Genomic DNA, 57,671 nt, shown 5'->3' on the forward strand with positions numbered 1-57,671 from the left:
AGTTTGTCGGAATCCGCGACTTTAATCTGCGTTAAGTTTTTCGCTTTCTCTAATTTAAGTAACGCAACATCGGCCATTTCATCACCGCCAACGAGCGTAGCGTCATACTCGCGCCCGTCAAAGAGGCGAACTCGAATCTCATCTGCGCCCTTGATCACATGGTAGTTAGTGACAATATGGCCTTTCTTCGCATCAATAATGACACCAGACCCTAAACCTCTGAACGGGCGCTCTCGCCTTTGTTCCATAGGAAAGTCTGGGCCAAAGAAAAATTGAAATTGCTCGGGAATGCGGCTGGTTTGTACTTGTTTACCTTCTACAGCAATACTCACAACAGCTGGGGTCACCTTCTCAAGCATTGGTGCCAAGCTAGGTAACTGTTGGCCATCCACATTCAAAGGTAATGCGGCAGTGGCTTGAACTGGGGCAATAATCGACCCCAAACTCAGAGATAGAACGGTGAGCGCAAGCAGTGGTTTTTTCATCCAATAACTCCTCTTGAAACATGTCTGCCAAAAAGAAATATCCGAACGGTTAGTTCACTTTGTTAATAACTAATATAGGGTCTAGTTCGGACAATCAAAAGGGGAGGCAGTGCACATCCAAGTTAGAGCGAAGGTGAGGTGAAAAAGTTCAAAAAAGGGCCGATACAAATGTATCGGCCCTAGATAGAAGTAAGAGAGGATTATGATGCTTTTGCGGTTACCGCTTCGGGAGCATTAATGATTTCTTTCTCTTGATCCTTCAAAAGACCGGTGGCGCCATTAGCGTAGTCTTTTGGTTGTTCGTTAAACTCTGGTTGATCTTCTGCAATGGTTTCAGACGACATTGCCGTTTTCTTATCAAACGGGTTGTCTTGTTCTGGTAAGTTTGGCAAAAGCTCAGAAGAGGTCTTGGCCATATGTTGGTATAGCTTGGTGTAATCTTTACCTAGGGTGTCCAACATTTCTGCGGTTTGTGCAAAATGATCGACGAGCTCTTGACGTTGTTGCTCTAATTCAAACTTGGCCGCTTCAAGTTCTTTCTGCACAGACTTTTGTTTCTTGTATTCAGGGGTGGTTAGTCTACTAATGACTACGCCTACGATTGTACCGACCAGCAAACCCACAATGGCATAAATCCAAGGCATAACTGCTCCTTATAGTTGTTTTAACAAGTCTTTTACTACTTAGTTACACGCGGTGCTCGTCCATGTTACTATGGCTTGAACAGCCGATAAAGAAAAATAGCAGTATGTCTTCGGGGACTGATAACTACTTCTCTCTATTCTCAAAGTTGACCCCGAGGCAACCCTTTTCTCTATACCTCTATACGACTTAATACGATGACACCACTACAACAATATCAAAAAGACATAGCAGAACACGGGTTTCAGCGTGATGAAGCTCAGTATCAAGCGGTCGTTGCATTAGACAAGCTTTACCATGCTATCGTTGAATTTCAGTCAGCGCCTGTGCCTCAGCTTTCCAAATGGCAAAAGCTAATGGGGAAAAAAATCGACAAGCCTGAACCACCAAAAGGCCTTTACTTTTGGGGTGGCGTAGGTCGCGGTAAAACCTACCTTATGGATGCATTTTTTGATGCTTTACCGACCCAAAGAAAAATGCGCGTCCACTTCCATCGATTTATGTATCGAGTACATGATGAGTTAAAGCTGTTAGGTGATGTCGAAAACCCTCTATCAAAAGTGGCGGATAAATTTAAAGAAGAAGCAGATGTGGTTTGCTTTGATGAATTTTTTGTTTCCGACATTACTGATGCGATGATCCTTGCAACGTTACTTCAAGAAATGTTCAAGCGGCAGATGATCCTAGTCGCGACTTCAAACATCGAGCCGCAGAACTTATATCGTAACGGTTTGCAAAGAGCGCGCTTTTTGCCCGCGATCGATATGATTTTGGCACGTTGTGAAGTGTTGAATGTCGATAGTGGCGTTGATTATCGCTTAAGAACGTTAGAACAGGCTGAAATATACCATTACCCGCTTGATGAGCAGGCTAGCATAAACCTTAACAAATATTATCAGCAGCTGACTGGAGAGCGTCAGTTTGTTGCTCATCAAATCGAAGTTAACCACCGTCAACTAGCGGTGATTGAAGCAAGCGACGGGGTGCTGCATGCGTCGTTTGCTCAGTTGTGTCAAACTGCTCGCAGTCAAAATGACTACATTGAATTGTCTCGTATTTACCACACTGTATTACTGGCAGATGTTCAACAAATGAACCGAAAAATAGATGATGCGGCGAGACGCTTTATCGCGCTGGTCGATGAGTTTTACGAGCGCAATGTTAAGTTGATTATTTCTGCTGAAGTGCCAATGGCCGACTTATATACTGATGGGCAGTTAGAGTTCGAATTTAAGCGCTGTTTGTCTCGGCTTACTGAGATGCAAAGTCATGAGTATCTCGCGCGTGAACATTTGGCCTAGATCCAATGGGTTCTTAAAAAAGTGAAGAAAAAATTAGTGATTTGGCGCAAAAAAAGGTGATTTTTTCTTCGCTCTTCTCTATAATCCTGCGACCCACCGTTACTGCAGACCTGATTATCGAAGTTATTTCGAAATTGAAGGTCGAGAGTACCAACGACTCGAAGGGGTGATGACTGGGCTCTTAGACAGTGTGGGAGCACTATTGGGTGTTCCTTTAAAGTTTAAAATTTAATTAACGGGTTATTGTTAGCATGAAAACTTTCGTTGCTAAACCAGAAACTGTAAAACGCGACTGGTACGTTGTAGACGCTGAAGGTAAAACTCTTGGCCGTCTAGCAAGTGAAATTGCATCTCGCCTACGTGGCAAACATAAAGCTGAATACACTCCTCACGTTGACACTGGTGATTACATCATCGTTATCAACGCTGAGAAAGTTGCTGTAACTGGTAACAAAGCTAAGAACAAAGTGTACTACCGTCACTCTGAATTCCCAGGTGGTCTAAAATCTATCACTTTTGAAAAGTTGATCGATCGTAAACCTGAGATGGCTCTTGAGCTTGCAGTTAAAGGCATGCTTCCACGTGGTCCTCTAGGCCGTGCTATGTACCGTAAGCTAAAAGTTTACGCGGGCGCTGAGCACAACCATGTTGCTCAACAACCACAAGTACTAGACATCTAATTGGGGATTTCGAAAATGGCAGAGAATCAATACTACGGCACTGGCCGTCGCAAAAGCTCAGCTGCACGTGTTTTCATTAAACCAGGCAGCGGTAACATTGTAGTAAACAAGCGTAACCTTGACGAATACTTCGGTCGTCCAACAGCACGTATGGTTGTACAACAACCTCTAGAGCTAGTTGAACTAACTGAAAAGCTAGACCTTTACGTAACAGTTAAAGGCGGCGGTATTTCTGGTCAAGCTGGTGCTATCCGTCACGGTATCACTCGCGCGCTTATGGAATACGATGAGTCTCTACGTCCTGCTCTACGCGCAGCTGGCTACGTTACTCGTGACGCTCGTTGCGTTGAACGTAAGAAAGTTGGTCTACGTAAAGCACGTCGTCGTCCACAGTTCTCTAAGCGTTAATTTCCTCTTATCGGGAATTATGCTTTTCAGAGTTACTTTGGAAACTGTGTACCAAAAGCTCGGCTCTATGCCGGGCTTTTTTGTATTTAAAGACATCATACTTGTCTTCAAGCAACGAACAGTCTTCATTTATCATCACATTCCGAGTAGGCCTTCTTATTCGTCCTCTTCGTCGAAAGGTTGCCAGTGCCGTTTTATATGTGTGCCTTATTTAATCGCGACTCACCACGCTTTCTCTTGCGATGCAGCATAGATGTATTCATCAGCAAGAATGTCTTTGTATCTTATTCTCCCTGTAACATGTTTTAAAATGACTTACGCTCCTTTTTGAGCATTCTGCGTGCTACAAAATTGAAAATATAAACACAGCAAGCTGAACGCATAATACGAAATATTTCTCTGTGTAATTAACTGAAAACTACCAAGATAAAAGGTTTTATCCGCTTTCAGCGGGGCTTCTATGTGGTGCTTTCTTGTTACAAATCACATCAATTTTTTATAATTCTGCCGCTTTTGTGACGACGCGAGCGATTTGCCTCACAAATGTTACAAAAAGGTAGCTTTATCTTGTCAAAAAGTAGGGTTTTCTTTATCATTTCCCTCCAATAAATAGAACTAAATTCATTATTTGTTAGCCATGCTCTTATAAGCGGAATAATAACGATCCAAAGGGAGCAAATGGGAGAATGTTTGGATGAGCAACGCGCCTTTAAATAACGGTCGCAGGCGTTTTCTAACCGCTACAACGGCAGTTGTTGGTGGGTTAGGGGCAGTCGCCGTCGCCGTGCCTTTTATCAAATCATGGAATCCGAGTGCTAAAGCCAAAGCGGCGGGCGCACCGGTGGAAGTGGATATAAGTAAAATTGAACCAGGTCAGCTGGTTCGTGTTGAGTGGCAGGGAAAACCTGTATGGATTGTTCGCCGCACTCAAAGCGTTCTGGATAACTTAAAATCGATCGGTGATAAGCTTCGCGATCCACAATCTGAAATGGAGCAGCAGCCTGAGTACGCTCAGAATGAGTTTCGTTCGATTAAGGAAGAGTTTTTCGTCGCAGTTGGTTTCTGTACCCACTTAGGTTGTTCACCAACCTATCTACCTGACTCTTTCTCAGAGCAGGTGCAGGGCGTAAGATCTGGCTTCTTCTGTCCTTGTCATGGTTCTAAGTTCGACATGGCTGGTCGAGTGTTCCAAGGAGTACCTGCTCCGTTGAACCTTGTCGTTCCTAAGCACATGTATTTGAGCGATACCAAGCTCATTGTGGGTGTTGATGAGGGAGATGCATAATGCAAGCAATGTTAGATTGGGTTGAAAAGCGTATTCCTGCAATGAATGCTTATAAAAAGCATTTGTCTGAATACCCAATGCCTAAGAACTTCAACTTTTGGTACCTTTTCGGTTCTCTGGCGATGCTGGTTCTTGTTAACCAAATCCTAACGGGTATTTGGCTAACGATGAACTATGTTCCTTCAGGTGACGGTGCATTTGCGTCCATCGAATACATTATGCGTGATGTAGAGTACGGTTGGCTTCTGCGTTACATGCATTCCACTGGCGCGTCAGCGTTTTTCGTTGTTGTGTATCTTCACATGTTCCGTGGTTTGATCTACGGTTCATACCAAAAACCTCGTGAACTGTTGTGGATCTTCGGTATGTTGATCTTCCTTGTTCTCATGGCTGAAGCGTTCATGGGTTACCTACTTCCATGGGGTCAGATGTCATACTGGGGTGCACAGGTAATCATTTCCCTGTTTGGTGCTATTCCTGTTATCGGTGATGACCTAACGCTTTGGATTCGTGGTGACTACATCATCTCTGGTGCAACGCTAAACCGTTTCTTCGCACTACACGTTATTGCCCTGCCTATTGTTTTGCTTCTTCTTGTTGTTCTGCATGTATTGGCGCTGCACGAAGTAGGCTCAAACAACCCGGATGGTATCGAAACTAAGCTGCCAAAAGGCTCAATGGGCGACGATTACAAAACGCAATTCAAGTTCCACGATTACTACACGAAGAAATATGACATCATTGATTCGATTCCTTTCCATCCGTACGGCACGGTTAAGGACTTGGTCGGTGTCGCTGGTTTCTTGTTCTTCTTCTGTTACGTGCTGTTCTTTAACCCAGAGATGGGTGGGTACTTCCTTGAGCCGCCTAACTTTGAAGCTGCAAACCCACTGAAGACACCAGAGCATATTGCTCCGGTATGGTACTTCACGCCGTTCTACGCAATCTTACGTGCGGTTCCAGACAAACTATTAGGTGTTATCCTAATGGGCGCGTCAATTGCAGTGCTGTTTGTTCTACCTTGGTTGGATCGTTGTAAAGTTCGTTCATACCGTTACCGTAGCAAACTTCATCTATTGAATATTGTACAGTTCACTATCGCCTTTATCGCTCTGGGTATTTTAGGTGCGTTACCTGCGACACCAACGTACACACTACTATCTCAGATCTTTAGCTTGTGTTACTTCATGTTCTTTGTGTTGCTGTTCTTCTACAGCAAAAATGAAGCAACCAAACCATTACCAGAGAGGGTGACATTCAAATGAAGAAGTGGATTGTAATTCTATTTGCTATGTTGCCATCACTAGCGATGGCAGCTGGGGCCAATGTTCCGCTGGATAAAGCGAATGTTGACCTTACGGATAAAGCTTCGCTACAAAACGGCGCGAAGTTGTTCATGAACTACTGTTTTGCTTGTCACTCTACGCAATACCAGCGTTACGAGCGTGTAGCAACAGACTTGGAAATTCCAACAGACTTAATGAAAGAAAACCTGATTTTCAATCCTGAAGCGAAAATCGGTGATCTAATGGTCAATGCTATGCCACCGAAGCAAGCGGCAAACTGGTTTGGTGCTCCACCACCAGATCTTACGTTGGTTGCACGAGTTCGTGGTGCTGATTGGTTATACACTTACTTACGCTCTTTCTATGTTGATCCATCTCGTCCATTCGGCGTGAACAACATCGTCTTCCCGAGTGTTGGTATGCCGCATGTGCTTGAAGAGTTACAGGGCATCCCGACGCCTATTTACGATACGAAAATCGTAGATGGCGAAGAAGTACAAGTTGTTGTTGGTACTGAAACCGATGGCACGGGTGAGCTGAGTGAAGGCGAATATGACAAAGCGGTTGGCGATCTCGTTAACTTCTTAGTTTATTCAGGTGACCCAGTGCAGCTTGAGCGTCATGCTCTAGGCTGGTGGGTAATGGGCTTCTTAGTGCTTCTAACCATCGTTGTTGTGATGCTCAAGAAAGAGTATTGGCGCGATGTGCATTAATTGTGCTAAAATACCGTGCTAATTCCCAATTTTAATTGATGTACAATGGAGGCTTAGCCTCCATTGTTTTTATTTGTAAGTGTACTGGAGGGCTCCATGGCTGTAGCTGCCAATAAACGTTCTGTGATGACTCTTTTCTCAAGTGCATCAGATTTGTATAGCCATCAGGTTCGCATTGTACTAGCTGAAAAAGGCGTAAGTGTTGAAGTTGAGCTTGTTGACGAAGCAAACCTTCCTGCTGAGCTTGTTGAGCTAAACCCATATAAATCAGTGCCAACTCTTGTTGACCGTGAGCTAGCTCTTTACGATTCAAAAATCATCATGGAGTACTTGGACGAGCGCTTCCCTCATCCACCTCTAATGCCGGTTTACCCTGTTGCTCGTGGCAACAGCCGCTTGATGATGTACCGTATCGAACGCAACTGGTATTCACTCGCTGAAAAAGTGATGAAAGGTAATGCGGAAGAATCAGAAAAAGCACGCACAAAGCTGCGTAATGATCTTCTGACGTTAGCGCCAATTTTTGCTGAATATGAGTACTTCATGAGCGAAGAATTCAGCTTGATCGATTGTTACCTAGCACCACTATTGTGGCGTTTGCCTCAACTTGGTATCGATCTTGTTGGCCCTGGTTCAAAAGAAATCAAGGTATACATGAACCGCGTATTTGAACGTGATTCGTTCCTTGCTTCTTTGACTGAAGCTGAGCGTGAAATGCGCCTAGTTCGCTAAGCGATTTAAAACACGTTATGGATATTGCAAAAATGACTGCTCGCCGCCCGTACATGCTTCGCGCATTTTACGAGTGGTTAGTAGACAATGACTTGACTCCTCACTTGGTTGTGGATGCAACAATGCCAGGGGTGCGTGTCCCGGTTGAATTTATTCAAGATGGTCAAATTATTTTGAATATTGCGCCACGTGCAGTGGGTAATCTTGAGTTAGGTAATGATGCGATTACCTTCCATGCTCGCTTTAGCGGTCGTCCGCACTCAGTGATCGTGCCTGTGTATGCTGTTCAAGCTATTTATGCACGTGAGAATGGTGCTGGTACTATGTTTGAACCAGAAGAAGCGTACACTCACATCGAAGAAGAAGCGATGACCGAGGAAGAATCATCCCCATCGTTCACAACGGTTAGTGATGAGCCTTCTGAGTTAGTTTCTGATTCAGATGCCGAAGAGGACGATGCTCCTCGACCAAAAGGCAAACCAAGCTTAAGAGTGATTAAATAATAAAAAAGCAGCGTAACGCTGCTTTTTTCTTTTTAACTTGTTGAAGATGATTTCAAGCCAGACTTTGGAAATTACTCACTAATCGTAAAGACTTCGACGTTCTCTTCACTTTCTGTGCTTGCCTCACTTTCTATTGTTTGTACACCGTCACTCGGTAAGTCTACTTCAACAGGCTCCATTTCGCCGTATTGGAACCCTTTAATGACTTGTTTTACGCCTGAGATATTACGCGCGATTTCTGTCGCTCGATCGCCTTGCTCTGGCGTGACATAACCAAACAGAAAAACGTCGCCATCTTCGGTGATCACTTTAACCTTAACACCATTAAGCTCAGAATCAGTAAGCAAAGCTGACTTTACTTTGGTTGTGATCCAGCTGTCATTGCTAATCTGGGTAACAGTGAGTGGCTCTTTTTGTTTGATTTGATTGTGTATGACTTTTACACCACTAACTTCTCGAGCCCTTCGCTCTAAAGCAAGGATAAGGTCTTGTGTCGGAGCTTGTCCCATAAGGACTACAGTCCCATTATATGAACTGGCAACGACACGAACTTCACCTTTAAACGGTGCTTTATTGCCGATCGCCGCAACTTCGAATTCGATGTTATTGTCCTGCCAGATTTGTTTTGTCGTGCGTGTGTCCGTGACAATATTCGCTGTGGTTGCTGCACCTGCGATAAACAAACCTGCGCAACCACTTAAACTCAATGCTGTTAATAAGATAACAAGGCTACGTATCATAATTCTGACTCTCAGTCTTGGTTACTCTTCGTGAGCAGGGAAAAGCACCTGGTCAATAAGATCACAAAGACAATGGAGTGTTACCATATGTACTTCGTGAATACGTGCAGTGCGGTGTGATGGAATACGAATTTCGACGTCGTTCTCACCGAGCAGCCCTGCCATCTCTCCGCCATCTTTTCCTGTTAGCGCGATAATCGTCATGTCTCGAGTTACGGCTGCTTCCATCGCTTTGATAATATTTTTACTGTTACCGCTAGTCGACATGGCAAGCAAAATGTCGCCTGGTTGACCAAACGCTCGTACCTGTTTTGAGAAGATTTCCTGGTAGTGGTAATCGTTGGCCACTGCGGTTAGGGTGGTATTATCGGCGGTTAAGGCCATTGCTGGTAGGCTAGGGCGCTCAGTTTCAAAACGGTTTAAAAGACAAGAAACAAATTGTTGAGCGTTTGAAGCACTGCCGCCATTACCACAACATAAAATTTTATTGCCATTAAGCAGGCTCGACACCATCGCTTGAGCTGCATGAGTAATGGCATCAGGCAGCGCCTCTGCTGCTGCGATTTGAATTTGAATACTTTCTGTAAAGCTGTCTTTAATGCTGTCTAGCATCGCTTATCCTTCAGAGATTGCGTTTTCTATCCAGTTGATATCTCGCCCATTATCATGAATGGCGATGACATCAAATCGATAATCGATATTGTGTTTTAAGCGCTTTTGTTGGCTAAGCCAAACTTGTGCGGTTTTGACTAGCTTGCGCATTTTAGCGTGCGTCACCATTTCTGCTGCCGAGCCAAAGTGATTGTTCTTACGGTATTTGACTTCAACAAACACAATAGTTTCACCTTGTTGGAAGATTAAATCAATCTCACCGACCTTAGTCAGAAAATTTTGTTCAATAAAGTTTAAGCCCTGGCGTTGTAAATATTGCTTCGCCAGAGCTTCATATTGATTTCCGATTTGGCGCTTGCTAAAGAGCCCCACGCTCAGCCCAGCTTAGCTCACGCTGTACAACACAATTATTGTCGATACTTAAAATACCGGTTTGGCCGCCAACTGAGTAGCCCGGAACGACCTTCATTTGTGGCAGCTCCCCAATCAATTTATACGCATCCATACCCAGTGCTTTCAAACGTTTTTCCATGTTAGATTGCTCTGACCACAGCTCGTTCATTTCAGCAGTCACGCTAGGGTCTGGGTCAATCAGTAATGGAATATCGCTGTAGATGATGCCTGTTAGATCTTCGTAAGTCGCGCCGCCACTGTTGCTACGCGAGCTAGAGAAAATTTGTGGCGCTTTGGCGTCTGGGTTAATCGCCACCTCAATAAACGGCTTGATCAAAGTCAGTTCCGTGCTTCTAGCAACAATATAAACCGCATCGACATCACGACGGCTACGTGGCTGTGTTTCAAGCTTGATACGCATTAATGATTGCATCTGAGCAATACGTTGTTTGCTTTCTTGCAGACCAAATACTTCATTGATGTCTTTTTGAAGTTGGCGCTTGTCGCCAAAATAACTTGCTGCGACTTTATTAGAGCTGTACTTGCGCCATTCTTTGTTGAACGCTTCAGTTACGCGCTCACCAAAGCTGCCCTTTGGTGCCAGAATCAGAGGGAAGTTATAGCCTTCGCTGAACAAGTGTTTCGCTGCCTGTGCGGCTTCTTGTTCCGGTGATAATGCCAAGTAGCAAATATTGCTATCTGGTTGCACATCTTCGGGAATATTTAGCGCAAGGGCTGGAATCGTAGGACCATTTTCTGAGCCATCCATGGTTGTGTGCAATAGCTCAACGTTCTCTTTTTCTAGAGGACCAACAACAAAATCGATGTTTTCATTGATCAAACGTTGTTTAATTTGGTCGGCGTTATACGCATTAGTGTCTATTACCGTGAGGGTAGCGCTTGGATCACGGTTACGATCATTCATCATCGCAAACACAAAACCATCACGAATTAATTGCGCTTGTGGCGAGAATTTACCAGTAAGCGGCAGTAACAAAGCGGTGTTGTTTGGTTTAACGATGTCTAGAGAGAGAATGTTTTGAATCTCTTCTGGTGTGTAGATAGCGGCTGGATGCGATGGGTTCTCGTTTAACCAGCGTTCTAGGGTATTTTTTAGTTGGGATAAGTTGCCCGACAGCGTTTTCGCATAAATAGCGAGTTGTAGCCAACCATCCAAAACATCTTCATTTGGCTCTGTTTCTAATGAGGTCAGTTCGTACTCGGAGTAGCTGCCAAAGTTCATCCAAATACGGCTAGAAATCTCTCTCTGCTCCGCGGACGATGCATATTGGCCAAATGCAACCAGTTGGCGGTTTGCCTCAAACGCTTGGTTAAGACCTTGATAAGCGTCGGCACGCATCAAGTAATAGTCTTTCCATTGCTCATTTGGCAACTTCCACCAAGGTTTAAAATTCAACAATTGCAGCAACTGAGAGTAATTACCCTGTTTTTGCTGTATGGTCGCACGCGCTAGTTGCCACTCTGCTTGCTGAACTTCGGTTAACTGTTGACGAGCCAGGCGCTTGATCAACATTTCTGCTTGATCAAACTGGTTTGCTTGAATCGCGGCTTTGGTTGCCATGATCAACCAGTCATTTTGTAAACTGCCTTCCGTGCTATCAGCTTGGATCATATAGTTCTGAACAGACTGAGTAGGCTCAAGTGTTACATCAACGCCATCAGGCTGTCTTGGACCTGAAGAACAGGCGGCGAGCGTAATTGCTAGTGCAACAGGAGTAAGTATGCGTGGTACACTGAGTCTCTTATGGTTAATCATTGCCGTGAGTTCTCTATAATTTTGTACAAAATTGTCTCTATATTAATCGTTGAAGTGATGGTAAACAAATGACAGATAAAAATAAGTTGCCGAATGAGGGGCCAACTCTCTATATCGTACCGACTCCAATCGGAAATTTAGCGGATATCACCCAACGTGCTATCGAAATTCTGTCGACTGTGGACATCATTGCCGCTGAGGATACTCGACATACGGGCAAATTACTGTCTCACTTCAATATTCAAACCAAAACTTTTGCTCTACATGACCACAATGAGCAGCAAAAAGCACAAGTTTTGGTAGAAAAGCTGCTTTCCGGTCAGTCTATCGCATTAGTTTCTGACGCTGGTACGCCACTTATCAGCGACCCAGGATACCATTTGGTGACAAAATGTCGTCAAGCGGGCGTTAGAGTTGTGCCTCTTCCAGGTGCCTGTGCGGTCATTACGGCGTTAAGTGCCTCTGGCTTGCCATCGGATCGCTTTAGCTTCGAAGGTTTTTTACCACCGAAAAGCAAAGGTCGTAAGGATAAATTCCTAGAGATTGCTTCGGTAGAGCGTACGTGTATTTTTTACGAGTCACCGCACCGTATTTTAGACTCTCTACAAGACATGTTAGACGTTCTTGGCCCAGATAGAGAAGTTGTGTTGGCAAGAGAGCTAACAAAAACCTTTGAAACCATTCAAGGCATGCCGTTAGGTGAGCTGATTGAATGGGTGAAAAGTGACGATAACCAACAGCGTGGTGAAATGGTATTGTTGGTACATGGCCATCGTGAAACAACAGACGACTCACTACCTGAAGATGCTTTACGCACGTTAGGGATTTTGACCAAAGAGCTGCCTTTGAAAAAAGCAGCTGCTTTGGTGGCAGAAATACATAACTTGAAGAAGAATGCGCTATATAAATGGGGCTTAGAAAACTTAGACTAAGTGCCGCTAGCGAGATAAATGGTCAATGAGGGCTGATGTTTAGGCATCGGCCTTTTTATTATCTATTTTTGGCACGTTGACTAAAAAGTCATCACTTAGTGCATTCATTTCATCATATCTGTGATCTAGCTAGACTCTGAAGTGAGAACTCTATACAATCCGCCCTCGGAGCTGACTGGGTAGTCGCTGCTTTGTTGATGTCCTTCGGGAGACTGACGTCGAAGTCCCTTTGGGAGACTGACGTTGACGTCCTTCGGGAGACTGACAAAGGGGAGGAAAGTCCGGGCTTCATAGAGCAAGGTGCCAGGTAACGCCTGGGGGGCGCAAGCCTACGACAAGTGCAGCAGAGAGAAGACCGCCGATGGCCCGTAAGGGTACAGGTAAGGGTGAAAGGGTGCGGTAAGAGCGCACCGGACGACTAGCAATAGTTCGTAGCAGGGTAAACTCCACCTGAAGCAAGACCAAATAGGCCTCCACATTGCGTTGCTCGCGTAAGGAGGCGGGTAGGTTGCTCGAGCCAGTGAGTGATTGCTGGCCTAGACGAATGGCTACCGCCGCGCAAGCGGAACAGAACCCGGCTTATGTGTCGGCTCCACCTATTCGAGACCCATCTCTACTTCGGTAGTGATGGGTTTTTTGCATTTAATTGACGCAAACTATGTCATTACCAATAAACTTGGCGTAAATCACGTCTAACTTTAGACTTGTGGTGGCGATGATGTAGGAAATCAGTACACTAAAGAATCGCTTCAAGATCATTCAACGAGAAAGCTATGACCGAAACCTTCCAACATATTTCCGTGTTATTAAATGAATCCATTGATGGCTTAGCTATCAAACCAGACGGCGTCTATATTGATGGAACATTTGGCCGTGGCGGTCACAGCCGGACAATTCTATCTAAACTCGGTGAAAATGGCCGACTGTACAGTATCGACCGTGACCCTCAAGCGATCGCTGAGGCAGGCAAAATCAATGACCCTCGCTTCACCATTATTCATGGTCCATTTTCTGGTATTGCTGAGTATGCTGAAGAGTATGGACTAGTTGGAAAAGTGGATGGTGTTCTGCTGGATTTAGGCGTTTCTTCTCCTCAGTTAGACGACGCAGAGCGTGGCTTTAGCTTTATGAAAGACGGTCCGCTAGATATGCGTATGGACCCGACATCAGGTGTTCCAGTATCTCAATGGTTGATGGAAGCAGACCTCGATGATATCACTTGGGTCATTCGCGAGTTTGGGGAAGATAAACATGCGCGCCGTATTGCAAAAGCGATTGTTGCCTACCGTGAAGACGAAGAAAATGAGCCAATGGTTCGCACTGGTCAGCTGGCAAAATTGATTTCAGATGCCGCACCGAAAAGTTTTAAAGAGAAAAAACACCCTGCGACTCGTGCTTTCCAGGCTTTTCGTATTTACATCAACAGTGAGTTAGAAGAAATTGATACGGCACTTAAAGGCGCGGCGAGCATTCTGGCTCCTGAAGGCCGTTTATCTGTGATTAGCTTCCACTCTCTGGAAGACCGTATGGTCAAACGTTTTATCCGTAAAGAGAGCAAAGGGCCTGAAGTGCCACACGGTATTCCAATGACGGAAGAGCAAATTCGTGCTCTTGGTAGTGCGAATATGAAAGCGGTGAGCAAAGCGATTAAGCCAAGCAAACAAGAAATTGAAATGAACCCTCGCTCGCGCAGCTCTGTGTTAAGAATTGCGGAAAAGCTTTAATTATTATGACGAAATCCACTCCTAATCTTGCTAAGTTGATTGCAACAGATCTCCTCACTGTTGGTCGCTGGCCATTACTGTTGTTGCTATTGATCGTGGCATCGGCAATGGGAGTGGTATTTGCTACCCACCATGCGCGTCAAGCGATCACCGAGAAAGACCATACGTTGGTTGAACGAGAACGATTAGATAGCGAATGGCGTAACTTAATGTTGGAAGAAACTGCCCTCGCGGAACACAGTCGTGTTCAAGACCTTGCCAAAAAAGAACTTGAAATGAAACGACCTGATGGCGATAAAGAAGTGGTTGTCACGCTCAAATGATTAGAAAAAAATCCAACACGAAACAAGCCAATAAGCGTAAACCTGTAGCAAAAGAGAAAGCGGCTACGGGGGATAAGAAAAACGATAACAAAGCAGTGAAAGTGGCGGTCGAAGAATCTTTCTTGATTCGTTGGCGCTTCCATCTATTACTGTTTTTTGTTTTTTGTGCATTTGCCCTTTTGGTGGCACGCGTAGCCTACATCCAAATCATTGAGCCAGATAACCTGATTAAACAAGGTGACCTACGTTCGGTTCGTGTTAAATCCATTCCTTCTGCTCGCGGTATTATTTCGGATCGAAATGGTGAACCGCTTGCTGTCAGTGTACCGGTTGAGGCTGTTTGGGCAGATCCTGCCACGATTTTTAAAGAAAACGCGTTAAGCCAGACCAAAAGTTGGCATGCATTAGCGGATGTTCTTGGTATTGACCGACAAGGGTTAATAGACAAAATTAAGCGCAATGAAAAACGTCGCTTTATCTACTTGCAGCGCCAGGTCAGTCCGGCCATGGCGAACTATATTCGTGAGCTAAAGCTGCCAGGTGTTGGCCTTAAGTCGGAATCTCGTCGTTATTATCCTGCAGGTGAGGTTAGTGCTCACTTAGTCGGTGTAACAGGCATTGACGGGCATGGCCTAGAAGGGGTGGAGCGTAGCTACGATGAGTGGCTCACTGGCGCGGCGGGTAAGAAAACTATTCGTAAAGATCGCTATGGTCGTGTTGTGGAAAACATTGCTTGGCAAGACAAGCAAGAAGGTAAATCACTTCAGTTAACCATCGATCAGCGCCTACAGGCGATTGCGTATCGTGCGATTAAGCAAGCCGTTGCGGACCACCGCGCTACTTCAGGTTCTGTTGTCATGTTGGATGTAAAAACGGGCGCCGTATTGGCCATGGTTAATGCTCCTTCTTACAACCCTAACAATCGTAGCGATTGGCAAAGCTATCAAATGCGAAACCGAGTGATCACGGACTCAATGGAGCCCGGTTCGACCATTAAGCCTTTCGTTATTTTAGCCGCCTTAGAAAATGGGATAGCCGATAAAGATACCATCGTAGATACCGGTAATGGTGTCCTACGCTTAGGTGGTAGTCGAGTCAGAGATGTCTCTCGCGTAGGCAAAGCGAGCTTGACCACGATCCTTAAAAAGTCGAGTAATATCGGTGTGACGAAGCTAGCAATGCAAATGCCGGTAGAGGCGCTTCTTGGGCTGTACAGTTCAGTGGGTTTTGGTGAGCTTTCTGGCCTAAACCTAGTTGGGGAAGTGACGGGTATTTTTCCTACACGAACTCGTTGGTCGCCAATTGAGCGCGCCACGATTGCGTTTGGTTACGGTCTATCAATTACACCAATCCAGCTAGCCCATGCTTATGCGACGCTTGGAAACCTTGGCAAATACGAGCCTATTCATATTATTGAAAGCAATGATCATGACATGTCACGTCAAGTGGTGAGTGCGAAGTATGCGCGTCAAGTATTAGACATGTTGGAAACCGTAACTCAAAAAGGGGGCTCGGCTCGCAGAGCGGCAGTTCCTGGTTATCGAGTGGGAGCGAAAACAGGTACATCACGTAAAGCTTCTGCTGGCGGGTATAGCGACGAGTACATCACCTACACGGCTGGGCTTGCTCCGGTTAGCGATCCGCGAATTGCTTTGGTGGTGATCGTAAACGAGCCTCAAGGTGATGACTACTATGGTGGTTCGGTAGCGTCTCCTGTCTTCTCTGAAATCATGAAAGGCGCGCTACAAATACTCAATGTTGCACCTGACGAAAACAAATTCCAACAGTAAGCCCTGTGGTTTACTGAGCAAACAAAATTAAGAAAACCTGAGCCAAAGCTCGGAGAACAAATATGACTAAAGCCATCAGTATGGACGTGCTGCTTTCCCCTTGGGTGGATTGCCCTAGCTTATCGTCCGTTCTTGTTTCTGAATTGGAGCTCGACAGCCGAAGAGTTCAACCTGGAACCACGTTTGTAGCAGTGATTGGCCATGTTGTGGATGGGCGTAAATTCATTGCCTCTGCAATTGAGCAAGGTGCAAATGCAGCCCTGGCGCAAGCCTGCGATGTCAAAACACATGGTACGGTGGAAATCATTGATGATGTTCCCGTCATTTACATCGATAGGTTGGACCAACGTTTATCCGCAATTGCTGGAAAGCTCTATGCTTACCCTAATATGGATTTGATTGGTGTCACCGGCACCAACGGCAAAACCACCATTACCCAGTTAATAGCGCAATGGCTAGAACTGCTTGACCATAAAGCGGCGGTAATGGGAACAACAGGAAATGGCTTCCTCAATAACTTGCAACAAGCTGCGAATACAACGGGGAATGCCGTTGAAATTCAGAAAACGCTCTCCTCTCTCGCAAATCAACAAGCCACATACACCGCGCTAGAAGTATCTTCTCATGGCCTGACGCAAGGTCGTGTCAAAGCATTATCATTTGCGGCGGGCGTGTTTACTAACTTAAGTCGTGACCACTTAGATTATCATGGCACGATGGAAGCGTATGCCAATGCAAAGCTTGGGTTGTTCACGCAACACCAATGTGAACGTGCCATTATCAATGTTGATGATGAAGTAGGTCATCAATGGGCGTCGCAGTTAAGTAATGCGATCGCTGTCTCGCTCAAGCCGAACACTGAATTTGAAAGCGCAATTTGGGCGACGGAAGTCAGTTACGCAGAGTCAGGGATTACTATTAAGTTCGATGGTAAATTTGGCTCAGGTGAATTGCACGCGCCTTTGATTGGTGAGTTTAATGCAACCAACTTAATGCTCGCTTTTGCGACCTTATTAAGCTTAGGTAAAGAGAAACAAGCGTTACTCGAAACTGCAGGTCAACTGCAACCTGTACTCGGCCGAATGGAGTTATTCCAAACTGAGGATCGTGCCAAAGTCGTGGTCGATTATGCCCACACTCCTGATGCTTTAGAAAAAGCGCTGCAAGCTTTACGAGTTCATTGTGAAGGCCAGCTGTGGGCTATTTTTGGCTGCGGTGGCGATCGCGATGCAGGTAAGCGCCCAATGATGGCGGAAATTGCAGAGCGACTAGGTGATAGAGTGGTGTTGACTGACGATAACCCACGCAGCGAAGATCCGGTTCAGATTGTGAAAGACATGTTAGCTGGGCTGTCAAAACCTGCTGAAGCGATTGTTCAGCATGACCGCTTCAAAGCACTGTCTTATGCCATTGAAAATGCTTCGCCAAACGACATTATCTTGTTAGCAGGGAAGGGCCATGAAGATTATCAGATTCGTAATGGCGAAACGATTCATTACTCCGACCGCGAGTCCGCAATGCAACTTTTAGGATTGACCTCATGATCAAAGTAACGTTATCTCAAATTGCAGACATCACTCGTGGTGAGCGATTCGGCGACGATCTACTTATCGACGCGGTTTCTACTGATACACGAACGATTGATCGTGGTGCTCTATTTGTGGCGTTAGTAGGGGAGCGCTTTGATGCGCATAACTTTTGCCAACAAGCGGTAGATGCAGGTGCCGGTGCTTTACTCGTAGAAAAACGCTTAGATGTGAATGTGCCGCAAATTGTGGTGTCGGATACCAAACTTGCATTGGGTGAGTTTGCTTCTTGGGTGCATCAAGCATGCCAAACACCTACCGTTGCTATCACCGGAAGTTGCGGTAAAACGACCGTAAAAGAAATGGTTGCGAGTATCCTGCAATTGAAAGGCAAAGTGTTATTCACGGCGGGTAACTTCAATAATGATATTGGTGTTCCGTTGACATTATTGCGCTCACAGCAGGATGATGATTATGCCGTGATTGAGCTTGGTGCTAACCATATCGGTGAAATTGCTTACACGACTCAGTTAGTAAAACCAGATATCGCGTTAGTGAACAATGTAGCCGCCGCTCACCTTGAAGGCTTTGGTTCTATCGATGGCGTGAAACAAGCCAAAGGTGAAATCTACCAAGGCCTTTCAGCTGGTGGTATTGCGATTGTTAACCTAGACAGCAATGGTGAAGCCAATTGGGATGAAGTGTTAGCAGATAAGAAAGTCATTACTTTTTCACAAAGTAATACTGATGCAGACTTCTTCGCTTCTAACATCGTATTGAACGCCGCAGGTGAAGCAAGCTTTGACTTACATATCGCAGCAAGCTCACAAGAAATTGAACTGTCTCTGGGTATTATAGGTCAACACAACGTTGCGAATGCGATCGCTGCTTCTATTATTGCGTTACAAATGGGCGCCACATTAGAAGAGGTTCGTGCTGGCCTTAAACATTTGAACAAAGTGAAAGGTCGCGTCGAGGTTGAAGCGCTGAGCGAAAAGATAAAATTGATTGACGACAGCTACAACGCGAGCGTGCCAGCCATGAAAGCGGCAGTTGATTTATTGGCCGCTTTCCCAGGTCAACGCTGGCTGATTTTAGGTAATATGGCGGAATTGGGCGAGGAAAGTCTTGCACTTCATCGTCAAGTCGGGGAACATGCTGCCCCACAAAAATTTGAACATGTTCTCACATATGGTGCAGACGCCAAGGTGATCAGTGATCTTTGCCAAGGCATTCATTTTGAGACGCACCAAGAGATGATTGAATACATCAAGCAGCATCTAGACCAAGCCGTTCCTGAAAACCATACGATATTGGTGAAAGGAGCGAACGGTGCACGTATGTTTGAAGTCGCTGCTGCTTTGAAGGAGTATTATTAATGATTATTTGGCTTGCCGAGCTGCTACAGCCATACCTGTCTTTTTTCCGATTGTTTGAATACTTGTCTTTTCGAGCAATCCTAAGCGTATTAACCGCTCTAGGTCTGTCATTATGGATGGGACCAATCATGATCAAGCGTTTGCAAATGCTGCAAATTGGTCAGGTAGTGCGTAACGAAGGTCCTGAATCTCACTTTAGTAAGCGTGGTACCCCAACAATGGGCGGTATCATGATCTTAGCGGCCATCTCAATCACGATTTTGCTATGGACAGACTTATCCAACCCTTACGTATGGGCGCTACTTACGGTCTTACTTGGCTACGGTGCGGTCGGATTTGTTGATGATTATCGTAAAGTGGTACGTAAAAATACCGATGGCTTGATTGCGCGTTGGAAGTACTTCTGGCAGTCGTTGATCGCGTTTGTCGTCGCTTTCGCATTGTATGCTTACGGTAAAGACACAGCAGCAACTCAGCTAGTGGTGCCATTCTTTAAAGACATCATGCCGCAGCTTGGTTTGATGTATATCATTCTGACTTACTTTGTCATTGTAGGTACAAGTAACGCGGTTAACCTGACTGATGGTCTAGACGGTTTGGCAATCATGCCAACGGTTCTTGTTGCAGCAGGCTTCGCGGTTATTGCATGGGCGACCGGTAACGTTAACTTCTCTGAATACCTTCATATACCATACTTACCACATGCTTCTGAGTTGGTTGTCGTATGTACAGCAATCGTCGGTGCAGGCCTTGGTTTCTTGTGGTTTAACACTTACCCAGCACAAGTGTTCATGGGTGATGTCGGCTCACTAGCGCTTGGCGGTGCATTGGGCACCATTGCTGTTCTAGTTCGTCAAGAGTTGGTGTTGGTGATCATGGGTGGCGTATTTGTGATGGAAACGCTATCAGTCATCCTACAGGTAGGTTCTTACAAATTACGTGGTCAGCGCATTTTCCGTATGGCACCAATTCACCACCACTACGAATTGAAAGGTTGGCCAGAACCTCGCGTAATCGTGCGCTTCTGGATTATTTCTATGGTTCTTGTTCTGATTGGTCTTGCGACATTGAAAGTGCGTTAATCGCACTTTCCAAGAATAAGATTTACAGTGTGATCAAATATGGAACGTTGGCAAAACATACATAGTGTTGTCGTCGTAGGGCTCGGTATTACCGGGCTCTCTGTCGTTAAACACCTAAGAAAAAATCAGCCACAACTTGTGGTCAAAGTCATTGATACTCGTGTAAACCCTCCAGGTGCAGAGCGCTTGCCGGAAAGTGTTCAACTGCATAGTGGTGGTTGGAATACAGACTGGCTTTCTGACGCGGATCTTATCGTGACCAACCCTGGTATTGCGCTAGCGACACCAGAGATCCAAGCCGTATTAGCAAAAGGTACGGCAGTAGTAGGTGATATCGAGTTATTCGCTTGGGCGGTGCAGAAACCGGTGATTGCGATTACGGGCTCAAACGGTAAGAGCACAGTAACCGACCTCACAGGTGTGATGGCTAAGGCTGCAGGTTTGGATGTTGGCGTTGGTGGTAACATCGGTGTGCCTGCACTGGATTTGTTAGAACAAGACGCAGACCTATATGTACTCGAACTCTCGAGCTTCCAGTTAGAAACGACGTCAAGCTTAAAGCTCAAAGCCGCTGCGTTTCTGAATCTTTCTGAAGATCATATGGATCGTTATCAAGGCATGTCTGACTATCGACAAGCTAAGTTGCGTATTTTTAACCATGCTGCTCTTGCAGTCGTGAACCGTGATGATCAAGAAACCTTCCCAGACGCAGAGATGCCATTGGTGACATTTGGCAGCGACAATCAGGACTTTGGTCTCGAGGTGGATGGCAACCGTACTTGGCTGCTCGATCACGGTCAACGAGTTGTCGCAAGTGATGAGCTTAAGTTGGTTGGTAAGCACAACTTATCTAACGCTCTGGTTGCTTTAGCGCTATTAAAAGCTGCGGACGTAAACTATCACAAAGCATTGAATGCACTTAAAAATTACACGGGACTGACACACCGATGCCAGGTGGTTGCGGATAATCAAGGCGTCAAATGGGTGAATGACTCTAAAGCAACTAATATTGCCAGCACTATGGCTGCGCTATCTGGTTTGGAATCGACAGGCAAGCTCTACTTACTCGTTGGTGGTGTTGGCAAAGGTGCTGACTTCTCGCCATTAAAACCGATCTTCGCGACGCTTAACTTGCAACTGTGTTGCTTTGGCGCTGATGGCGATGAATTTATGCCACTGCATGAATCTGCAATACGTTTCGACACTATGGAAGATGTGATTCAACAAGTATCTTCGCAGTTAAAACCAGGTGATATGGTGATGCTGTCTCCTGCATGTGCTAGCTTTGATCAATTCGACAACTTTATGGCAAGAGGTGATGCTTTCGCTGCTCTTGCTCAGAAATATGCATAATTAAAGGTTACACACTTCGTGGGTTTAGGTAACGTTAAACGCAGTATTGGCAATTGGCTCAAGCATCCAGCCCCAGAGGCGATGTTTGATCGTCAGTTAGTGTGGATTGCACTGGGTTTGATGTTGACTGGTTTGGTCATGGTAACCTCTGCATCATTTCCAATCAGCTCTCGATTAACGGAACAGCCGTTCCACTTTATGTTTCGTCATGCGACGTTTCTCGTGCTGGCGTTAGGGACCTCCGCTGTTATTTTGCAAGTGCCTTTGCAAGAGTGGTTTAAGAAGAGCCATTACTTACTTTGGGCTTCTTTCGCACTGTTGATCATCGTGCTCTTGGCGGGTAAGTCGGTTAATGGTGCGTCTCGTTGGATTCCCCTTGGGCTGTTTAACCTTCAGCCAGCGGAAGTCGCGAAGCTATCGCTGTTTATCTTCATGTCTGGTTACTTAGTTCGAAAGCAAGACGAAGTACGACAAACGTTCTTTGGTGGCTTTATGAAGCCTATCATGGTGTTTGCCTTCTTCGCAGTATTACTACTTGGTCAGCCAGACTTGGGGACGGTCGTCGTGATGCTGGTCACGCTGTTTGGCATGCTTTTTATCGCAGGTGCAAAACTAACCCAGTTTCTCGCCTTGATGGTGGCAGGTATCGGCGCTGTGGTAGGTTTGATTCTCGTCGAGCCATACCGTATGCGACGAGTAACCTCCTTCCTTGACCCGTGGGAAGACCCATTTGGCAGTGGCTATCAGTTGACTCAATCTTTGATGGCGTTTGGTCGTGGTGAATGGTTCGGTCAAGGTCTCGGTAATTCAATTCAAAAACTGGAATATCTACCGGAAGCGCATACCGACTTTGTGTTTGCCGTACTTGCTGAAGAGCTTGGTTTCGTAGGCGTAGTGCTGGTCTTAATGCTGATTTTTAGCTTGGTGCTAAAAGCGGTTTACATCGGCAAGCGTGCATTTGAAGAAGGCGAAATGTTCGGAGGTTATCTGGCTTTCGGAATTGGTATTTGGTTTGCGTTTCAAACCTTGGTTAATGTTGGAGCTGCCGCCGGTATTGTTCCAACAAAAGGTTTAACACTTCCACTCATCAGTTATGGTGGTTCTAGTCTAATAATTATGTCCGTCGCAGTGTCCATATTACTGCGTATCGATTACGAATGCCGCTTGAAACGCGAGCAACAACAATCAGAACAACAAGCTAATGAAACAAAATAAACGTTTGATGGTGATGGCTGGTGGTACTGGCGGTCACGTATTCCCAGGTTTGGCGGTAGCAAAACAGCTTCAAGAGCAAGGTTGGGAGATCCGTTGGTTAGGTACGGCGGATCGAATGGAAGCGGATTTGGTGCCAAAACATGGCATTGAAATCGACTTTATCAAAGTGAAAGGGTTACGAGGTCAAGGCGTTAAACGTCTTCTTGCAGCACCATTTCAAATTATCAATGCCATTATGCAGGCTCGTGCTCACATGAAACGCTGGCAGCCAGACGCAGTGCTTGGTATGGGCGGTTATGTTAGCGGCCCGGGCGGTATTGCCGCTTGGATGAGTGGCATTCCTGTTGTTCTGCATGAACAAAATGCAGTAGCAGGTTTAACGAACCAATGGTTATCGAAAATCGCTAAGAAGGTTTTTCAGGCTTTCCCAGGCGCTTTTCCAAATGCCGAAGTGGTTGGGAACCCAGTTCGTGAAGACGTGACTCAATTAGCAGCGCCAACTGAGCGCATGCAAGAGCGCCAAGGTCCAATTCGCATTTTGGTGATGGGTGGCAGCCAAGGCGCACGTATTCTTAACCAAACTCTGCCAGAAGTGATGTCGAAATTGGGCGAAGATTACTGTATTCGTCATCAAGCGGGCAAAGGTGCCGCCGAAGAAGTGAATGCAGCATACCAAGCTAATGGTGTGGTAAATACAGAAGTAATGGAATTCATTGATGACGTTGCAGAAGCTTACGCATGGGCTGACCTTTTAGTTTGTCGCTCTGGAGCGTTAACCGTTTCTGAAGTCTCGGCGGCAGGTGTAGGCGCTATTTTTGTTCCATTCATGCACAAAGACCGCCAGCAAGCACTTAATGCAGACCACTTGGTGGATTGCGGCGCGGCGAAAATGATTGAACAACCAGATTTAACCGTTGAGTCTCTGACTCAGCAGATCCAACAATTGGATCGCCAAGCTTTACTTACAATGGCTGAGCAAGCGCGTGGCGCTGCAAAATTGAATGCTGACCGAGTTGTCGCACAAGCCATTGTCGCTTTGACCGAAAAGCGTTAACCGAATTATTGAGAATAGAATTGATGACAATCCAACATACACAAGACTTAGCTCAGATTCGCGCAATGGTGCCAGAGATGCGCCGCGTGAAATCCATCCACTTCATCGGTATTGGTGGTGCGGGCATGAGCGGCATTGCAGAAGTGCTGTTGAACGAAGGCTACCAAATCACAGGTTCTGATCTATCAGAGAACGCTGTGACAGAGCGTTTGGTATCAAAAGGTGCGACGGTATTTATCGGTCATCAAGCCAGTAATGTAGAAAAAGCCAGTGTGGTTGTTGTATCAACGGCGATCAACGAAGAAAACCCAGAAGTGATGGCGGCACGTGAATTACGCATCCCTATTGTACGCCGCGCAGAGATGTTGGCTGAATTGATGCGATTCCGTCACGGTATTGCCGTTGCGGGTACACACGGTAAAACCACGACGACCGCTCTTGTTACTCAAATCTATTCTGAAGCCGGTCTTGATCCAACGTTTGTGAATGGCGGTTTGGTGAAAAGCGCAGGTACAAATGCGCGTCTAGGCTCGAGTCGTATTCTAATTGCAGAGGCAGATGAAAGTGACGCGTCATTCCTGCACTTGCAACCAATGGTGAGCATTGTTACCAATATCGAAGCCGATCATATGGATACCTATGGTGGTGACTTTGAAACCTTAAAGCAAACCTTCATCGACTTCCTTCATAATCTACCGTTTTACGGCCAAGCAATTGTTTGCATTGACGATCCTGTGGTTCGAGAGTTAATCCCACGTATTAGTCGTCAAGTGATAACTTACGGTTTTTCTGAAGATGCCGACGTACGTATTGAAGATTATCGTCAAGAGGGGCAGCAAGGCAAATTTACGGTAGTACGTAAAGGGCGAGCTAACTTAGATATCACGCTGAATATTCCAGGTCGTCACAATGCATTGAATGCGTCTGCTGCGATTGCGGTTGCTACTGAAGATGACATTGAAGACGATGCGATCCTAAAGGCAATGGCTGGTACGCAAGGTACGGGAAGACGTTTTGATCACCTTGGCGAGTTTGATACTGGCAACGGCCATGCAATGCTTGTTGATGATTACGGCCATCATCCCACAGAAGTGGATGTAACCATTAATGCAGCACGCAGTGGTTGGCAAGACAAGCGTTTGGTGATGATTTTCCAACCGCACCGTTATAGCCGTACTCGTGATTTATACGATGATTTCGCGAATGTGCTTGAACAGGTAGATGTATTGATCATGCTGGATGTTTACGCAGCGGGTGAAAAGCCGATTGCAGGGGCTGATGGGCGCGCTTTATGTCGCACAATTCGCAGCCGAGGCAAGGTAGATCCGATTTTTGTTCCAGAAATCGAGCAATTACCTTCAGTTTTAGCTAACGTTATACAAGACGGCGACCTAATCTTAACGCAAGGTGCGGGTGATATTGGTAAAGTGGCGAAACAGCTGGCAGGTCTTAAATTGAATATAAACAAGATGCTTGGCTGACACATATTGTTGACGCGAAGGACAGATAAAGACTCAGATCTCGATTTTGCGTCAATATCATTGTGATTTATTGCTATCAGTGTTTGATAGTTTACAAGAGCTCAGTATAATCCCAAGGTTAAAGTCAAGACTTTTACCTCTGCGTAATTATATGGGTAAAAAGTACACGACAAAAGTCAGGAAACGAAGACGTTGTTGAATATTGCACTGAATGACGAGCGACCAAACACGGGTAACAACCGTGGTCGCCAAGAAAAAATCTTGGGTGCGTTATTTTTCGTTGTGGTTGTGACTTTAATTAGTTCTGTTTTGTACGCGGCGATCAGTTGGATGTGGGATGACCAAAGGTTACCTCTCTCCAAAATAGTACTTCAGGGGAAACTGGAGTATGTCCAAGCTGACGATGTGCAGGCTGCATTTAGTCGAATTGATCACATCGGTACATTTATGTCTCAGGATATTGATGTATTACAGCAAAGTGTCGAAGCTCTGCCATGGGTAGCGCATGCCGCAATCCGAAAGCAGTGGCCGGATACAGTAAAAGTTTTTTTGACGGAGCATCAACCAGAAGCCATTTGGAATGGCAACGAACTGTTAGATAAAAACGGGTTCGTTTTTGATGGAGATGTTGCTCTGTTGCAAGAAGAAAAAGTGAAGCTGTACGGACCCAAAGATAGCGGACCGGAAGTCTTACAGACTTACCGTGATTTGAGTCCTAAGTTTCAGCAATTGGGTTTAGCGATATCGTCTCTGGTATTAAACGAGCGACGAGCTTGGCAAATCATCCTTGATAACGGTATTCGATTAGAGCTCGGTAAAGAGTCTCTTCTTGAGCGTATAGAGCGCTTTTTTAAGCTCTATAACAAGCTTGGCAGTGACACGCAAAGAATCAGTTATATCGATCTTAGGTACGATACAGGAGCCGCAGTTGGTTGGTTTCCTGAACAAGAGTTAGAAGAGAGTACAGATGACTAAGGCCGCTGATGACAACATTATTGTTGGTCTTGATATAGGCACTGCAACCGTATCGGCTCTAGTGGGTGAGGTTTTACCAGACGGTCAAATTAATATTATTGGCGCAGGTAGTAGCCCCTCACGCGGCATGGATAAAGGTGGCGTGAATGATTTGGAGTCGGTTGTAAAATCAGTACAACGTGCAATTGATCAAGCTGAATTAATGGCAGAGTGCCAGATCAGCCGAGTCTTCATTTCGTTGTCTGGTAAGCATATCGCAAGCCGAATTGAAAAAGGTATGGGCACGATTTCTGATGAAGAGGTGTCTCAAGAAGACATGGATCGCGCTATCCATACCGCAAAATCGATTAAAATCGGTGATGAACAGCGAATTCTTCATGTGATCCCGCAAGAGTTCACCATTGATTACCAAGAAGGAATCAAAAATCCGCTTGGTTTATCTGGGGTAAGAATGGAAGTGAGTGTCCACCTTATCTCATGCCATAATGACATGGCACGCAACATTATTAAGGCGGTAGAACGCTGCGGCCTTAAAGTAGAACAACTCGTATTTTCTGGGCTTGCTGCTAGTAATGCAGTAATCACCGAGGATGAAAGAGAGCTTGGAGTTTGTGTGGTTGATATTGGCGCCGGCACGATGGATGTGGCCATCTGGACTGGCGGTGCGTTACGTCACACAGAAGTATTTTCGTACGCAGGAAATGCTGTAACCAGTGATATTGCTTTTGCTTTTGGCACGCCAGTGAGCGATGCTGAAGAAATAAAAGTCAAATATGGCTGTGCTTTGAGTGAACTGGTCAGTAAGGATGACACGGTTAATGTACCAAGCGTAGGTGGACGACCATCACGTAGCCTGCAACGTCAAACGTTGTCAGAAGTGATTGAGCCACGCTACTCTGAGCTTATGGGACTGGTTAACCAAACTATCGACTCTGTACAAGCAAAATTGCGCGAAGAGGGTATCAAGCACCATCTGGCTGCGGGAGTTGTACTCACCGGCGGTGCTGCGCAAATGGACGGAGTGGTAGAATGTGCGGAACGCGTATTCCGCAATCAAGTAAGGGTCGGCAAACCGCTCGAAGTCAGCGGATTAACTGACTATGTAAAAGAGCCGTACCATTCTACGGCAGTTGGATTACTTCATTACGCAAGAGACATGCAGTCTAGCGACGATAGCGATTATAATGAACCTAAACGCTCATCTGTAACTGGCTTTTTCGATAAATTGCGTAACTGGATACAAAAAGAGTTTTAACCTGAGTTGCAGGATAAACGGAGACAACACATGTTTGAACCGATGATGGAAATGTCTGACGATGCAGTAATCAAGGTCGTTGGGGTTGGTGGCGGCGGTGGTAACGCCGTTGAACACATGGTGCGTGAATCCATCGAAGGTGTGGAATTCATCAGCGTCAACACTGATGCGCAAGCACTTCGTAAGACAAGCGTTGGCAATGTTATTCAGATCGGTGGTGATATCACTAAAGGTCTGGGTGCAGGTGCTAATCCACAGGTTGGCCGTGACGCAGCTCTCGAAGACAGAGATCGAATTAAAGATTCCCTGACTGGCGCCGATATGGTGTTTATCGCAGCTGGTATGGGTGGTGGTACCGGTACTGGTGCAGCGCCTGTTATTGCTGAAGTGGCTAAAGAGCTTGGCATTCTAACAGTAGCGGTAGTAACTAAACCGTTTAGTTTTGAAGGTAAAAAGCGTTTGGCATTTGCTGAGCAAGGTATCGATGAGCTATCTAAGCATGTTGACTCTTTGATCACGATTCCAAACGAAAAGCTACTTAAAGTACTTGGTCGTGGTGTAACACTACTAGAAGCTTTTGCAAGCGCTAACGATGTTCTTAAGAATGCCGTTCAAGGTATTGCTGAGCTAATTACTCGCCCTGGCATGATCAACGTCGACTTTGCGGACGTAAGAACTGTAATGTCCGAAATGGGTCACGCAATGATGGGTAGCGGCATCGCCAAAGGTGAAGACCGTGCTGAAGAAGCGGCTGAAATGGCAATTTCTAGCCCACTTCTGGAAGACATCGATCTAGCGGGCGCTCGTGGTGTTCTTGTCAATATTACTGCTGGTCTGGATATGCGTCTTGACGAGTTTGAGACGGTTGGTAATACAGTGAAGGCATTCGCTTCTGACAATGCGACTGTTGTTATCGGTACTTCTCTAGACCCTGATATGACTGACGAAATCCGCGTAACAGTTGTAGCGACAGGTATTGGTAATGAGAAAAAGCCAGATATCACGCTAGTTGCGGGTGGTAAAGCGAAAGTGGCACCGACGCCGCAAGCTCAACCACAGCAACAAGCAGCGGCAACGCAAGCTGAAGAAAAACCGGCACAGACCTTGCAAAATAATCAAGTGCAAGAGAAGCCACAGGTAACTCCTCAGCCGACAAACACTGCTCCTTCTTCTCCAGCTTCGTCGAGCCAAAGTTCTGCGGCTCCAAAGCAAGAAAAGGAAAGTGGTTATTTAGATATACCGGCATTTTTGCGTCGTCAGGCTGATTAATCTTTAACCCATAAATTTGACATGGCTCAAAATTATGGTAGCATTCACGGTCGACGTTACAGACGGCCGTGTTTTGTAGCAAATTTTTGAGAGGCAAGCAGATGATCAGACAACGTACTCTGAAAGAAATAGTGAAAACAACTGGTGTGGGTCTCCACTCTGGTCGTAAAGTCACACTTACTCTGCGCCCGGCTGCTGCAAATACAGGTATCATTTACCGTCGTACAGATGTAAATCCACCTGTAGATTTTCCAGCTGATCCAGCTTCGGTTCGTGACACCATGCTTTGTACTGCATTGGTAAACGATGAAGGTGTGCGTATTTCAACTGTTGAGCACTTGAATGCGGCACTTGCTGGTATGGGCATCGATAACATTGTTGTCGAAGTAGACGCACCTGAAATTCCGATCATGGATGGTAGTGCAAGCCCATTTGTATACTTGCTACAACAAGCAGGTATCGAAACGCAAAATGCGCCAAAACGCTTCATCCGTATCAAAAAGCCAGTTCGTTTTGAAGATGGTGATAAATGGGCAGAATTTGTACCATTTAACGGCTTCCGTATGGACTTCGAAATTGAGTTTAATCACCCAGCGATTGAATCAGACGAGCAACGTTTGCTGTTTGATTTCTCGTCAAAAGGCTTTGTTCGTGAGATTTCTCGAGCACGTACGTTTGGCTTTATGCGTGATATCGAATATCTACAATCTCAAAACCTAGTTTTGGGTGGTAGTTTTGACAATGCTATCGTTTTGGATGATTACCGTATTCTTAATGAAGAAGGTCTACGCTTTGAAAATGAGTTTGTGACTCACAAAGTGTTGGATGCGATTGGTGACCTTTACATGTGTGGCCACCCAATCATTGGTGAATTCCGTGCCTTTAAATCTGGCCACGGTTTAAATAACCAACTGTTACGTGCTGTTCTTGCAGATCAGGAAGCGTGGGAGTGGACTACATTCGAAGAAGAAGTCGGCTCACCAGTAGCATTCGCAGAACCAAATATGGTGCTTGCGTAAATACTTGGCATTAGAATTAATAAAAAACCAGGCTTATGCCTGGTTTTTTGCTATTTGGCTTTAATCTTCGACTTATCAATAACATTCAAGCTTTCAGCATATTGAAATAACGTTCACTTACGATCTTCCTTTTCTGCCATATCGGCTAATCGTTTTAAACGCTCTTGAATTTTAGGTGGCGCCATGTCGGCAATCGTCATTAATGACTTTGCTGCAGATTCTGTTAGTGGTGGACGCTTAGGTCTGTCGTCTTGTTGAAAGCGGTTTCTATATAGTGAAGGATTGATCCTCACTTCAACGCTCATCAGCTTGGCAAAGCCTTGAGTACGAAGTTTATTTAGGATCATGAGGCGATCGTAATCGATCTTCATTTTGATTGCGGCACTAGAGACATCGATCAATAGATGGCCGTTACGAACATTCGCTACTCGGCAATGATCGGCCGTCCCCATGGGTAAGACCTCTTGCAAAGCTTGGTTAAGCTGTAAGATTTCTCCAGCATGTTCTTGAATCTGCTTGAACTGTGACTCAGCAATAACATCTTCAGTCGAGGTTGGACGGTGATCACGCATAGGTAAAATCTAATTTTGTTGAGATATAGCTATTCTAGAGCAGCTTTCTATCAAGGTATAGTTTACATTAACGTCTTTAGCTTCAGTTTTACAATGTAGCAAGGTAAAAAGCAAAGTTTGCTCTGGATGGATTACACATATTGCGGTATGCAATATCGGCTAATCAGTCACCACTTTAAGTAAAAACTTCAGAGTGCTTCAAACAAATACGTCTATTTATGGTTGTATCGATTAAAAATCCTTACACTAAGCCACATTGTTTCAAAACTTAGCCTTGAAATATGGATGTTTGAACTCAATATCTTTGATAAATGATTTATCTCAGTATTCTTAGTTCCAAACTGGCAGAGACTGAAGGCATTATGAGTAGATCGGGAACGGTCTGAATAAAGAGAGATTCACGAAAAATGATAACTAAGCTACTGACAAAAGTGATTGGCAGTCGCAACGACCGAACACTGCGCCGCCTTAGAAAAATTGTAAAAGAAATTAATAACTATGAGCCAACATTCGAGGCTCTAAGTGATGAAGAGTTAAAAGCAAAGACGGTTGAATTCCGTGAGCGCCTAGAGAAGGGTGAAACTCTTGATAAACTACTTCCAGAAGCTTTTGCTACGGTTCGTGAAGCATCTAAGCGTGTCTACGGTATGCGCCACTTCGACGTCCAGCTTATCGGCGGTATGGTTCTAAATGCGGGTCAAATCGCGGAAATGCGTACGGGTGAAGGTAAAACGCTGACGGCAACGCTTCCTGCTTACCTAAATGCCCTAGCTGGTAAAGGCGTTCATATTGTAACAGTGAACGATTATCTAGCTAAACGTGATGCAGAGACAAACCGCCCTCTATTTGAATTTTTAGGTATGACTGTTGGCGTAAACGTGCCAAACATGCCTCCTCAAGAGAAAAAAGAAGCGTACCAAGCTGACATCTTGTACGGAACGAACAATGAATTTGGTTTTGACTACCTTCGTGACAATATGGCTTTCCGTAGCGAAGATCGCGTACAACGTGAACGCTTCTTTGCAGTTGTCGATGAGGTGGACTCAATCCTAATTGATGAAGCTCGTACCCCTTTAATCATTTCTGGTCCTGCTGAAGATAGCTCTGAGCTATACACCCGAATCAACCTTTTGATCCCGCATCTTAAAAAGCAAGACAAAGAAGACTCTGAGGAATATCGTGGTGATGGTCACTACACTGTTGATGAGAAATCAAAGCAAGTATACCTCACAGAAACGGGCCAAGAGTACGTTGAAGAACTGTTGGTGAAAAATGGTCTTATGGAAGAGGGTGACACACTTTACTCTCCGACTAACATCAGCATGTTACATCACGTGAATGCCGCTTTGCGTGCTCATGTGTTGTTTGAGCGCAACGTTGATTACATCGTTACTGACGAAGGTGAAGTAGTAATTGTTGATGAACATACTGGTCGTACAATGCCAGGTCGTCGTTGGTCTGAAGGTCTTCACCAAGCAGTAGAAGCGAAAGAAGGCGTTAAGATTCAAAACGAAAACCAAACTTTGGCTTCGATTACCTTCCAGAACTACTTCCGCTTATACGAAAAACTGTCTGGTATGACAGGTACTGCGGATACTGAAGCGTTTGAGTTCCAATCTATTTATGGCTTGGAAACGGTGGTTATCCCAACCAACAAACCTATGATTCGTAACGATATGCCGGATGTGGTGTACCGCACCGAAGCTGAGAAGTTTGCTGCAATCATTGAAGATATCAAAGAGCGCGTTGCGAAAGGTCAGCCAACATTGGTTGGTACCGTATCGATTGAAAAATCAGAACTTCTTTCTAACGCATTGAAGAAGGCTAAGATCAAACACAACGTACTGAATGCAAAATTCCATGAAAAGGAAGCGGAAATTGTTGCTGAAGCGGGTATGCCTGGTGCGGTAACTATCGCGACCAACATGGCCGGTCGTGGTACGGACATTGTGCTTGGCGGTAGTTGGCAATCAAAAGTGGAAGCTTTGGAGAACCCAACTCAAGAACAAATCGATGCGATTAAAGCAGAGTGGAAAGTGGTACATGATCAAGTACTAGATGCTGGTGGTCTACACATCATTGGTACTGAGCGCCACGAATCTCGCCGTATTGATAACCAGCTACGTGGTCGTTCTGGTCGTCAAGGTGATGCGGGTTCATCGCGCTTCTACCTATCTATGGAAGACTCTTTGTTACGTATTTTCACTTCTGATCGTATGGCGAGCCTTATTCAAAGTGGTATGGAAGAAGGTGAAGCTATTGAATCGAAAATGCTTTCTCGCTCAATTGAAAAAGCACAGCGCAAAGTGGAAGGTCGTAACTTTGATATCCGTAAGCAGCTACTAGAATACGATGATGTGGCGAACGATCAGCGTAAGGTTGTCTACGAGCTGCGCGACGAATTGATGAACGTTGAAGACATCAGCGGTATGATCGAGCAAAACCGTGAAGATGTGCTAACAGCGGTTATTGATGAGTACATCCCGCCACAATCACTAGAAGATATGTGGGACGTTGAAGGTCTGCAAGAGCGCTTGAAAGCAGACTTCGATCTTGATGCGCCAGTGAAGCAATGGCTTGAAGAAGACGATAAGCTTTACGAAGAGGCGCTACGCGAGAAGATCATCAATCTAGCCGTTGAAGTGTACAAAGAGAAAGAGGAAGTGGTGGGTGCGCAAGTGCTTCGTAACTTCGAGAAATCGGTTATGCTTCAAACTCTGGATACGCTTTGGAAAGAGCACTTGGCAGCAATGGATCACTTGCGTCAGGGTATTCACTTACGCGGCTATGCGCAGAAGAACCCGAAACAGGAATACAAGCGTGAATCGTTTGAACTGTTTGAAGGTCTACTAGAAGCGCTGAAAACTGATGTGATTACTGTTCTATCTCGCGTTCGAGTTCAGCAACAAGAAGAAGTTGAACGTATGGAAGAGCAACGTCGTGCGCAAGCTGAAGAGGCCGCTCGTCGTGCTCAAGCGCAACACGCAGCAGCACAAAACCCTCTTTCTGAAGGTGAAGAATCTGAAGAAGGTTCAAGTCAGCCAATGGTACGTGATGAACGTAAAGTAGGTCGCAATGAGCCTTGCCCTTGTGGTAGTGGTAAGAAGTATAAACAGTGCCACGGCAAAATCGACTAACGTATTAGTCAGATAATTTTTTAAAGAGTCGCCTAGGCGGCTCTTTTTTTAAGCAAATTCTGTGGCTGTCGAATTTCATAAGTTTTGATAGCATCGGATAGTTTTAGAGATGCAAAGACCGTTGAAGCGTAACGGCTTGAGAGTTAGGAACCCCTATGAAAAGAATTCACATAGTCGCGGCTATTATTTTTAACCAAGACAAATCAAAAATTTTTATTACAAAGCGTCCAGACGACAAGCATAAAGGCGGGTTTTGGGAGTTTCCCGGCGGGAAAGTCGAGTCAGGAGAAAGTATTGAACATGCTCTAGCAAGAGAACTTGAAGAAGAAGTAGGAATTGAAGTTACTGAGCAAGCCCTTTTCGAGCATTTGGAATATGACTATCCAGACAAATCACTTAAGTTTGATTTTATTACGGTATCTAAGTTCAGTAATGAGCCTTACGGCCGAGAAGGTCAAGAAGGTCGCTGGGTTGAGATAAGAGAATTGGGTAACTATGCCTTTCCTGAAGCGAACGTGCCTATCTTGGAGCGTGTCGTAAAAGAGTTCGCTTAAGCCTGATGAACTTGCTTGTGGTAACCACGGTATGTTGTTAGTTTAAACAGATTAAGCGAAACGAGAGAACGAGAGCAAACCTCGTTATCCAGAGAAGGAGAGAAAGCGCAATGGTTCGTATTGCAATCGCAGGAGCAGCAGGCCGAATGGGCCGTAATTTGGTTAAAGCTTCACACCTTAATCCAGAGGCGACAGTGAGCGCGGGATCAGAACGACCTGAGTCCTCACTTGTCGGTGTCGATATCGGTGAACTTTGTGGTGAAGGCAAATTCGATGTGTTCTTAACGGATGATCTTGCTAAAGACGTCGATAATTTTGATGTAATCATCGATTTTACTGCCCCAGTAAGTACGTTGGCGAATCTTGAACTGTGTAAGAAGCATGGAAAGAGTATTGTGATTGGGACGACTGGTTTCAGTGATGCAGAGCGTGAACTGATTGACGAAGCCGCTAAGCAAGTGCCTGTTGTCATGGCTCCTAACTACTCTGTTGGTGTGAACCTAGTATTTAAGCTTCTTGAGAAAGCAGCCAAAGTGATGGGCGACTACTGTGATGTTGAGATTGTCGAAGCACATCATCGTCATAAAGTTGATGCTCCTTCTGGTACTGCTATCGGGATGGGCGAAGCCATTGCTGGTGCGATGGGCAACAAGCTGAATGATGTAGCTGTCTATGCGCGAGAAGGTATCACAGGTGAACGTACTAAAGATGAGATCGGCTTTGCTACAATTCGCGCTGGCGATATTGTCGGTGAGCACACAGCCATGTTTGCTGATATCGGGGAACGAGTGGAGATAACGCACAAAGCGACCGATCGTATGACGTTTGCTAATGGCGCCGTCAAGGCCGCTGTTTGGTTGAGTGCCAAACCAGCGGGCTTTTATACCATGACAGATGTTTTGGGATTGAATGAACTCTAAATACATAATTATTCGCCGGCGGTAGCCGGCTTTTTTATATCTATAGAATTATTTGTAAATGAAATGATTCTAACAGAAAGTATTTTGGTGCTTGCTTTTGTTGTTGTTTTGGTTGTTTTGTTGGCATTTTGGGTTTTGATGTCCAAAAACTAATGTCTTTTTTGTTGGGTGAACGTTTGCGTGAAAAACTCATACTTTTTTGTGATCTCTAAAAAGTTCAAATTTGTAAAATTCATTAAACCTCTATGCCTCTCTATGTAATAGCATGTAAAAGTTATCTTTTTGGGCCTTACTGATTCAAAATGACCTTACTCGCTAGAAATTAATCATTTATTTTTGATTGTAGGTTGACAGGTTTCGAGTCCAACTTTAGAATACCGCCAATTTGTCTGAAATACCTATTTATGTAGATTTTATAGGTAAAGGAAGGCATGTTTGCAGTTTGATTTATTTTTTTTGCATTTTTATTCTGGAGGTTGTCTTGGGTAAATTAGCACTGTTGGTCCTAGAAGATGGGACAGTGTTCCGCGGAGTGTCCATAGGGGCAGATGGTCTTTCCGTTGGTGAAGTCGTTTTTAATACCTCGATGACGGGGTATCAAGAAATCCTCACTGATCCTTCCTATTCTCAGCAAATCGTCACTCTCACTTATCCTCATATTGGCAATACCGGAACCACTTCCGAAGATGAAGAATCCTCTTCCATTCATGCACAAGGCCTTGTGATTCGCGATCTTCCTCTAATCGCTTCTAACTTCCGTAACGAACAATCCCTCTCTGATTATCTTAAGTCTCAAAATATCGTTGGCATCGCTGATATCGATACTCGTAAGCTCACTCGTATCCTGCGTGAAAAAGGTGCTCAAAACGGCTGTATTGTTGCGGGCAACAACCTAGACGAAGCTTTGGCACTAGCGAAAGCAAAAGAATTCCCAGGCTTAAAAGGAATGGACCTTGCGAAAGAAGTTACAACAAAAGAAGCGTATCAATGGAAGCAAGGTTCGTGGACGCTTGAAGGTGGACTTCCAGAGGCGAAAGATGACAGCGAGCTGCCATACCACGTTGTCGCTTACGACTTTGGCGCAAAACGCAACATCTTACGAATGTTGGTTGACCGCGGCTGCCGCTTAACGGTTGTACCTGCAGAAACGTCAGCGGAAGAAGTTCTGGCACTAAATCCAGATGGCGTATTCTTATCGAACGGCCCTGGTGACCCAGAACCATGTACTTACGCGATTGAAGCAACCAAAGTGTTCCTAGAAAAAGGCCTGCCAATTTTTGGTATTTGTCTAGGTCACCAAATTCTGGCGCTAGCATCAGGTGCGCAAACGGTGAAAATGAAGTTTGGTCACCACGGTGCAAACCACCCAGTAAAAGATTTAGAGCGTAACGTTGTGATGATCACTTCGCAAAACCACGGCTTTGCGGCAGATGAAGCAACATTACCGGAAAACTTACGTGCTACTCACGTATCGCTATTTGATGGCTCTTTGCAAGGTATCCACCGCACAGACAAGCCAGCATTTAGCTTCCAAGGTCACCCAGAAGCGAGCCCTGGTCCACATGACGCGGCACCGCTATTTGACCACTTTATCGAACTAATCAAAAAACACAGCGCTTAATTCGGAGTAGTAGATAATGCCAAAACGTACTGACATTCAAAGTATTCTAATTCTTGGTGCTGGTCCGATTGTTATCGGTCAGGCATGTGAGTTTGACTACTCTGGCGCACAAGCGTGTAAAGCTCTTCGTGAAGAAGGCTACCGAGTTATCCTGGTTAACTCTAACCCAGCAACGATTATGACTGACCCAGAGATGGCAGATGCGACTTACATCGAGCCGATTCAGTGGGAAGTTGTACGAAAGATCATCGAGAAAGAACGTCCTGATGCAGTTCTGCCAACTATGGGTGGTCAGACAGCACTTAACTGTGCGTTAGATTTAGAGAAGCACGGCGTTCTCGCAGAGTTCGGCGTAGAGATGATTGGTGCAACGGCTGATGCAATCGACAAAGCGGAAGACCGTTCTCGTTTTGATAAAGCGATGAAGTCTATCGGCCTTGAGTGTCCTCGCGCAGATACAGCGAAGAGCATGGAAGAAGCTTACAAAGTTTTAGATATGGTTGGCTTCCCTTGTATCATTCGTCCATCGTTCACCATGGGTGGCACTGGTGGTGGTATCGCGTACAACAAAGAAGAGTTCGAAGAAATCTGTCGTCGCGGTCTGGACTTATCTCCGACCAACGAACTTCTTATCGATGAGTCACTAATCGGTTGGAAAGAGTACGAAATGGAAGTCGTTCGTGACAAAGCGGACAACTGTATCATCGTATGTTCAATCGAGAACTTTGACCCAATGGGCATCCATACGGGCGACTCAATCACGGTTGCTCCAGCACAAACACTGACTGACAAAGAATACCAGCTTATGCGTAATGCATCGCTAGCTGTTCTGCGTGAAATCGGTGTTGAAACAGGTGGTTCAAACGTACAGTTTGGTATCAACCCAAAAGATGGTCGTATGGTCATCATCGAGATGAACCCGCGTGTATCTCGCTCTTCTGCGCTAGCATCAAAAGCAACAGGCTTCCCAATTGCGAAAATTGCCGCGAAACTGGCTGTTGGCTTTACGCTAGACGAACTACAAAACGACATCACAGGTGGTGCAACACCCGCGTCATTTGAACCAACTATCGACTACGTCGTAACTAAGATCCCTCGCTTTAACTTCGAGAAATTTGCTGGTGCAAACGATCGTCTGACAACTCAGATGAAATCGGTTGGTGAGGTAATGGCGATTGGTCGTAACCAACAAGAATCTCTTCATAAAGCACTGCGTGGCCTAGAAGTTGGCGCAACTGGTTTTGATGAGATGGTCGATCTGGAAGCGCCAGATGCACTGACTAAGATTCGTCACGAACTTAAAGAAGCAGGTGCAGAGCGTATCTGGTACATCGCCGATGCATTCCGAGCGGGTATGTCAGTCGACGGTGTGTTCAACTTGACTCAAATCGACCGCTGGTTCCTGGTTCAAATCGAAGAAATTGTAAAACTCGAAGAACAAGTCAAGGCGGGCGGCTACGCAGGTTTGACCAAAGAAGTGCTTCGTCAGATGAAACGCAAAGGCTTCTCTGATGCTCGCTTGTCTAAATTGCTTGGTGTCGCTGAAAGTGAAATTCGCCGTGCTCGTGAGCAGTTTGATATTCATCCGGTTTACAAACGTGTGGATACATGTGCAGCAGAGTTTTCTTCTGACACGGCTTACATGTACTCATCTTACGATGAAGAATGTGAAGCAAACCCAACAGACAAAGATAAGATCATGGTTCTTGGTGGCGGTCCAAACCGTATCGGCCAAGGTATTGAATTCGATTACTGTTGTGTCCATGCATCACTTGCGCTGCGTGAAGACGGTTACGAAACCATTATGGTTAACTGTAACCCAGAAACGGTATCTACTGACTACGATACGTCTGATCGTCTGTACTTCGAGCCAGTAACTCTGGAAGATGTACTGTCTATCGCTCGCGTTGAAAAACCAAAAGGTGTGATTGTTCAGTACGGTGGTCAAACGCCACTTAAACTGGCTCGTGCTCTAGAAGCGGCTGGTGTGCCAATCATTGGTACTAGCCCAGATGCTATCGACCGTGCGGAAGACCGTGAACGCTTCCAAGCCGCTGTTGACCGTTTAGGTCTACTTCAGCCAGAAAACGCGACAGTAACAACGATGGAGCAAGCGGTTGAGAAATCGAAAGAAATTGGCTTCCCATTAGTTGTTCGTCCATCTTATGTACTCGGTGGTCGTGCGATGGAAATCGTGTACGACGAGCAAGACCTGCGTCGCTACTTCAACGAAGCAGTAAGCGTATCGAACGAGTCTCCAGTTCTGCTAGACCGTTTCTTGGATGATGCAACCGAAGTTGATATTGATGCTATCTGTGACGGTGAACGCGTCGTTATCGGCGGTATCATGGAGCACATCGAACAAGCGGGTGTTCACTCTGGTGACTCTGCATGTTCACTGCCTGCATACACGCTAAGTCAGGAAATTCAAGACAAGATGCGTGAGCAAGTTGAGAAGTTAGCATTCGAACTCGGTGTGCGCGGTTTGATGAACACGCAGTTTGCTGTGAAAGATAACGACGTTTATCTAATTGAAGTGAACCCTCGTGCTGCTCGTACGGTACCATTCGTATCGAAAGCGACAGGCGCTCCTCTAGCGAAAATCGCTGCACGTGTAATGGCGGGTCAATCTCTAGAGTCACAAGGCTTTACTAAAGAGATTATCCCTCCTTACTACTCAGTGAAAGAAGTGGTTCTGCCGTTCAACAAATTCCCTGGTGTTGACCCTCTATTGGGCCCTGAAATGCGCTCAACAGGTGAAGTAATGGGTGTGGGTGCAACGTTCGCAGAAGCTTACGCGAAAGCAGAGCTAGGTTGTGGTGCGGTTTATCCTGAAGGTGGTCGTGCGCTACTGTCTGTACGTGAAGGTGATAAAGAGCGTGTTGTTGACCTAGCTTCTAAGTTAGTGAAACTGGGTTACCAGTTGGATGCGACACACGGTACTGCTGTAATTCTGGGCGAAGCGGGTATTAACCCACGTTTGGTAAACAAAGTACACGAAGGTCGTCCACACATTCTTGACCGCATCAAGAACAACGAATACACCTACATCGTAAACACGGCTGCTGGTCGTCAAGCGATTGAAGATTCGAAAGTTCTACGCCGTGGTGCACTGGCAGAAAAAGTGAACTACACAACGACACTGAATGCAGCGTTCGCTACATGTATGTCTCATACTGCAGACGCAAAAGCGTCAGTAACTTCGGTTCAAGAGTTACACGCTAAAGTGAAAGCGAGTCTAGACGCGTAACAGATAAAAATCAGTAAGCTCATTAATCAGGGCTTACATGACAACCTCATTGCCCGCTCATTTGAGCGGGCTTTTTTATATCGAGGTTTTTCTAAAATGAAGAGCATTAAAGTGTGCTAGGAACGATTGGTATGCTTCGCTTTTGAAGATCATTAAGCTAATGATGGCAAGCAATGTACCCAAAGATGAAGAAATAGTACTACCACTTGCTGCAACAAAATTAATGCTGTAGGACTGAGGTATTAAGCCGACCATAACTCTTTAAGCAGATAGGTAATTAGAAAAAGTTAAAATAAGCAGTGTCGAGCTTAAAAACATACTAACTATGGAGTGCTTCGATATGTTCTTTTTTCTAAGACTAAGTTATAAGTTGATTCTTCAGTATCAAGAGAGTATCCGTTACTTTTTGCAAAAATATCTGCTGCTAGTAGCGAGGGATAAAGAAGAAAAAAACTAGTTACCGATATAGTTAGGAATATCTTACTAGAGCTTTTAAACTCACTTTTAGTTAGGAAATTATTTGATTTTAATGTTTTTACGGACATTCTAGAGCATTCAAATAAGATCAAACTAGAGCCTATAATCAAAATATCAGCCTGATCAAAAGATGAATAACTTTCATTATTATAGATGTTAAGATAAAAGTCTGACAATCCATCAAAACCATATATTAACAGTGATATTGCTGATGCTAATAAAATTATTAAATAAAAAAACACTTGCGTTCGGTCGTAACTCCCTTTTTTCATCGTAACAAACCTCGTTGTATTTCTTGCGAGAAAATCATACTTTGAGTTTTACGTTGAATCTCATTATATTCTTCTTTTGCTCTTCTCTTTGCTTCTATATCTCTTTGCTTTAAGTAAATATCTATAGAGGCTATTAACTTCTGTGTTAAACCTCGTTTATCATTTTCTCTATTCAATAAAAGACCTACAGCCGAGCTTATCAAAATAGCCCCTAATAATGGGCCAGCACTTAAAGTTACAACACTGCCACCCACTGCTGCGGCAAAGTTTACAAATATAGCTGCTGCAGCTGACGATAACCCGATAGTGATTATATCACTAGCTAAAGTACCAGATAGTTTGGCTAAGGTTTGACGGTCATTGAGGAAAAAGTCAATCACTCTGTATGTGGATATTAAGATAATTGTTATTATGCCCCCACTTCTAATGGATTGTAATGCCCCTTCTGATCCAACAGCGAACTTTGCCACAGTTGGAGTGGGAAGAAATTTTCCTAATCCAGAAAGCTTTGAGTGCATAGCAGGGGAGCCTGTGAGTATGATATGTGGAGCTCCAGAATAATTTTTAACGATAACAGAGCTATTATTTCCGTACAAATAGTTTGATAAGTTGGTTATAAAAACTAAGTCCTGTCCTGTAGCATAATAGTTTGCTGTATTTTCAAACATTCCCTTTATCTTTTCCCAACGTTCTAATTTCGCTTTATCTTTTACATTGTTCTTGACAACGATATCGAAGCTCTCGATAGATAAGATAATGGTTTCTTGATTTCGATGTTGATGATTTGATTTATAAAGTGGGTAGGTGCTTATACTACCACTATTTTTTGAGGATTGATGTCGGATAAAGGGTAGTTGCTAGTCATGTATTTTCCTCAGATATCGGGCCTTGAGCGCTGACAATGTAAACTCTACATGCTGAACAGATCTTTCATATTCGTCTAGTTTTATATTTAAAGGTAAGCGTTTGATCTCATTATCAGGAATAGATTTGTGACAGTGATTCAATTCTTTCTGACAACTAAATTTTATATAAAAGTTTGGAGTCAAGTTTAAGCATTAATTCTATGAAAATTAGGAATAGATTGGTGTCTTGACTTTCCATTGGTAGTTTTGTGAATAAGTGCTACCGTTTCTTCCTCTTTGATACCTCTTCAAAAAGGAAGTGTAGTGGAAATCACGGTTGAAATTTTGTTGGCCTTATTTTTGGTTGCGACTGCCGCAGGCTTTATTGATGCGATGGCTGGTGGGGGAGGGCTCATTACGCTCCCTGCGCTTTTGGCTGCGGGGTTGAGTCCGACTCAAGCTCTAGCAACCAACAAGTTACAAAGTTCGTTTGGCAGTTTCTCTGCTAGCTGGTATTTCGTGCGTAACGGTATTGTCAGCTTAAAGGAAATGCGTTTCGCGATACTCTGTACTTTTATTGGTGCAGCGATCGGTGCCGAGGCTGTGCAGTTTATTGATGCTAGCGTACTCACCAGTTTGATCCCTGTTCTTTTGATAGCCATTTCCCTCTATTTTTTACTCGCGCCAAGTACGCGAAAAATCGATGGAGAACCAAAGTTATCTGAAGCGATGTTTGCGCTATGCATTGGTGGCGGGATCGGTTTCTATGATGGCTTTTTTGGCCCTGGGACTGGATCTATTTTTACTGTTTGTTTTGTTGCACTAGGTCACTTTTCTTTGGTCGAAGCCACAGCTAGAACCAAAATCCTCAATTTCACGTCAAACATTGCGGCACTACTCTTTTTTATCTTAGCTGGGTTGCCCGTGTGGAAGCTTGGCTTAACCATGGCTGTTGGCGGTTTTCTTGGTGCTCAGTTAGGAGCGAAGGTCGTGGTAAGTAAAGGACAAAAATGGATTCGTCCTCTAGTTATAGTGATGTCGATGCTTATGGCAACGAAACTTCTTTGGCAACAACATCAGCAATGGATTCTGTCAGTGCTTTAACTCGTTCGCTACGATATGTGCTGTGACGTAAGCAGATATGTATTGGTCGAACTAACTGATCTAGCTCTTCAAAGTCATAGCAGAACTTAGATGTGATATTAAGTGTCGTTAGGATAGATTTAGGGATTAAAGCGGGAGCCATACCTCCCAAAGCCAGTTGTGCTGCCGCAGTATACGAATCCATTTCCATCAAAGGTTCGATTCCGTGTTTGGATAAAATAGCTTGTTGATATGTGTTGGCAGGGTTAGTTAGGTCATTGGTCAAAATAGCTTTAGGTAGTTGTGAAAGTGAATGTCGACTGACAATTGAGAAAGGTTCATCGGCGAGGTGAAGGCTCATTAATCCATGATGAGGTGGTAGATAGCCAGCGCAAAATCCCAATGTTGCTTTGCCTGATTTCACATTCTCAATAATGCGTGGCGTATGATTGGTCGATATTCGTATGTACTGATCATGGGCAAAGTGTTCTGCCATGATCATGCTGAGGTATCCCGCCACTAAGGTTTCAGAGCAGTCCATTTTGATTAAAGAAGTATCTTCTATTTGTTGTTGATCGTGGATTTTTCCTCTTAACTCATTGAACGTGGGTTCTATTGTGTTTATGAGGGCAAGGCCATCGGAGGTCAGCTTTATGTGCCGACCATTTGGCTCTATCAATTTTTTTCCTAACTTCTTCTCTAGATTTGAAATACGTTTACTCACGGCAGATTGACTAATATAGAGTTGACTGCCTGTGCGGCTCATGGTTTTTTCTTTACTGAGGACAAGTAACGTTTCAATACCTTCAAGCAACATAATGATTAATGAAAGTTAGGAATGGTTGAGATAATTTAGCGAATTGCCCAAGAATTGGCGAATCAAATGAGCATAAATGAGAGGAGCCGACACTTGGTCGACTCCATAATGAGTGATGTTGTTGGTGTTTAACGGTTAATGGCGAAAGTTGGCAGGGATAGATGCCAACGAATCGCACCGAGACGTATAATGAGCGTTGAGATTACACCAGCGAGTAAAGCCGTTGAGTGGTCATAACCCATGTTTACCGCCATCGTATGGAAGATGCCGCCAATAATACATGCCGTAGCATAGACTTCACTTCTTAATACCATAGGAACTTCGCGAGCCAGCACGTCTCGTATAATGCCACCGCCACAGCCAGTAATAACCCCCATTATCACCGCGACCATCCCAGATGCATTGTAGGCGAGTGCCTTTTCTACTCCTATTCCCACAAATACAGCGAGACCGATGGCATCACAAACGGGTAATACCCACCATGAGAGTCGCTTGGGTCTTCGAATAACAAGCATGGTTAGTAGACACGTAACAAATATCACCCATAAGTAAGTCGTATCTGTTATCCAAAATACGGGAGTGGCACCAAGCGCCATGTCTCGGATTGTTCCGCCACCTATAGCAGTCACACTGCCGAGCACGATAACGCCGAATGGATCCATTTTTAAACGGCCCGCCAGTAATACGCCAGAGATAGCGAAAACAGCGGTACCGAACAAATCGATCATATAAAGCAGCATGGAGTCCATGTTACTTAGTACCTTTAAATAGTGTGAGAAAAAATGGGCGGAAATTGTACGGTATTTGCCACGAAATCGTTAGCGTTTTTGACGAACGCTTTTAAAGTGCTCACACACTTCCTTGATCGCGTTCAATGTGCGTGGTGTCGGACGGTTAATCCAATCAGAGTTTAGGGACCAGATGTGTTTGTTTTTAAGAGCAAGAAGCTCATTACTCCACTCAGCCCACATACCATCGTTACTCATTGCGTGACGAGAAGTAAAAATAACCTCTGGCTGGCGAGTAATGACTTGCTCGATGCTAACTTGAGGATAAGGCGCGCTGGATGCGGCGAAAATGTTCTCACCACCGCAAAAAGTAAAGACTTCACTTGGCCAGTTCTTTCCGGCGACAGTGATGATAGGCTTTTCACTCAACTGATAAAAGTAACGAACTTTCTCGTTCGTGTTGTACTGTTCTTTTAGTGTACTCAGCTGCGTTCTAAAATCTTCAGCGGCCTTTTTTCCTACTTGTGGAGTTTCGCTGTATTGGCTGAGTTGCTCGATATTATTGGCGATATCTTCTAATGAACCTGTAGTGGAGTAATAGATAGGAATACCGAACTGTTTAATTTTCTCCAACTCTTTAGCGGGGTTTCCGGCTGGCCAAGCAATCACTAAGTCCGGCTGAAGAGCAATAATGCGCTCTAATTTAATTCCTTGATAATTTGAGACTCTTTCTAGCTGCTTTGCCTGTTCTGGATAATCGCTCATTTCGCTGACAGCAACAAGCTGCTCTCCTAGCCCTGCTGCAAAGGCAATTTCGGTGGCATGTGGAGCTAAACTTATAATGCGTTGAGCGGGTTGAGCGAAGGTCGCTGTCGAAACAAACAGCGTTAATGCGAAGCATAATTTATTCATCATAATCCTTGATAAATTATTCCTAAAAGTAAACTTTGGATTGCGATCCAAGCCAGGACGCGCCAAACGAGCAGCGTATGTATTTGTGAAAGGTGAATAGCCGATGGCGCAATGCGCCCACCGATTTTTGCGCGCTCTGCACGCACACCTTGATAGATAGCAGGGCCGCATAAAGACAGTTGTAGTTTGTGTCCGATAGTACATAACACCCAGCTAGGTCCTGGTAAGGGCCAAGACTTCGCTTGCTGTTGTATTCCAGAGAGCACATTACTTGTATTCTTTCCGGCAGCTAAAAGTATGGCAAAGAGACGAAGTGGAATAATATCCAGAGTAGCAACCAGTTGAATCACAGGTTTACCAAACGGCAAATATTGGCGTCGGCTAGGGGACCACACTCGCGCTAATTCTGTTGTGAGTCGATACATTAACGCACCAATGCCACCTGTTAGTGCGTACCAAAATAGCACACCGATCACGTTGCGGCTGTATCCCATAATCAGGGTTTCTGAGCCAGCTTTACCTATGCCAACGATCGAGAGGCTACCAGTATCGCGATTAAGGTATGGTCTCAGTAATGCTCGACACTGAGCTTTGTCTTCCGAAGACATACTAGTTACGAGCTGTTTCGTTAACGTTTCGCTGTTGCGCCAGTCTAGCGCAAGGATCAATAGAACCAGTTCATATAAAGGGATTTGCCAAACAAATGGCTTTACTGCAATCAGTAATATCAAACAAGGAAACAGCATCAAGCCTAGTGCAAGACTGCCTGAGATTACACTCTGTGAGTAATTGTGATTATTGTTCACTTTGTTGGCTAGCTGTTCTGCTAGCTTTCGCCATAAAGTGATGGGGTGCGCTGAATGGGGGATTGGCACTAGAAGGTGCAAGAGCAGTGCGCCCCACATTATAAGGAGCGCACCGTTGGCATAAAATGACTGAAAAACTTCTTCCATGAATGAGTCGTTTACTTAATGAGTTCCAGCATTTTGAATACCATTTCGGAAGAGCTTTTTGCTGCTAGAGGTAGAAACTCATCAAAGCTCATTGGTGATTCTTTATCAGCGACATCAGAGATTGCACGCACAACAACAAACGGTGTGTTGAATTGGTGACAAGTTTGAGCGATAGCAGATGCTTCCATTTCTACAGCGATAACAGACGGAAAGTGTTTACGAATAAACTCTTGACGCTCAGCAGTACAAACAAACGCATCGCCAGTACAAATTAGGCCGCGAACCGCATGAGTGTTTTCCATTTGTGCTAGGGCTTTTTCTGCTAAGTCCATTAGCTTGTCATCCGCTTTGAATGCAGCTGGTTGACCGGCCATTTGGCCAATTTCATAACCAAAAGCGGTTACGTCTGCATCGTGATGACGAACTTCTGTAGAGATAACTACATCGCCAAGGTTTAAGCTTGAATCGAAACCGCCAGCAGAGCCTGTGTTAATCACAACGTCTGGTTGGTATTCATCAAGAAGGATTGTCGTGCCCACTGCCGCTGCAACTTTACCGATGCCCGATTGTAGTACGACGACTTCGACATCGTTAATTTGACCAGAGAAAAACGTACAACCTGCTTTATTTACAGTTTTGCAGTTTGTAATTGCTTGCTTCAGGATGGTCACTTCTTGTTCCATCGCACCGATGATACCAACTTTCATAACACTCTCTTTAGGTAAATATTTTAGTTGGCCGAGAGTATAGCACTCCCCGTTGGCAGTTTTCTATTTGATGAGCTTAGCTTGAGTGAGCTTTTCTCGTAATTGATCGGCGCGCTTTCTGTTTACGCCAAAGTCAGAGTAGCCCACACGAGATTCCGAGCGCACAATCAGTTGGTCTCCTGCTATTTTTAGTTCGAGGTCATCCACGAAGCGCATGATTTTAGATGTGCACTCGATACGAAGGTAGTTGCTTTCTTTCACCGCGGTTTTCGCGCCTGGCAGTTCAAGCGCAACTTGCTCAATAGCGTCGATGTTCGCTGAATCAACTAAGATAAATGGCGTTAGGTTGTATTTTTCTCGCGTGTCTTGGGTGGAGACGCAGTTTGGTTTGTCACCACAAGGTGATTGAGAACGATCCGTCATGGTTGTGACTCCTTGGCTACAAGCGGTTAAGCCGAGCAAAGTAATGGAAAGGAGAGCGGCTTTTTTCATTATATTTACTCTTATAATTTTGTTTCTAATTATATGGATACAAAAGAAAAAGGATCCAATAACAGGACCCTTTTTGTGAGGTTAGCTGAGATTAAACTTCGAGGTAATCGAGAATGCCTTCTGCCGCTTTTCGTCCTTCATCAATTGCGGTTACGACAAGATCAGAACCTCGTACCGCATCGCCGCCCGCGAAGATCTTTTCATTGCTGGTCTGGAATTGGAACTCTTGCTTCGCAGGGGCTTTGATACGACCCCACTGATCCAAATCGACATCAAACGGTGCTAACCAGTCCATTTTGTGCGGCTGGAAACCAAACGCCATGATAACAACGTCTGCTGGTAGAACGTGCTCGCTGCCTTCAACGGGCTCTGGGCGTCGGCGACCCGCTTCATCAGGTTCACCAAGTGCGGTTTTCACCACTTTGACCCCCGAGACTTTGCCTGACGCATCCACTTCCACTCCCAAAGGCTGAAGGTTGAACATGAACTTCACGCCTTCTTCCTTTGCGTTTTTTACCTCGCGACGAGATCCCGGCATGTTGGCCTCATCACGACGATAAGCACAAACTACGTTGGAGGCACCTTGGCGAATTGAGGTACGAACGCAGTCCATTGCTGTATCACCACCACCCAGTACGACAACTTTCTTTCCTGCCATATCGATAAAGGGTTGGTTACTCTCAAGATCCATGACTTTGTAGGTGTTCGAAACTAAAAATGGCAGCGCGTCATGCACACCCGGCGCATCTTCATTATCTAGACCTGCACGCATGTATTTATAGGTGCCAACGCCCAAGAAAACAGCATCGTATTCATCAAGTAGCTCTTGCATTTGGACATCTTTGCCTACTTCCATGTTCATGCGGAACTCGACGCCCATTTCAGTGAACACACGGCGGCGGTTTTCCATCACGCCTTTTTCAAGCTTGAAGGAAGGAATACCGAAGGTCAGAAGGCCTCCAATTTCAGGGTAGCGGTCAAACACGACTGGCTTAACGCCATTGCGCACTAGGATATCCGCGGCAGCCAAGCCAGCTGGGCCTGCTCCAATGATTGCGACCTTTTTATCGGTCCACTCCACCTTGGACATATCTGGCTTCCAGCCCATTTCAAACGCTTTGTCGGTAATGTACTTTTCTATGTTACCGATGGTGACGGCACCAAAGTCATCATTAAGCGTGCATGAACCTTCACATAGGCGGTCTTGAGGACAAACGCGCCCACATACTTCCGGTAGGCTGTTGGTTTGATGCGATAGTTCAACCGCTTCAAGAATACGACCTTCATTGGCAAGTTTTAACCATTGAGGGATGTAGTTGTGGACTGGGCATTTCCATTCACAATATGGGTTGCCACAATCTAAGCAGCGATCCGCTTGTGCAGTCGCCTGTTGTTTAGTGAACGGTTCATAGATTTCAACGAACTCGATCTTACGAACTTTGATAGGCTTTTTCGCAGGATCTACACGCTGCACATCGATAAATTGATAAACGTTCTGGCTCATGATTCAAACATCCTCCATGATTACTGTGCTTGAACACGCAGCTCTGCGGCACTGCGGCTCTGGTGACCAAGTAGCGTGCGAAGATCTGCCGCTTGTGGTTTCACCAAATAGAACTTTGGAATCCATTCATCAAAGTTCGCCAAAATATTTTCAGCATGACTCGACCCTGTTTCTTCAAGGTGTTCCGCAATTAGGCCACGCAAATGTTCTTGGTGGATGTAAAGATCGGACAATGAGATGGCTTCGACAGACTCAGTATTAACTCGACCTTCAAAGCTTTGGTTCTCATCCAGAACATAGGCAAAGCCTCCAGTCATACCCGCGCCAAAGTTCACACCTGTCGCACCAAGAATGGCAACAATACCGCCAGTCATGTACTCACAAGCGTTATCGCCAGCACCTTCAATGACGGCTATCGTACCTGAGTTTCGTACGCCGAAACGCTCACCTGCTTTACCGGCTGCAAATAGTTTACCGCCGGTCGCGCCGTACAGACAGGTGTTACCAATGATGGTTGCTTCATTACACTTAAATGCAGTGCCAAGGTGAGGTTTGATAACCACTTTACCACCCGCCATGCCTTTTCCCACGTAGTCGTTCGCATCGCCCGTGAGGTAAAGCTCTACACCACCTGCGTTCCAAACACCAAAGGACTGGCCTGCGGTGCCGTCAAGATAGATTTTGATAGGGGAAGCCGCCAACCCTTGGTTGCCATAGCGTTTTGCTATTTCGCCAGATAAGCGTGCACCAACAGAACGATCAGTGTTGATGACATTGTAGAAGAAACTTGCCGATTGACTGTTTTCGACCGCATGCATGGCATCATCAACGATCTTTTGGTTGAGCTCAGCTTTATCAAACGGTTTGTTTGGCTCTGTCCAAAATAGCGGATGGCCCTCAGGTGATACTGGAGCTTCTAGAATATTGGATAGATCCAGCTTGGTCTGTTTCGCTGTAAATCCCTCTACTGCCTCAAGTAAATCGGTACGACCAATCAAGTCCGTCAGCTTTTCAACGCCAAGTTCGGCGAGTAATCCGCGCACTTCGTCTGCCAGGCCGATGAAGTAATTCATCACCATTTCTGGTAGACCTTTGAAGTATTCTTTACGCAGTGTCTCGTCTTGAGTCGCAACCCCAGTTGCACAGTTGTTGAGGTGACAAATTCGTAGGAACTTACAACCCATAGCGACCATTGGCGCAGTACCAAAACCGAAGCTTTCTGCACCTAAAATTGCAGCTTTAACTACGTCTAAACCAGTCTTTAGACCACCATCTACCTGTAGGCGGATCTTATGACGCAGACCATTAGCAACCAGTGCTTGTTGTGTTTCTGCCAACCCCAACTCCCAAGGGCTACCAGCGTATTTTACCGAAGTTAATGGGCTTGCTGCGGTACCACCGTCGTAACCCGAAATGGTAATAAGATCAGCGTAAGCCTTGGCTACGCCCGTTGCGATGGTGCCGACACCTGGCTCGGAGACGAGTTTTACCGAAACCAGCGCATTTGGGTTGACTTGTTTAAGGTCGAAGATCAGCTGGGCCAAATCTTCAATCGAATAGATATCGTGGTGCGGAGGAGGGGAGATCAGAGTCACGCCTTGTACCGAATAACGCAGTTTTGCGATTTCAGCGGTGACTTTGTGTCCTGGTAGCTGTCCACCTTCACCCGGTTTCGCACCTTGTGCCACCTTGATTTGCAGTACATCCGCATTAGTTAGATAATGCGGCGTTACACCAAATCGGCCAGAAGCAATCTGTTTGATACGTGAGTTACGCTCAGTACCGAAACGGCGAGGATCTTCACCGCCTTCACCCGAGTTAGAGTAACCACCAAGACGGTTCATCGCCGTTGCAAGTGCTTCATGCGCTTCTGGGCTAAGTGCGCCAATGGACATTGCCGCTGAGTCAAAGCGTTTGAACAGTTCAGTGCGTGGTTCTATTTGCTCGAGTGGCAGCGGTGAGTCTGATTTTTTCAGCGACATTAAGTCACGCAGCATGGCAACAGGGCGTTGGTTTACCTGCTTAGCAAAGCTCTGATAGTCGTTACTTTCGCCAGATTTAACGGCCTGTTGCAGCGTGCCGACGACATCCGGGTTGTAAGCATGATATTCACCTCCATGGACGTACTTTAACAAGCCGCCATGATCAATCGATTTGCGTTTCGCCCATGCTTTACGAGATAAGTTTGTAAGATCTTGCTGGAAGTCGTCAAAATTCGCGCCTTCAATTCGAGTTGTGACGCCTTTAAAACACAGATCGACCACATCTTGGCTCAAGCCAACTGCTTCAAACAGTTGTGAGCAGCGGTAAGAGGCGATGGTTGAGATCCCCATTTTCGACATGATCTTGTACAGGCCTTTGTTGATGCCGTATTGGTAGTTTTGCATCACATCACGGTAGTCTTTCTCTAGTGCTTTATCATCAATCAGTTTACCTAACGCTTCATAAGCAAGGTATGGGTAAACCGCAGTGGCACCAAAACCAAGCAAGACGGCAAATTGGTGTGGATCACGGGCTGTTGCGGTTTCGACAACAATGTTGGCATCGCAACGTAAGTTCGCGTCAATCAAACGAGTTTGAACGGCGCCGACTGCCATTGCTGCCGGAATTGGCAACTTACCTTTGACCAAGGCTCTGTCCGAAAGCACCACTAAAACCGTGCCTTCACGAACGACTTGCTCTGCTTGCTCACACAGATCATTAATGGCTTGTTTAAGATCTTTTTGTTGTGGGTCGTAGTTGATATCGAGAATGGTATTACGGTAATGATCGTCACTCAGCTTTAGTAGTTGCTGCATGTCTGAATAGAGCAGTACTGGAGAATCAAAGGTTACACGATGCGCGTGGCCATCGGTTTCACAGAAGACATTCATTTCCTGACCGATGCTGGTCGCCAGCGACATGACGTGTTTCTCACGCAGTGGATCGATTGGTGGGTTGGTGACCTGAGCAAACTTCTGACGGAAGTAATCAGTCACCAAGCGCTCTTTCGAAGAAAGAACCGCCATCGGGGTGTCATCACCCATCGAACCGACGGCTTCTTGCCCCATATCACCGAGGACACGCAATACTTGATCGACTTCTTCATTGCTCATGGCAAACTGCTTTTGATAAGTCTTAAGCAAGTCTTCATCAAAGCTACGCTCACCTACTTGATCTTCAGGCAGTTGAGAGAACGGTGTTAGTTTGCGAACGTTGTTCTCCATCCATTCGCGATAAGGGTGACGAGATTTCAGATCATTATCGATCTCGCTAGATTGCCAAAGCTTACCTTTACGAGTGTCGATGACGAGCAATTCCCCCGGACCTACACGACCTTTTTTGGCAACTTCATCTGGGGCGTAATTCCAAATCCCTACCTCAGATGCCAGAGTGATCAACTTGTCTTTGGTAATTACATAACGCGCAGGACGTAGACCGTTTCGGTCTAGGTTACAAGCAGCATAACGACCATCGGACAGTACGATACCTGCTGGGCCATCCCATGGTTCCATGTGTTTGGAGTTGAAATCGTAAAACGCACGCAAATCCGGATCCATGTCAGGGTGGTTTTGCCATGCTGGCGGCACAAGCATACGCATGGCACGGAAGATATCCATGCCGCCAGCTAAAAAGAGATCTAGCATATTATCTAGGCTAGACGAGTCTGAGCCTGTCTCGTTCACAAACGGTGCTGCAGTTTGTAGGTCAGGCAGCAGTGGTGACGAGAACTTGTAAGCACGAGCGCGTGCCCATTGTCGGTTACCTTCAATGGTATTGATCTCACCATTATGAGCAAGGTAGCGGAACGGTTGAGCTAATGGCCAACGCGGTTGAGTGTTGGTAGAAAAACGCTGGTGGAACAGACAGATAGCAGATTCCATACGTAGATCGGCAAGATCAAGATAAAAGCGCGGTAAGTCCGCAGGCATGCATAGGCCTTTGTACACCAAAACTTGAGTCGACAAGCTACAGATGTAGAAATCCGGATCTTCGGTGATTTGTTTCTCGATGCGACGGCGTGCGATGTAGAGGCGACGTTCAATGTCGCGTTCGCGCCAACCTGCCGGTGCAGAGACAAAGACTTGCTGAATATTTGGAAGCGAGTTGGCCGCAATTGGACCGAGTACTTCTGAATTAGTTGGTACTTCACGCCAACCAGCCACAGTTAGCGTCTCTTGCGCCAGTTCTTTGTTGACGATGTCTTTAGCGAGTTGAGCTTTGACTGGATCTTGGTTGAAGAAAATCATCCCTACGGCGTATTGCTTGCCAAGGTTGAAACCATTTTCTTCGGCAATAAGACGTAAATAGGAATCGGGCTTTTGTAATAGAAGACCACAACCATCACCAGTTTTACCATCGGCGGCGATACCACCACGGTGAGTCATGCGGTCAAGTGCAGAAATTGCTGTACGTACCAGCTTGTGGCTTTGTTCGCCTTCCATATGCGCGATCAAGCCAAATCCACAGTTGTCTTTCTCAAGACTTGGATCATAAAGAGCCATTGCAATTCTCCCTTTGCTTATCCGTCATCCCGACAGATATATCAACACTGCTTACGTTGATATCGATGACTAACTATGCGTCATCTTTATAGTTTTATGTATAATTATTCAGTAAAAGTTGTGAAATATTTAACATTTTTTGAGTGTTTTATTTTCATCAACTTCACAAGCTATAGCTTATTGTAAAAAAGGTCAAGTTATTAGTGGATCATCACGTGAATATGCGATTTACCATTTAATAAGCTAAAATAGTTTAATAATTTCAAATAGATAGAAAATTGATTGTTACAAAAAAGTAACATTTGATTCTGTGGGAGATAAAAAAGACCAGCATAAAATGCTGGTCAAAATAGAAAGATTGGAAGGAATTGTTTTCTTTCTTCACCGATAGCCATCGATATTGCTGATGGCTATTAGGCAATTGAAAGAGAGAAGCATGACTGCTTCGTTAAGCAGAAAGCATCAGTGAATCTGCTTTTGCTTCTAGGTTTGTGCCACCCATTAGATAATCATCGATAGCACGGGCACATTCGCGGCCTTCATTGATACAACGAACCACCAAAGATTGGCCTGTTCGCATATCACCAGCAGCAAATACGCCTTCTTGGTTAGTAGCAAAATCTTGAGTTGCTACGTTACCGCGATCGTCTAGTGCGATATCCAGTTGAGCAAGTACGCCCGTTGGTTCAGGATGAAGGAAGCCCATCGCTAGGAATGCCATATCACATGGAATCACCCGCTCGCTGCCTTCAACTTCTTTAAAGCCTGGACGCTCGCCAGGTTTCGCCTCTTCCCAAACGATATCAGCCAAACGAAGACCAGTAACTTCACCTTTGTCGTTACCGATGAACTCTTTAGTTAGGATGTTCCAGTGACGATCGACACCTTCTTCATGAGAGGTCGAAGTACGTAGGATCATCGGGTACTGTGGCCAAGGCATATTGGCAGGACGCTTTTCTGGTGGAATCGGCATGATTTCCACTTGAGTTACACTTGCTGCGCCGTGACGGTTTGATGTTCCCACACAGTCTGAACCAGTATCACCACCACCGATAACCACAACATGTTTACCCGCAGCGTGAATTTCTTCCGTTTTCAGGTCCATGTTATTGGCGCGACGGTTGTTTTGACCTAGGAATTCCATCGCGAAGTGAACGCCTTTTAGTTCACGACCCGGAACGGGCAAATCACGTGGAACCGTTGAGCCACCGGTTAGTAGAACCACATCGAACTCTTGACGCAGCTGCTGAGCATTCACATCAACACCAACATGTTGGTTAACTTTGAATTCAATACCCGCTTCTGCCATTAGGTTGATCTTACGATCAATCACATCCATACCCAGTTTGAAATCTGGGATACCAAAACGTAGCAGACCGCCTACTTTCTCGTCTCGCTCGAATACTGTCACAGTATGACCAGCGCTGTTTAACTGCTCAGCAGCCGCAAGGCCAGCAGGGCCCGAACCGATGATCGCAACGGTTTTGCCAGTTCGAGAGCGTGGTGTTTTTGGTTTGGCGTACCCTTCACGATACGCCGTTTCCACGATGGTTTTCTCGATATTACAGATAGTGATTGGATCTTGGTTGATACCAAGAACACAAGCACTTTCACATGGAGCAGGGCAAACACGACCAGTAAACTCTGGGAAGTTGTTCGTCGAGCTTAGGATGTTCCAAGCTTCTTCCCAGCTATCACGATAAACCGCGTCGTTAAATTCTGGGATGATGTTACCGATAGGGCAGCCGTTATGACAAAACGGCACACCACAATCCATACAACGAGAAGCTTGAGTATTGATTTTGTCACCAAACTCCTCGTTCAGGACGAACTCTTTGTTGTTCTTGATGCGTTCAGCTGGGTCGATCTTCTGTGGTAGTTCACGACCATGCTCTAAAAATCCAGTAGGCTTACCCATTATACGGCCTCCACTTGAGTTTCGTTTCCTTGAGACTGTGCTTCAGCTTTACGTTTTTGAAGAACCGCTTTGTAGTCACGCGGCATTACCTTAGCCATAGAGGCTAGGCTTGCTTCAAAGTTGTCTAGGAAAGACTGAGCGACTTCACTTCCTGTGAATTGAACATGCTTAGTTAGCATGTCGAGTAATAGATCTCTGTCTTCTTGCTCGATTGGATCTAGGTCTACTAGCTCTGGGTTCAGTTTTGACTCAAAGTCACCTGATTTATCCCATACGTAAGCCACGCCGCCACTCATACCAGCGGCAAAGTTACGACCTGTTGAACCAAGGATGATGGCTGCACCGCCAGTCATGTATTCACAACCGTGGTCACCGACGCCTTCTACTACTACTTTCGCGCCTGAGTTACGAACACAGAAACGTTCACCAGCCATACCGCGAATGAAAGACTCACCCGAAGTTGCACCGTAGAAACACACGTTACCAACAACGATGTTGTCTTCCGCGACAATACTTGATTTTGCATCTGGGTAAAGTACTAAGGTACCGCCAGATAAGCCTTTACCCCAGTAGTCGTTCGCGTCGCCTTCTACTTCGAACTTCACGCCCTTAGCGAGGAATGCGCCGAATGACTGACCCGCAGAACCTTTGAACTTCACGTTCATTGGCTGAGGTAGACCGGCATCTTTGTACACTTTCGAGATTTCGTTCGACAACATGGTACCTGCAGAGCGGTCCGTGTTAACGATAGGGAACTCGGCATTCACCGCTTCGCCTTTCTCGAGTGCAGGAATCGCTGCTTGAATCAGCTTACGGTCTAGCACTTCTTCTAAGTTGTGGTTCTGCTGAGCTTGGTTGAATACACCATCAGCTTCACGTGGTTGCTCAACGTGAAGAACAGGAGACAGATCTAGGTTCTTGTATTTCCAGTGAGAAACGTCTTGGCGAATCTTCAGCTTCTGACCTTGACCGACCATCTCATCGATAGTGCGGAAGCCAAGTTCAGCCATGATTTCACGTAGACCTTGTGCCATGTATTGGAAGAAGGTTACGACGTCTTCTACGCGGCCATCAAAGCGCTCGCGAAGTGTCTTATTTTGAGTCGCGATACCAACAGGACAGGTGTTCTTATGACACTTACGCATCATAATACAACCTTCAACCACCAATGCTGCGGTTGCCACGCCCCATTCTTCTGCACCGAGTAGTGTTGCCACTGCAAGGTCGCGAGGTGTCTTCATCTGACCATCCGCTTGAACCACGATACGGTTACGTAGACCGTTCTTCAGTAGCGTTTGGTGCGTTTCTGCCAAACCAAGTTCCCAAGGAAGACCTGTATGACGGATTGAAGACATTGGGGATGCACCTGTACCGCCGTCGAAACCTGCGATTAGTACAACGTCCGCTTTCGCTTTCGCTACACCAGAAGCGATCGTACCTACGCCTGCTTCTGATACCAGCTTCACGTTTACACGGCCTGCGCGGTTCGCGTTCTTCAAGTCGTAGATAAGCTGAGCCAAATCTTCGATTGAGTAGATATCGTGGTGTGGTGGTGGAGAGATAAGGCCAACGCCCGGAGTCGAGTGACGCGTTGCACCGATCCAGTCATCTACTTTATCGCCTGGTAGCTGACCACCTTCACCTGGCTTCGCACCTTGAGCCATTTTGATTTGCAGCTCATCAGCGTTAGTTAGGTAGTAAGAGGTTACGCCGAAACGACCAGAAGCCACCTGCTTGATTGCAGAGCGTTCCCAATCGCCGTTCTCTTTGCGCTCGAAACGCATTGGATCTTCACCACCTTCACCAGAGTTCGATTTCGCGCCAAGACGGTTCATCGCAACAGCCAATGTGGAGTGTGCTTCGTAAGAAATAGAACCGAATGACATTGCACCGGTCGCGAAGCGTTTCACGATGCTTTCAATTGGCTCGACTTCGTCGATAGAGATAGAACCAGCTGGGTTCTTAATGAACTCAAGTTGGCTACGTAGGGTTACCGCGTTGTCACCTTGCTTATCTACAGCAGTCGCGTATTGCTTGAACTGATCGTAGTTCTTGTTGCGCGTAGACTCTTGCAGTAGAGAAATGGTTTCTGGGTTGAATAGGTGCTTCTCACCACGCTGTTTCCATTGGTAAACACCACCAACATCCAGCATTTGAATTGGGATTTCGCGTTGTGGGTAACCGATGCGGTGACGGATCAGCACTTCTTTGGCGATATCATCAAGGGTAAGGCCTTGGATACGAGAAACCGTACCTGTGAAGTATTTGTCGACCACTGACTTGTGGATACCCAACGCTTCGAAGATTTGTGCGCCGTGGTAAGACTGTAGCGTCGAGATACCCATCTTCGAGAAGATCTTCAGAAGACCGCCATTGATCGCTTTACGGTAGTTGTTGAACAGATCACGAGGGTTCGCTTCTGGATCCAACTTCTTCGTACGTTGAAGTTCAATGATGGTTTCAATCACTAGGTAAGGGTTAACCGCATTCG

At 45.5% G+C, this 57,671-nt stretch carries 48 protein-coding genes and 1 other RNA gene (2 of these 49 cut by a window edge); 30 read left to right on the forward strand and 19 right to left on the reverse strand.

Going from position 1 to position 57,671, the window contains the following annotated elements; all coding sequences use genetic code 11:
- Together R7O03_RS04955 and zapG are read right to left on the reverse strand one after the other, a co-directional pair.
- A protein-coding gene (locus tag R7O03_RS04955; protein WP_025768400.1) for a Do family serine endopeptidase crosses the window boundary here: on the reverse strand, positions 1-485 show its 5' end (the start). The gene continues 883 nt to the left of window position 1, outside the view; 485 of the gene's 1,368 nt are visible here — the first part of the coding sequence; the start codon lies at positions 483-485; the stop codon falls past the left edge of the window.
- Positions 486-685: 200 nt separating this feature from the next.
- Complete coding sequence (gene zapG / locus R7O03_RS04960; RefSeq protein ID WP_005379861.1) at positions 686-1,129, reverse strand: Z-ring associated protein ZapG; 444 nt, start codon at positions 1,127-1,129, stop codon at positions 686-688.
- Between the two features lie 195 nt (positions 1,130-1,324).
- On the opposite strand from zapG, the gene zapE reads away from it, so the two are divergent.
- The 8 genes from zapE to sspB all read left to right on the forward strand — a co-directional run bounded on the left by zapE (position 1,325) and on the right by sspB (position 8,035).
- Complete coding sequence (zapE, locus tag R7O03_RS04965) at positions 1,325-2,428, forward strand: cell division protein ZapE (RefSeq protein ID WP_005387411.1); 1,104 nt, start codon at positions 1,325-1,327, stop codon at positions 2,426-2,428.
- A 251-nt stretch (positions 2,429-2,679) separates the two neighbouring features.
- Positions 2,680-3,108 (forward strand): 50S ribosomal protein L13, encoded by a 429-nt coding sequence (gene rplM / locus R7O03_RS04970; RefSeq protein ID WP_005372872.1) that lies wholly within the window; start codon positions 2,680-2,682, stop codon positions 3,106-3,108.
- Positions 3,109-3,123: 15 nt separating this feature from the next.
- Entirely contained in the window at positions 3,124-3,516 is a 393-nt protein-coding gene (gene rpsI / locus R7O03_RS04975; RefSeq protein WP_005372876.1) for a 30S ribosomal protein S9, read from the forward strand.
- 694 nt (positions 3,517-4,210) lie between these two features.
- On the forward strand, positions 4,211-4,801 hold the full coding sequence (gene petA / locus R7O03_RS04980) for a ubiquinol-cytochrome c reductase iron-sulfur subunit (RefSeq protein ID WP_005372877.1): 591 nt from the start codon (positions 4,211-4,213) through the stop codon (positions 4,799-4,801).
- Positions 4,801-6,066 carry a cytochrome b gene (locus R7O03_RS04985; RefSeq protein ID WP_005372880.1) on the forward strand — a complete coding sequence of 422 codons (1,266 nt, stop codon included), beginning with the start codon at positions 4,801-4,803 and terminating at the stop codon, positions 6,064-6,066. Before petA ends, R7O03_RS04985 begins: the two co-directional genes overlap by 1 nt.
- Entirely contained in the window at positions 6,063-6,800 is a 738-nt protein-coding gene (locus R7O03_RS04990) for a cytochrome c1 (protein WP_005372881.1), read from the forward strand. Before R7O03_RS04985 ends, R7O03_RS04990 begins: the two co-directional genes overlap by 4 nt.
- Before the next feature lie 96 nt (positions 6,801-6,896).
- Positions 6,897-7,532 (forward strand): stringent starvation protein SspA, encoded by a 636-nt coding sequence (sspA, locus tag R7O03_RS04995; protein ID WP_005372897.1) that lies wholly within the window; start codon positions 6,897-6,899, stop codon positions 7,530-7,532.
- A 17-nt stretch (positions 7,533-7,549) separates the two neighbouring features.
- Positions 7,550-8,035, forward strand: a complete 486-nt coding sequence (gene sspB / locus R7O03_RS05000) for a ClpXP protease specificity-enhancing factor (protein ID WP_005372898.1) — start codon at positions 7,550-7,552, stop codon at positions 8,033-8,035.
- A 71-nt stretch (positions 8,036-8,106) separates the two neighbouring features.
- Here sspB and R7O03_RS05005 read toward each other — a convergent pair whose 3' ends face one another.
- From R7O03_RS05005 to R7O03_RS05020, 4 genes are read right to left on the reverse strand one after another with little or no spacing between them, the layout of a single operon-like run.
- The gene (locus R7O03_RS05005; RefSeq protein ID WP_017633609.1) at positions 8,107-8,775 is read right to left on the reverse strand and encodes a BON domain-containing protein; all 669 of its coding nucleotides are present in this window, start codon (positions 8,773-8,775) and stop codon (positions 8,107-8,109) included.
- 21 nt (positions 8,776-8,796) lie between these two features.
- On the reverse strand, positions 8,797-9,387 hold the full coding sequence (locus R7O03_RS05010; RefSeq protein ID WP_005372901.1) for a phosphoheptose isomerase: 591 nt from the start codon (positions 9,385-9,387) through the stop codon (positions 8,797-8,799).
- 3 nt (positions 9,388-9,390) lie between these two features.
- On the reverse strand, positions 9,391-9,759 hold the full coding sequence (locus tag R7O03_RS05015) for a YraN family protein (protein WP_005372903.1): 369 nt from the start codon (positions 9,757-9,759) through the stop codon (positions 9,391-9,393).
- Entirely contained in the window at positions 9,746-11,557 is a 1,812-nt protein-coding gene (locus tag R7O03_RS05020) for a penicillin-binding protein activator (RefSeq protein ID WP_005372905.1), read from the reverse strand. Before R7O03_RS05020 ends, R7O03_RS05015 begins: the two co-directional genes overlap by 14 nt.
- Positions 11,558-11,625: 68 nt before the next feature.
- Between R7O03_RS05020 and rsmI the strand changes: the two genes are divergently transcribed.
- The 16 genes from rsmI (at position 11,626) to lpxC (ending at position 29,934) form a co-directional block, all read left to right on the forward strand.
- On the forward strand, positions 11,626-12,489 hold the full coding sequence (rsmI, locus tag R7O03_RS05025) for a 16S rRNA (cytidine(1402)-2'-O)-methyltransferase (protein WP_005372907.1): 864 nt from the start codon (positions 11,626-11,628) through the stop codon (positions 12,487-12,489).
- Between the two features lie 167 nt (positions 12,490-12,656).
- Positions 12,657-13,087, forward strand: an RNA gene (gene rnpB / locus R7O03_RS05030) — RNase P RNA component class A.
- A 175-nt stretch (positions 13,088-13,262) separates the two neighbouring features.
- The gene (gene rsmH, locus R7O03_RS05035) at positions 13,263-14,213 is read left to right on the forward strand and encodes a 16S rRNA (cytosine(1402)-N(4))-methyltransferase RsmH (RefSeq protein WP_005372918.1); all 951 of its coding nucleotides are present in this window, start codon (positions 13,263-13,265) and stop codon (positions 14,211-14,213) included.
- A gap of 5 nt (positions 14,214-14,218) precedes the next feature.
- Positions 14,219-14,536 (forward strand): cell division protein FtsL, encoded by a 318-nt coding sequence (ftsL, locus tag R7O03_RS05040; protein ID WP_005372920.1) that lies wholly within the window; start codon positions 14,219-14,221, stop codon positions 14,534-14,536.
- The gene (locus R7O03_RS05045; RefSeq protein ID WP_005372922.1) at positions 14,533-16,326 is read left to right on the forward strand and encodes a penicillin-binding transpeptidase domain-containing protein; all 1,794 of its coding nucleotides are present in this window, start codon (positions 14,533-14,535) and stop codon (positions 16,324-16,326) included. Before ftsL ends, R7O03_RS05045 begins: the two co-directional genes overlap by 4 nt.
- Positions 16,327-16,388: 62 nt before the next feature.
- Entirely contained in the window at positions 16,389-17,870 is a 1,482-nt protein-coding gene (gene murE / locus R7O03_RS05050; protein ID WP_115385726.1) for a UDP-N-acetylmuramoyl-L-alanyl-D-glutamate--2,6-diaminopimelate ligase, read from the forward strand.
- Positions 17,867-19,231: a UDP-N-acetylmuramoyl-tripeptide--D-alanyl-D-alanine ligase gene (locus R7O03_RS05055; protein WP_161441154.1), complete on the forward strand. Its 1,365-nt coding sequence runs from the start codon at positions 17,867-17,869 to the stop codon at positions 19,229-19,231. Before murE ends, R7O03_RS05055 begins: the two co-directional genes overlap by 4 nt.
- On the forward strand, positions 19,231-20,313 hold the full coding sequence (gene mraY, locus R7O03_RS05060; protein ID WP_318131553.1) for a phospho-N-acetylmuramoyl-pentapeptide-transferase: 1,083 nt from the start codon (positions 19,231-19,233) through the stop codon (positions 20,311-20,313). Before R7O03_RS05055 ends, mraY begins: the two co-directional genes overlap by 1 nt.
- A gap of 39 nt (positions 20,314-20,352) precedes the next feature.
- Positions 20,353-21,666, forward strand: coding sequence for a UDP-N-acetylmuramoyl-L-alanine--D-glutamate ligase (murD, locus tag R7O03_RS05065; protein WP_017821485.1), 1,314 nt, complete (start codon positions 20,353-20,355; stop codon positions 21,664-21,666).
- An 18-nt stretch (positions 21,667-21,684) separates the two neighbouring features.
- Positions 21,685-22,881, forward strand: a complete 1,197-nt coding sequence (ftsW, locus tag R7O03_RS05070; RefSeq protein WP_005372933.1) for a cell division protein FtsW — start codon at positions 21,685-21,687, stop codon at positions 22,879-22,881.
- Entirely contained in the window at positions 22,868-23,935 is a 1,068-nt protein-coding gene (murG, locus tag R7O03_RS05075) for an undecaprenyldiphospho-muramoylpentapeptide beta-N-acetylglucosaminyltransferase (RefSeq protein ID WP_054728485.1), read from the forward strand. The genes ftsW and murG overlap by 14 nt, the downstream gene beginning before the upstream one ends.
- 23 nt (positions 23,936-23,958) lie before the next feature.
- A complete protein-coding gene (gene murC, locus R7O03_RS05080) occupies positions 23,959-25,416 on the forward strand; it encodes a UDP-N-acetylmuramate--L-alanine ligase (protein WP_005387395.1) in 1,458 nt (485 codons plus the stop codon).
- 192 nt (positions 25,417-25,608) lie between these two features.
- The gene (locus R7O03_RS05085; protein WP_005387393.1) at positions 25,609-26,391 is read left to right on the forward strand and encodes a cell division protein FtsQ/DivIB; all 783 of its coding nucleotides are present in this window, start codon (positions 25,609-25,611) and stop codon (positions 26,389-26,391) included.
- The gene (ftsA, locus tag R7O03_RS05090; RefSeq protein ID WP_005372946.1) at positions 26,384-27,646 is read left to right on the forward strand and encodes a cell division protein FtsA; all 1,263 of its coding nucleotides are present in this window, start codon (positions 26,384-26,386) and stop codon (positions 27,644-27,646) included. Before R7O03_RS05085 ends, ftsA begins: the two co-directional genes overlap by 8 nt.
- Before the next feature lie 30 nt (positions 27,647-27,676).
- Positions 27,677-28,915: a cell division protein FtsZ gene (ftsZ, locus tag R7O03_RS05095; RefSeq protein ID WP_017633617.1), complete on the forward strand. Its 1,239-nt coding sequence runs from the start codon at positions 27,677-27,679 to the stop codon at positions 28,913-28,915.
- 101 nt (positions 28,916-29,016) lie between these two features.
- A complete protein-coding gene (gene lpxC, locus R7O03_RS05100; protein ID WP_005381871.1) occupies positions 29,017-29,934 on the forward strand; it encodes a UDP-3-O-acyl-N-acetylglucosamine deacetylase in 918 nt (305 codons plus the stop codon).
- Positions 29,935-30,047: 113 nt separating this feature from the next.
- On the opposite strand, the gene R7O03_RS05105 is transcribed toward lpxC, so the two are convergent.
- On the reverse strand, positions 30,048-30,506 hold the full coding sequence (locus tag R7O03_RS05105) for a DUF721 domain-containing protein (protein WP_005381869.1): 459 nt from the start codon (positions 30,504-30,506) through the stop codon (positions 30,048-30,050).
- A gap of 407 nt (positions 30,507-30,913) precedes the next feature.
- Here R7O03_RS05105 and secA point away from each other — a divergent pair, with 407 nt between their 5' ends.
- The 5 genes from secA (at position 30,914) to carB (ending at position 39,988) form a co-directional block, all read left to right on the forward strand.
- Positions 30,914-33,643, forward strand: a complete 2,730-nt coding sequence (gene secA, locus R7O03_RS05110; protein WP_005387389.1) for a preprotein translocase subunit SecA — start codon at positions 30,914-30,916, stop codon at positions 33,641-33,643.
- A gap of 155 nt (positions 33,644-33,798) precedes the next feature.
- Entirely contained in the window at positions 33,799-34,197 is a 399-nt protein-coding gene (mutT, locus tag R7O03_RS05115; protein WP_005387387.1) for an 8-oxo-dGTP diphosphatase MutT, read from the forward strand.
- Between the two features lie 110 nt (positions 34,198-34,307).
- On the forward strand, positions 34,308-35,117 hold the full coding sequence (dapB, locus tag R7O03_RS05120) for a 4-hydroxy-tetrahydrodipicolinate reductase (RefSeq protein ID WP_005381860.1): 810 nt from the start codon (positions 34,308-34,310) through the stop codon (positions 35,115-35,117).
- Between the two features lie 481 nt (positions 35,118-35,598).
- The gene (gene carA, locus R7O03_RS05125; RefSeq protein WP_017821483.1) at positions 35,599-36,738 is read left to right on the forward strand and encodes a glutamine-hydrolyzing carbamoyl-phosphate synthase small subunit; all 1,140 of its coding nucleotides are present in this window, start codon (positions 35,599-35,601) and stop codon (positions 36,736-36,738) included.
- Between the two features lie 16 nt (positions 36,739-36,754).
- Positions 36,755-39,988 carry a carbamoyl-phosphate synthase large subunit gene (gene carB / locus R7O03_RS05130; RefSeq protein WP_005381854.1) on the forward strand — a complete coding sequence of 1,078 codons (3,234 nt, stop codon included), beginning with the start codon at positions 36,755-36,757 and terminating at the stop codon, positions 39,986-39,988.
- Between the two features lie 323 nt (positions 39,989-40,311).
- Here the strand turns inward: carB and R7O03_RS05135 are convergent, their stop codons facing one another.
- Complete coding sequence (locus R7O03_RS05135) at positions 40,312-40,737, reverse strand: hypothetical protein (protein WP_054576664.1); 426 nt, start codon at positions 40,735-40,737, stop codon at positions 40,312-40,314.
- Entirely contained in the window at positions 40,734-41,405 is a 672-nt protein-coding gene (locus R7O03_RS05140) for a hypothetical protein (protein WP_262643546.1), read from the reverse strand. Before R7O03_RS05140 ends, R7O03_RS05135 begins: the two co-directional genes overlap by 4 nt.
- A 501-nt stretch (positions 41,406-41,906) precedes the next feature.
- Between R7O03_RS05140 and R7O03_RS05145 the strand changes: the two genes are divergently transcribed.
- Positions 41,907-42,686, forward strand: coding sequence for a TSUP family transporter (locus R7O03_RS05145; RefSeq protein WP_017821480.1), 780 nt, complete (start codon positions 41,907-41,909; stop codon positions 42,684-42,686).
- On the opposite strand, the gene R7O03_RS05150 is transcribed toward R7O03_RS05145, so the two are convergent.
- From R7O03_RS05150 to gltB (R7O03_RS05195), 10 genes are all read right to left on the reverse strand, one after another.
- Positions 42,628-43,482, reverse strand: coding sequence for a LysR family transcriptional regulator (locus tag R7O03_RS05150; protein ID WP_064353625.1), 855 nt, complete (start codon positions 43,480-43,482; stop codon positions 42,628-42,630). The genes R7O03_RS05145 and R7O03_RS05150 overlap by 59 nt on opposite strands.
- A 128-nt stretch (positions 43,483-43,610) precedes the next feature.
- Positions 43,611-44,231, reverse strand: a complete 621-nt coding sequence (locus tag R7O03_RS05155; RefSeq protein ID WP_005387377.1) for a TRIC cation channel family protein — start codon at positions 44,229-44,231, stop codon at positions 43,611-43,613.
- A gap of 69 nt (positions 44,232-44,300) precedes the next feature.
- Positions 44,301-45,122 carry a vitamin B12 ABC transporter substrate-binding protein BtuF gene (gene btuF, locus R7O03_RS05160; protein WP_213877239.1) on the reverse strand — a complete coding sequence of 274 codons (822 nt, stop codon included), beginning with the start codon at positions 45,120-45,122 and terminating at the stop codon, positions 44,301-44,303.
- Positions 45,122-46,075: a cobalamin biosynthesis family protein gene (locus R7O03_RS05165; RefSeq protein WP_064368984.1), complete on the reverse strand. Its 954-nt coding sequence runs from the start codon at positions 46,073-46,075 to the stop codon at positions 45,122-45,124. The genes btuF and R7O03_RS05165 overlap by 1 nt, the downstream gene beginning before the upstream one ends.
- A gap of 11 nt (positions 46,076-46,086) precedes the next feature.
- Positions 46,087-46,782: a 5'-methylthioadenosine/S-adenosylhomocysteine nucleosidase gene (mtnN, locus tag R7O03_RS05170; protein WP_005381837.1), complete on the reverse strand. Its 696-nt coding sequence runs from the start codon at positions 46,780-46,782 to the stop codon at positions 46,087-46,089.
- A 63-nt stretch (positions 46,783-46,845) separates the two neighbouring features.
- A complete protein-coding gene (locus tag R7O03_RS05175) occupies positions 46,846-47,274 on the reverse strand; it encodes a DUF1499 domain-containing protein (protein WP_025768418.1) in 429 nt (142 codons plus the stop codon).
- Between the two features lie 91 nt (positions 47,275-47,365).
- Positions 47,366-48,778: an FAD-dependent oxidoreductase gene (locus R7O03_RS05180; RefSeq protein ID WP_318131554.1), complete on the reverse strand. Its 1,413-nt coding sequence runs from the start codon at positions 48,776-48,778 to the stop codon at positions 47,366-47,368.
- Between the two features lie 20 nt (positions 48,779-48,798).
- Positions 48,799-53,262 carry a glutamate synthase large subunit gene (gene gltB / locus R7O03_RS05185; protein ID WP_318131555.1) on the reverse strand — a complete coding sequence of 1,488 codons (4,464 nt, stop codon included), beginning with the start codon at positions 53,260-53,262 and terminating at the stop codon, positions 48,799-48,801.
- A 448-nt stretch (positions 53,263-53,710) separates the two neighbouring features.
- The gene (locus tag R7O03_RS05190; RefSeq protein WP_318131556.1) at positions 53,711-55,180 is read right to left on the reverse strand and encodes a glutamate synthase subunit beta; all 1,470 of its coding nucleotides are present in this window, start codon (positions 55,178-55,180) and stop codon (positions 53,711-53,713) included.
- A protein-coding gene (gene gltB, locus R7O03_RS05195) for a glutamate synthase large subunit (protein ID WP_318131557.1) crosses the window boundary here: on the reverse strand, positions 55,180-57,671 show its 3' portion. Its footprint extends 2,059 nt past the window's final position; 2,492 of the gene's 4,551 nt are visible here — the last part of the coding sequence; the start codon falls outside the window, past its right edge; it ends in the stop codon at positions 55,180-55,182. Before gltB (R7O03_RS05195) ends, R7O03_RS05190 begins: the two co-directional genes overlap by 1 nt.

The organism is Vibrio sp. Vb2960 (assembly GCF_033337665.1).
Classification (GTDB): domain Bacteria; phylum Pseudomonadota; class Gammaproteobacteria; order Enterobacterales; family Vibrionaceae; genus Vibrio; species Vibrio alginolyticus.

What these genes read in the sequence shown, in the direction of transcription:
- R7O03_RS05175 (WP_025768418.1), bottom strand. Translation starts at nt 47,274, where the DNA reads ATGAAAAAAGCCGCTCTCCTTTCCATTACTTTGCTCGGCTTAACCGCT.
- zapG (WP_005379861.1), bottom strand. Translation starts at nt 1,129, where the DNA reads ATGCCTTGGATTTATGCCATTGTGGGTTTGCTGGTCGGTACAATCGTA.
- dapB (WP_005381860.1), top strand. Translation starts at nt 34,308, where the DNA reads ATGGTTCGTATTGCAATCGCAGGAGCAGCAGGCCGAATGGGCCGTAAT.
- carB (WP_005381854.1), top strand. Translation starts at nt 36,755, where the DNA reads ATGCCAAAACGTACTGACATTCAAAGTATTCTAATTCTTGGTGCTGGT.
- sspA (WP_005372897.1), top strand. Translation starts at nt 6,897, where the DNA reads ATGGCTGTAGCTGCCAATAAACGTTCTGTGATGACTCTTTTCTCAAGT.
- R7O03_RS05140 (WP_262643546.1), bottom strand. Translation starts at nt 41,405, where the DNA reads ATGTTTGAAAATACAGCAAACTATTATGCTACAGGACAGGACTTAGTT.
- mtnN (WP_005381837.1), bottom strand. Translation starts at nt 46,782, where the DNA reads ATGAAAGTTGGTATCATCGGTGCGATGGAACAAGAAGTGACCATCCTG.
- secA (WP_005387389.1), top strand. Translation starts at nt 30,914, where the DNA reads ATGATAACTAAGCTACTGACAAAAGTGATTGGCAGTCGCAACGACCGA.
- R7O03_RS05135 (WP_054576664.1), bottom strand. Translation starts at nt 40,737, where the DNA reads ATGAAAAAAGGGAGTTACGACCGAACGCAAGTGTTTTTTTATTTAATA.
- R7O03_RS05020 (WP_005372905.1), bottom strand. Translation starts at nt 11,557, where the DNA reads ATGATTAACCATAAGAGACTCAGTGTACCACGCATACTTACTCCTGTT.
- R7O03_RS05180 (WP_318131554.1), bottom strand. Translation starts at nt 48,778, where the DNA reads ATGAGCCAGAACGTTTATCAATTTATCGATGTGCAGCGTGTAGATCCT.
- murE (WP_115385726.1), top strand. Translation starts at nt 16,389, where the DNA reads ATGACTAAAGCCATCAGTATGGACGTGCTGCTTTCCCCTTGGGTGGAT.
- rpsI (WP_005372876.1), top strand. Translation starts at nt 3,124, where the DNA reads ATGGCAGAGAATCAATACTACGGCACTGGCCGTCGCAAAAGCTCAGCT.
- btuF (WP_213877239.1), bottom strand. Translation starts at nt 45,122, where the DNA reads ATGAATAAATTATGCTTCGCATTAACGCTGTTTGTTTCGACAGCGACC.
- rsmH (WP_005372918.1), top strand. Translation starts at nt 13,263, where the DNA reads ATGACCGAAACCTTCCAACATATTTCCGTGTTATTAAATGAATCCATT.
- R7O03_RS04990 (WP_005372881.1), top strand. Translation starts at nt 6,063, where the DNA reads ATGAAGAAGTGGATTGTAATTCTATTTGCTATGTTGCCATCACTAGCG.
- lpxC (WP_005381871.1), top strand. Translation starts at nt 29,017, where the DNA reads ATGATCAGACAACGTACTCTGAAAGAAATAGTGAAAACAACTGGTGTG.
- sspB (WP_005372898.1), top strand. Translation starts at nt 7,550, where the DNA reads ATGGATATTGCAAAAATGACTGCTCGCCGCCCGTACATGCTTCGCGCA.
- R7O03_RS05155 (WP_005387377.1), bottom strand. Translation starts at nt 44,231, where the DNA reads ATGGACTCCATGCTGCTTTATATGATCGATTTGTTCGGTACCGCTGTT.
- R7O03_RS05165 (WP_064368984.1), bottom strand. Translation starts at nt 46,075, where the DNA reads ATGGAAGAAGTTTTTCAGTCATTTTATGCCAACGGTGCGCTCCTTATA.
- ftsZ (WP_017633617.1), top strand. Translation starts at nt 27,677, where the DNA reads ATGTTTGAACCGATGATGGAAATGTCTGACGATGCAGTAATCAAGGTC.
- petA (WP_005372877.1), top strand. Translation starts at nt 4,211, where the DNA reads ATGAGCAACGCGCCTTTAAATAACGGTCGCAGGCGTTTTCTAACCGCT.
- ftsA (WP_005372946.1), top strand. Translation starts at nt 26,384, where the DNA reads ATGACTAAGGCCGCTGATGACAACATTATTGTTGGTCTTGATATAGGC.
- R7O03_RS04985 (WP_005372880.1), top strand. Translation starts at nt 4,801, where the DNA reads ATGCAAGCAATGTTAGATTGGGTTGAAAAGCGTATTCCTGCAATGAAT.
- murD (WP_017821485.1), top strand. Translation starts at nt 20,353, where the DNA reads ATGGAACGTTGGCAAAACATACATAGTGTTGTCGTCGTAGGGCTCGGT.
- R7O03_RS05055 (WP_161441154.1), top strand. Translation starts at nt 17,867, where the DNA reads ATGATCAAAGTAACGTTATCTCAAATTGCAGACATCACTCGTGGTGAG.
- ftsL (WP_005372920.1), top strand. Translation starts at nt 14,219, where the DNA reads ATGACGAAATCCACTCCTAATCTTGCTAAGTTGATTGCAACAGATCTC.
- R7O03_RS05150 (WP_064353625.1), bottom strand. Translation starts at nt 43,482, where the DNA reads ATGTTGCTTGAAGGTATTGAAACGTTACTTGTCCTCAGTAAAGAAAAA.
- zapE (WP_005387411.1), top strand. Translation starts at nt 1,325, where the DNA reads ATGACACCACTACAACAATATCAAAAAGACATAGCAGAACACGGGTTT.
- gltB (WP_318131555.1), bottom strand. Translation starts at nt 53,262, where the DNA reads ATGGCTCTTTATGATCCAAGTCTTGAGAAAGACAACTGTGGATTTGGC.
- R7O03_RS05190 (WP_318131556.1), bottom strand. Translation starts at nt 55,180, where the DNA reads ATGGGTAAGCCTACTGGATTTTTAGAGCATGGTCGTGAACTACCACAG.
- mraY (WP_318131553.1), top strand. Translation starts at nt 19,231, where the DNA reads ATGATTATTTGGCTTGCCGAGCTGCTACAGCCATACCTGTCTTTTTTC.
- rplM (WP_005372872.1), top strand. Translation starts at nt 2,680, where the DNA reads ATGAAAACTTTCGTTGCTAAACCAGAAACTGTAAAACGCGACTGGTAC.
- murG (WP_054728485.1), top strand. Translation starts at nt 22,868, where the DNA reads ATGAAACAAAATAAACGTTTGATGGTGATGGCTGGTGGTACTGGCGGT.
- R7O03_RS05010 (WP_005372901.1), bottom strand. Translation starts at nt 9,387, where the DNA reads ATGCTAGACAGCATTAAAGACAGCTTTACAGAAAGTATTCAAATTCAA.
- rsmI (WP_005372907.1), top strand. Translation starts at nt 11,626, where the DNA reads ATGACAGATAAAAATAAGTTGCCGAATGAGGGGCCAACTCTCTATATC.
- murC (WP_005387395.1), top strand. Translation starts at nt 23,959, where the DNA reads ATGACAATCCAACATACACAAGACTTAGCTCAGATTCGCGCAATGGTG.
- mutT (WP_005387387.1), top strand. Translation starts at nt 33,799, where the DNA reads ATGAAAAGAATTCACATAGTCGCGGCTATTATTTTTAACCAAGACAAA.
- R7O03_RS05045 (WP_005372922.1), top strand. Translation starts at nt 14,533, where the DNA reads ATGATTAGAAAAAAATCCAACACGAAACAAGCCAATAAGCGTAAACCT.
- R7O03_RS05005 (WP_017633609.1), bottom strand. Translation starts at nt 8,775, where the DNA reads ATGATACGTAGCCTTGTTATCTTATTAACAGCATTGAGTTTAAGTGGT.
- R7O03_RS05105 (WP_005381869.1), bottom strand. Translation starts at nt 30,506, where the DNA reads ATGCGTGATCACCGTCCAACCTCGACTGAAGATGTTATTGCTGAGTCA.